Source organism: Rosenbergiella gaditana, assembly GCF_018494065.1.
Classification (GTDB): Bacteria; Pseudomonadota; Gammaproteobacteria; order Enterobacterales; family Enterobacteriaceae; genus Rosenbergiella; species Rosenbergiella gaditana.
Map to the genome: position 1 here is coordinate 1 of NZ_JABBFR010000002.1, position 57,671 is coordinate 57,671.

Annotated in this window: 59 protein-coding genes (1 of these 59 running past the window's edge); 35 read left to right on the forward strand and 24 right to left on the reverse strand. The window is 46.0% G+C overall.

Annotation, left to right across the window (positions count from 1 at the left end):
* Window positions 1-238: 238 nt before the first annotated feature.
* From HH682_RS01435 to HH682_RS01445, 3 genes are read left to right on the forward strand one after another with little or no spacing between them, the layout of a single operon-like run.
* Window positions 239-904, forward strand: coding sequence for a metal ABC transporter ATP-binding protein (locus HH682_RS01435; RefSeq protein ID WP_214235555.1), 666 nt, complete (start codon window positions 239-241; stop codon window positions 902-904).
* On the forward strand, window positions 904-1,770 hold the full coding sequence (locus HH682_RS01440) for a metal ABC transporter permease (protein WP_214235557.1): 867 nt from the start codon (window positions 904-906) through the stop codon (window positions 1,768-1,770). Before HH682_RS01435 ends, HH682_RS01440 begins: the two co-directional genes overlap by 1 nt.
* Complete coding sequence (locus tag HH682_RS01445; protein ID WP_214235559.1) at window positions 1,767-2,639, forward strand: metal ABC transporter substrate-binding protein; 873 nt, start codon at window positions 1,767-1,769, stop codon at window positions 2,637-2,639. The genes HH682_RS01440 and HH682_RS01445 overlap by 4 nt, the downstream gene beginning before the upstream one ends.
* A gap of 9 nt (window positions 2,640-2,648) precedes the next feature.
* Here HH682_RS01445 and budC read toward each other — a convergent pair whose 3' ends face one another.
* Entirely contained in the window at window positions 2,649-3,407 is a 759-nt protein-coding gene (budC, locus tag HH682_RS01450) for a meso-2,3-butanediol dehydrogenase (RefSeq protein ID WP_214235561.1), read from the reverse strand.
* A gap of 176 nt (window positions 3,408-3,583) precedes the next feature.
* Here budC and gloA point away from each other — a divergent pair, with 176 nt between their 5' ends.
* The 8 genes from gloA to HH682_RS01490 all read left to right on the forward strand — a co-directional run bounded on the left by gloA (window position 3,584) and on the right by HH682_RS01490 (window position 11,001).
* The gene (gene gloA, locus HH682_RS01455; RefSeq protein ID WP_214235562.1) at window positions 3,584-4,111 is read left to right on the forward strand and encodes a lactoylglutathione lyase; all 528 of its coding nucleotides are present in this window, start codon (window positions 3,584-3,586) and stop codon (window positions 4,109-4,111) included.
* Window positions 4,112-4,137: 26 nt separating this feature from the next.
* Window positions 4,138-5,604: an aldehyde dehydrogenase gene (aldA, locus tag HH682_RS01460; RefSeq protein WP_214235564.1), complete on the forward strand. Its 1,467-nt coding sequence runs from the start codon at window positions 4,138-4,140 to the stop codon at window positions 5,602-5,604.
* Between the two features lie 54 nt (window positions 5,605-5,658).
* A complete protein-coding gene (locus HH682_RS01465) occupies window positions 5,659-6,555 on the forward strand; it encodes an AEC family transporter (RefSeq protein ID WP_214235566.1) in 897 nt (298 codons plus the stop codon).
* A gap of 17 nt (window positions 6,556-6,572) precedes the next feature.
* Entirely contained in the window at window positions 6,573-7,448 is an 876-nt protein-coding gene (locus HH682_RS01470; protein WP_214235568.1) for a LysR family transcriptional regulator, read from the forward strand.
* A gap of 98 nt (window positions 7,449-7,546) precedes the next feature.
* Window positions 7,547-7,990, forward strand: a complete 444-nt coding sequence (locus HH682_RS01475; protein ID WP_214235570.1) for a DUF2231 domain-containing protein — start codon at window positions 7,547-7,549, stop codon at window positions 7,988-7,990.
* Window positions 7,987-9,291 (forward strand): PQQ-dependent sugar dehydrogenase, encoded by a 1,305-nt coding sequence (locus HH682_RS01480; protein ID WP_214235572.1) that lies wholly within the window; start codon window positions 7,987-7,989, stop codon window positions 9,289-9,291. The genes HH682_RS01475 and HH682_RS01480 overlap by 4 nt, the downstream gene beginning before the upstream one ends.
* A gap of 68 nt (window positions 9,292-9,359) precedes the next feature.
* The gene (gene glsB / locus HH682_RS01485) at window positions 9,360-10,283 is read left to right on the forward strand and encodes a glutaminase B (RefSeq protein ID WP_214235574.1); all 924 of its coding nucleotides are present in this window, start codon (window positions 9,360-9,362) and stop codon (window positions 10,281-10,283) included.
* An 82-nt stretch (window positions 10,284-10,365) separates the two neighbouring features.
* A complete protein-coding gene (locus HH682_RS01490) occupies window positions 10,366-11,001 on the forward strand; it encodes a carbonic anhydrase (protein WP_214235575.1) in 636 nt (211 codons plus the stop codon).
* A 44-nt stretch (window positions 11,002-11,045) separates the two neighbouring features.
* Here the strand turns inward: HH682_RS01490 and HH682_RS01495 are convergent, their stop codons facing one another.
* The 3 genes from HH682_RS01495 to HH682_RS01505 are packed head-to-tail and all read right to left on the reverse strand — an operon-like array spanning window position 11,046 to window position 15,603.
* Window positions 11,046-11,669, reverse strand: a complete 624-nt coding sequence (locus HH682_RS01495; RefSeq protein ID WP_214235577.1) for an alpha/beta hydrolase — start codon at window positions 11,667-11,669, stop codon at window positions 11,046-11,048.
* 13 nt (window positions 11,670-11,682) lie between these two features.
* A complete protein-coding gene (locus HH682_RS01500) occupies window positions 11,683-13,314 on the reverse strand; it encodes a multidrug ABC transporter permease/ATP-binding protein (protein ID WP_214235578.1) in 1,632 nt (543 codons plus the stop codon).
* 48 nt (window positions 13,315-13,362) lie between these two features.
* The gene (locus HH682_RS01505; protein WP_214235580.1) at window positions 13,363-15,603 is read right to left on the reverse strand and encodes a TonB-dependent receptor; all 2,241 of its coding nucleotides are present in this window, start codon (window positions 15,601-15,603) and stop codon (window positions 13,363-13,365) included.
* 111 nt (window positions 15,604-15,714) lie between these two features.
* Here HH682_RS01505 and HH682_RS01510 point away from each other — a divergent pair, with 111 nt between their 5' ends.
* From HH682_RS01510 to fhuB, 4 genes are read left to right on the forward strand one after another with little or no spacing between them, the layout of a single operon-like run.
* On the forward strand, window positions 15,715-16,356 hold the full coding sequence (locus HH682_RS01510; RefSeq protein WP_214235582.1) for a hypothetical protein: 642 nt from the start codon (window positions 15,715-15,717) through the stop codon (window positions 16,354-16,356).
* Window positions 16,316-17,116, forward strand: a complete 801-nt coding sequence (locus HH682_RS01515) for an ATP-binding cassette domain-containing protein (RefSeq protein WP_214235583.1) — start codon at window positions 16,316-16,318, stop codon at window positions 17,114-17,116. The genes HH682_RS01510 and HH682_RS01515 overlap by 41 nt, the downstream gene beginning before the upstream one ends.
* On the forward strand, window positions 17,106-18,005 hold the full coding sequence (locus tag HH682_RS01520) for an ABC transporter substrate-binding protein (protein WP_214235585.1): 900 nt from the start codon (window positions 17,106-17,108) through the stop codon (window positions 18,003-18,005). Before HH682_RS01515 ends, HH682_RS01520 begins: the two co-directional genes overlap by 11 nt.
* Window positions 17,998-19,923, forward strand: a complete 1,926-nt coding sequence (gene fhuB, locus HH682_RS01525; protein WP_214235586.1) for a Fe(3+)-hydroxamate ABC transporter permease FhuB — start codon at window positions 17,998-18,000, stop codon at window positions 19,921-19,923. The genes HH682_RS01520 and fhuB overlap by 8 nt, the downstream gene beginning before the upstream one ends.
* A 40-nt stretch (window positions 19,924-19,963) precedes the next feature.
* Here fhuB and HH682_RS01530 read toward each other — a convergent pair whose 3' ends face one another.
* Window positions 19,964-21,313: a carbohydrate porin gene (locus tag HH682_RS01530; RefSeq protein ID WP_214235588.1), complete on the reverse strand. Its 1,350-nt coding sequence runs from the start codon at window positions 21,311-21,313 to the stop codon at window positions 19,964-19,966.
* A gap of 287 nt (window positions 21,314-21,600) precedes the next feature.
* Here HH682_RS01530 and HH682_RS01535 point away from each other — a divergent pair, with 287 nt between their 5' ends.
* Window positions 21,601-22,353, forward strand: a complete 753-nt coding sequence (locus tag HH682_RS01535) for a hypothetical protein (RefSeq protein WP_214235590.1) — start codon at window positions 21,601-21,603, stop codon at window positions 22,351-22,353.
* Window positions 22,354-22,657: 304 nt separating this feature from the next.
* Here HH682_RS01535 and HH682_RS01540 read toward each other — a convergent pair whose 3' ends face one another.
* Window positions 22,658-23,464 carry a DUF1460 domain-containing protein gene (locus HH682_RS01540; protein ID WP_214236022.1) on the reverse strand — a complete coding sequence of 269 codons (807 nt, stop codon included), beginning with the start codon at window positions 23,462-23,464 and terminating at the stop codon, window positions 22,658-22,660.
* Between the two features lie 552 nt (window positions 23,465-24,016).
* Here HH682_RS01540 and mqo point away from each other — a divergent pair.
* Window positions 24,017-25,660 (forward strand): malate dehydrogenase (quinone), encoded by a 1,644-nt coding sequence (gene mqo, locus HH682_RS01545; RefSeq protein ID WP_214235591.1) that lies wholly within the window; start codon window positions 24,017-24,019, stop codon window positions 25,658-25,660.
* 51 nt (window positions 25,661-25,711) lie between these two features.
* Here mqo and HH682_RS01550 read toward each other — a convergent pair whose 3' ends face one another.
* Window positions 25,712-26,980 carry an MFS transporter gene (locus HH682_RS01550; protein ID WP_214235593.1) on the reverse strand — a complete coding sequence of 423 codons (1,269 nt, stop codon included), beginning with the start codon at window positions 26,978-26,980 and terminating at the stop codon, window positions 25,712-25,714.
* A 122-nt stretch (window positions 26,981-27,102) separates the two neighbouring features.
* Here HH682_RS01550 and HH682_RS01555 point away from each other — a divergent pair, with 122 nt between their 5' ends.
* A complete protein-coding gene (locus HH682_RS01555; RefSeq protein ID WP_214235596.1) occupies window positions 27,103-28,560 on the forward strand; it encodes a catalase in 1,458 nt (485 codons plus the stop codon).
* A 223-nt stretch (window positions 28,561-28,783) separates the two neighbouring features.
* On the opposite strand, the gene HH682_RS01560 is transcribed toward HH682_RS01555, so the two are convergent.
* The 5 genes from HH682_RS01560 to HH682_RS15675 form a co-directional block, all read right to left on the reverse strand.
* A complete protein-coding gene (locus tag HH682_RS01560; protein WP_420826175.1) occupies window positions 28,784-29,056 on the reverse strand; it encodes an IS1 family transposase in 273 nt (90 codons plus the stop codon).
* Window positions 29,057-29,238: 182 nt separating this feature from the next.
* Window positions 29,239-29,496: a lysozyme inhibitor LprI family protein gene (locus HH682_RS01565; RefSeq protein WP_214235598.1), complete on the reverse strand. Its 258-nt coding sequence runs from the start codon at window positions 29,494-29,496 to the stop codon at window positions 29,239-29,241.
* Entirely contained in the window at window positions 29,493-29,642 is a 150-nt protein-coding gene (locus HH682_RS01570; RefSeq protein ID WP_214235600.1) for a hypothetical protein, read from the reverse strand. The genes HH682_RS01565 and HH682_RS01570 overlap by 4 nt, the downstream gene beginning before the upstream one ends.
* Window positions 29,639-29,917 carry a lysozyme family protein gene (locus HH682_RS15670; protein WP_250318500.1) on the reverse strand — a complete coding sequence of 93 codons (279 nt, stop codon included), beginning with the start codon at window positions 29,915-29,917 and terminating at the stop codon, window positions 29,639-29,641. The genes HH682_RS01570 and HH682_RS15670 overlap by 4 nt, the downstream gene beginning before the upstream one ends.
* A gap of 95 nt (window positions 29,918-30,012) precedes the next feature.
* The gene (locus HH682_RS15675; protein ID WP_250318501.1) at window positions 30,013-30,240 is read right to left on the reverse strand and encodes a lysozyme family protein; all 228 of its coding nucleotides are present in this window, start codon (window positions 30,238-30,240) and stop codon (window positions 30,013-30,015) included.
* A 431-nt stretch (window positions 30,241-30,671) separates the two neighbouring features.
* Between HH682_RS15675 and eptA the strand changes: the two genes are divergently transcribed.
* The 3 genes from eptA to pmrB are packed head-to-tail and all read left to right on the forward strand — an operon-like array spanning window position 30,672 to window position 34,062.
* Window positions 30,672-32,303: a phosphoethanolamine transferase EptA gene (gene eptA / locus HH682_RS01580; RefSeq protein ID WP_214235601.1), complete on the forward strand. Its 1,632-nt coding sequence runs from the start codon at window positions 30,672-30,674 to the stop codon at window positions 32,301-32,303.
* Entirely contained in the window at window positions 32,300-32,968 is a 669-nt protein-coding gene (gene pmrA / locus HH682_RS01585) for a two-component system response regulator PmrA (RefSeq protein WP_214235603.1), read from the forward strand. Before eptA ends, pmrA begins: the two co-directional genes overlap by 4 nt.
* Window positions 32,965-34,062 (forward strand): two-component system sensor histidine kinase PmrB, encoded by a 1,098-nt coding sequence (gene pmrB / locus HH682_RS01590; RefSeq protein ID WP_338049291.1) that lies wholly within the window; start codon window positions 32,965-32,967, stop codon window positions 34,060-34,062. Before pmrA ends, pmrB begins: the two co-directional genes overlap by 4 nt.
* 2 nt (window positions 34,063-34,064) lie before the next feature.
* Here pmrB and HH682_RS01595 read toward each other — a convergent pair whose 3' ends face one another.
* A complete protein-coding gene (locus tag HH682_RS01595; RefSeq protein ID WP_214235605.1) occupies window positions 34,065-34,598 on the reverse strand; it encodes a methylated-DNA--[protein]-cysteine S-methyltransferase in 534 nt (177 codons plus the stop codon).
* A gap of 384 nt (window positions 34,599-34,982) precedes the next feature.
* Here HH682_RS01595 and HH682_RS01600 point away from each other — a divergent pair, with 384 nt between their 5' ends.
* The 4 genes from HH682_RS01600 to HH682_RS01615 all read left to right on the forward strand — a co-directional run bounded on the left by HH682_RS01600 (window position 34,983) and on the right by HH682_RS01615 (window position 37,245).
* Window positions 34,983-35,378 carry a VOC family protein gene (locus tag HH682_RS01600; protein ID WP_214235607.1) on the forward strand — a complete coding sequence of 132 codons (396 nt, stop codon included), beginning with the start codon at window positions 34,983-34,985 and terminating at the stop codon, window positions 35,376-35,378.
* Between the two features lie 181 nt (window positions 35,379-35,559).
* Window positions 35,560-36,039 (forward strand): NADPH-dependent FMN reductase, encoded by a 480-nt coding sequence (locus HH682_RS01605; RefSeq protein WP_214235609.1) that lies wholly within the window; start codon window positions 35,560-35,562, stop codon window positions 36,037-36,039.
* A gap of 73 nt (window positions 36,040-36,112) precedes the next feature.
* Window positions 36,113-36,817 carry a hypothetical protein gene (locus tag HH682_RS01610; RefSeq protein WP_214235611.1) on the forward strand — a complete coding sequence of 235 codons (705 nt, stop codon included), beginning with the start codon at window positions 36,113-36,115 and terminating at the stop codon, window positions 36,815-36,817.
* A complete protein-coding gene (locus tag HH682_RS01615) occupies window positions 36,814-37,245 on the forward strand; it encodes a hypothetical protein (RefSeq protein ID WP_214235613.1) in 432 nt (143 codons plus the stop codon). Before HH682_RS01610 ends, HH682_RS01615 begins: the two co-directional genes overlap by 4 nt.
* Before the next feature lie 393 nt (window positions 37,246-37,638).
* On the opposite strand, the gene HH682_RS01620 is transcribed toward HH682_RS01615, so the two are convergent.
* Complete coding sequence (locus HH682_RS01620) at window positions 37,639-38,427, reverse strand: sulfite exporter TauE/SafE family protein (RefSeq protein ID WP_214235615.1); 789 nt, start codon at window positions 38,425-38,427, stop codon at window positions 37,639-37,641.
* A 199-nt stretch (window positions 38,428-38,626) separates the two neighbouring features.
* Window positions 38,627-38,839 (reverse strand): hypothetical protein, encoded by a 213-nt coding sequence (locus HH682_RS01625; protein ID WP_214235617.1) that lies wholly within the window; start codon window positions 38,837-38,839, stop codon window positions 38,627-38,629.
* Between the two features lie 217 nt (window positions 38,840-39,056).
* Between HH682_RS01625 and HH682_RS01630 the strand changes: the two genes are divergently transcribed.
* The 4 genes from HH682_RS01630 (at window position 39,057) to dld (ending at window position 43,160) form a co-directional block, all read left to right on the forward strand.
* Window positions 39,057-39,866 carry a shikimate 5-dehydrogenase gene (locus tag HH682_RS01630; protein WP_214236026.1) on the forward strand — a complete coding sequence of 270 codons (810 nt, stop codon included), beginning with the start codon at window positions 39,057-39,059 and terminating at the stop codon, window positions 39,864-39,866.
* Window positions 39,867-39,988: 122 nt separating this feature from the next.
* Window positions 39,989-40,609, forward strand: a complete 621-nt coding sequence (locus tag HH682_RS01635) for a trimeric intracellular cation channel family protein (protein ID WP_214235618.1) — start codon at window positions 39,989-39,991, stop codon at window positions 40,607-40,609.
* A 92-nt stretch (window positions 40,610-40,701) separates the two neighbouring features.
* Complete coding sequence (gene nfsB, locus HH682_RS01640; RefSeq protein ID WP_214235620.1) at window positions 40,702-41,346, forward strand: oxygen-insensitive NAD(P)H nitroreductase; 645 nt, start codon at window positions 40,702-40,704, stop codon at window positions 41,344-41,346.
* Between the two features lie 116 nt (window positions 41,347-41,462).
* Window positions 41,463-43,160 carry a D-lactate dehydrogenase gene (gene dld, locus HH682_RS01645; protein WP_214235622.1) on the forward strand — a complete coding sequence of 566 codons (1,698 nt, stop codon included), beginning with the start codon at window positions 41,463-41,465 and terminating at the stop codon, window positions 43,158-43,160.
* 13 nt (window positions 43,161-43,173) lie between these two features.
* Here the strand turns inward: dld and HH682_RS01650 are convergent, their stop codons facing one another.
* Window positions 43,174-44,067: an NAD(P)-dependent oxidoreductase gene (locus HH682_RS01650; protein ID WP_214235624.1), complete on the reverse strand. Its 894-nt coding sequence runs from the start codon at window positions 44,065-44,067 to the stop codon at window positions 43,174-43,176.
* A gap of 329 nt (window positions 44,068-44,396) precedes the next feature.
* Here HH682_RS01650 and HH682_RS01655 point away from each other — a divergent pair, with 329 nt between their 5' ends.
* Window positions 44,397-44,711 (forward strand): hypothetical protein, encoded by a 315-nt coding sequence (locus HH682_RS01655; protein ID WP_214235626.1) that lies wholly within the window; start codon window positions 44,397-44,399, stop codon window positions 44,709-44,711.
* Between the two features lie 3 nt (window positions 44,712-44,714).
* Here HH682_RS01655 and HH682_RS01660 read toward each other — a convergent pair whose 3' ends face one another.
* Window positions 44,715-45,761 (reverse strand): AbrB family transcriptional regulator, encoded by a 1,047-nt coding sequence (locus tag HH682_RS01660; protein ID WP_214235628.1) that lies wholly within the window; start codon window positions 45,759-45,761, stop codon window positions 44,715-44,717.
* Window positions 45,762-45,916: 155 nt separating this feature from the next.
* On the opposite strand from HH682_RS01660, the gene HH682_RS01665 reads away from it, so the two are divergent.
* Window positions 45,917-47,080, forward strand: a complete 1,164-nt coding sequence (locus HH682_RS01665; RefSeq protein WP_214235630.1) for a hypothetical protein — start codon at window positions 45,917-45,919, stop codon at window positions 47,078-47,080.
* Entirely contained in the window at window positions 47,080-49,878 is a 2,799-nt protein-coding gene (locus HH682_RS01670) for a virulence factor SrfB (RefSeq protein ID WP_214235631.1), read from the forward strand. The genes HH682_RS01665 and HH682_RS01670 overlap by 1 nt, the downstream gene beginning before the upstream one ends.
* On the opposite strand, the gene HH682_RS01675 is transcribed toward HH682_RS01670, so the two are convergent.
* The 4 genes from HH682_RS01675 to HH682_RS01690 all read right to left on the reverse strand — a co-directional run bounded on the left by HH682_RS01675 (window position 49,875) and on the right by HH682_RS01690 (window position 51,664).
* A complete protein-coding gene (locus tag HH682_RS01675) occupies window positions 49,875-50,171 on the reverse strand; it encodes a barstar family protein (protein WP_214235633.1) in 297 nt (98 codons plus the stop codon). The two genes, HH682_RS01670 and HH682_RS01675, sit on opposite strands and share 4 nt — an antisense overlap.
* Window positions 50,172-50,636, reverse strand: coding sequence for a ribonuclease domain-containing protein (locus tag HH682_RS01680; protein WP_214235635.1), 465 nt, complete (start codon window positions 50,634-50,636; stop codon window positions 50,172-50,174).
* A 122-nt stretch (window positions 50,637-50,758) separates the two neighbouring features.
* Complete coding sequence (locus tag HH682_RS01685) at window positions 50,759-51,103, reverse strand: helix-turn-helix domain-containing protein (RefSeq protein ID WP_214236028.1); 345 nt, start codon at window positions 51,101-51,103, stop codon at window positions 50,759-50,761.
* Between the two features lie 111 nt (window positions 51,104-51,214).
* The gene (locus HH682_RS01690; RefSeq protein ID WP_214235637.1) at window positions 51,215-51,664 is read right to left on the reverse strand and encodes an Rrf2 family transcriptional regulator; all 450 of its coding nucleotides are present in this window, start codon (window positions 51,662-51,664) and stop codon (window positions 51,215-51,217) included.
* A gap of 208 nt (window positions 51,665-51,872) precedes the next feature.
* On the opposite strand from HH682_RS01690, the gene tus reads away from it, so the two are divergent.
* Complete coding sequence (tus, locus tag HH682_RS01695; RefSeq protein WP_214235639.1) at window positions 51,873-52,793, forward strand: DNA replication terminus site-binding protein; 921 nt, start codon at window positions 51,873-51,875, stop codon at window positions 52,791-52,793.
* Here tus and fumC read toward each other — a convergent pair.
* The gene (fumC, locus tag HH682_RS01700) at window positions 52,790-54,187 is read right to left on the reverse strand and encodes a class II fumarate hydratase (protein ID WP_214235642.1); all 1,398 of its coding nucleotides are present in this window, start codon (window positions 54,185-54,187) and stop codon (window positions 52,790-52,792) included. The genes tus and fumC overlap by 4 nt on opposite strands.
* Window positions 54,188-54,434: 247 nt before the next feature.
* Here fumC and HH682_RS01705 point away from each other — a divergent pair, with 247 nt between their 5' ends.
* Window positions 54,435-55,925 carry a YdgA family protein gene (locus tag HH682_RS01705; RefSeq protein ID WP_214235644.1) on the forward strand — a complete coding sequence of 497 codons (1,491 nt, stop codon included), beginning with the start codon at window positions 54,435-54,437 and terminating at the stop codon, window positions 55,923-55,925.
* A gap of 57 nt (window positions 55,926-55,982) precedes the next feature.
* On the opposite strand, the gene HH682_RS01710 is transcribed toward HH682_RS01705, so the two are convergent.
* A complete protein-coding gene (locus tag HH682_RS01710; RefSeq protein ID WP_214235646.1) occupies window positions 55,983-56,243 on the reverse strand; it encodes a putative hemolysin in 261 nt (86 codons plus the stop codon).
* A gap of 66 nt (window positions 56,244-56,309) precedes the next feature.
* The gene (locus HH682_RS01715; protein ID WP_214235648.1) at window positions 56,310-56,555 is read right to left on the reverse strand and encodes a hypothetical protein; all 246 of its coding nucleotides are present in this window, start codon (window positions 56,553-56,555) and stop codon (window positions 56,310-56,312) included.
* A 198-nt stretch (window positions 56,556-56,753) separates the two neighbouring features.
* On the opposite strand from HH682_RS01715, the gene add reads away from it, so the two are divergent.
* A protein-coding gene (add, locus tag HH682_RS01720) for an adenosine deaminase (protein WP_214235650.1) crosses the window boundary here: on the forward strand, window positions 56,754-57,671 show its 5' portion. Its footprint extends 84 nt past the window's final position; only the first 918 of its 1,002 coding nucleotides appear in the window; it begins with the start codon at window positions 56,754-56,756; the stop codon falls past the right edge of the window.

A 57,671-nucleotide genomic window follows, 5' to 3' on the forward strand; every position in this document is an offset into this window, starting at 1 on the left:
AATGAACAGTAACGCTGGCCATGAGAAAACCTCAAAGCGATGATTATACATCAATTCAACTAATTGGATACATCACCAGATAAACGGGTATAGCCATATAAAAACGCCTCTTAATTTAAATTCCATTAGTTATTATATGGGATAAGAGGATACAATCGACACACTTTCTTACACTCGCCGCCACGCAATGCCGATCAATTAATGTAATGTTATATTATTACATCTATTGAGTACGATAATGATCCACTTCACAAAACTTTATGCAGGCTATTCCGGTCAGCGCATTACACCTGCTATCGACGGCTCTCTTCCGGTGGGTAGTCTGACCGCACTCACCGGTGACAATGGCTGTGGAAAATCTACCCTCCTTAAGACACTCGCCGGCTTACTGCCTGTGTGCGCGGGACACTACCATTGTGACTCAACCAATATAGCGTTATTGCCTCAGCATCAAAGCCTCGATCGAACTTTTCCGCTTAGCGTCAAGGATATTGTCAACATGGGCGGTTGGTCACAGCGTACCTGGTCTGGACGATTACAGCTGAAGGTTAAAATACGTATTCAAGAAGCTATGGACCTTACCGGCATCAGTGAGCTGGCGAATACCCCACTCGCCTACCTTTCCGGCGGACAACTCCAACGCGCTTTATTCGCCAGAATGTGGGTGCAAGATAGCGATGTCTGGTTATTAGATGAGCCTTTTACCGGTGTGGATGAATCAACGATTACGCGTCTAATGACCCTAGTGGGTCAAGCGAGTGAGCAAGGTAAAACTATTGTGATGGTATTACACGATGAGCAATTAGTCCGGCGCTACTTTACTCGTCAGCTTGTGCTTACCCCCCAGTCAGCGCAGTGGGTCATCCCGATTGATCATATTCCTTCGCCATGCAGAGTCAGTTAATGAATCCATTACAGCCCTTTATCGAATTCGATTTTATGCGCCACGCGCTCTTAAGCTGTGTTTGTCTATCACTCAGTGCCACGCCTTTGGGTGTCATACTCTCCTTACGTCGATTATCGCTCGCGGGTGATGCGCTCTCCCATGCCGTGCTACCCGGTGCCGCTGTCGGCTATTTATTTTGTGGCATGTCAACACTGGCGATGGGGTTGGGCGGGTTACTCGCCGGGCTACTGGTCGCGCTGCTATCGGGGCTGATCAGCCGCACCACCTTACTCAAGGAAGATGCGAGTTTCTCTGGACTGTATATGGGGGCATTAGCATTGGGAATCACCTTGATTTCAATTAAAGGATCCGGGATGGACCTGTTAAATATCCTCTTTGGTTCATTACTCGCCGTCAGCCATCAAGCGTTATTATTCACTGCAGCAATATCACTCTGCTCGCTGGTCGTGCTCACCATTATTTATCGGCCACTGGTTATAGATACCTTTGATAGTGATTTTTTACGGGTACGTCATAAAGGGCTGGCCGCTACGTTGCATGCTCTCTTTCTCTTTTTAGTGGTGTTAAACCTGGTGTCCGGCTTTCAAATTCTGGGAACCTTAATGTCGGTGGGACTGATGATGGTACCGGCAATCAGCGCCCGTTTCTGGGCTAAGCGCTTACTGCCGACGATACTTATCGCCGTGATGATTGCCCTCTTATCATCACTCATTGGCTTACTTCTTTCATGGTATAGCGCGCTTCCTGCTGGGCCTGCCGTGGTGCTGTGCAGCGCAATCATCTTTCTATTTTCATGCTTTGCTGGCCGAGCCAACGGGGGCCTAGCGAATTTTTTACGTTATCGTTCAGGAGCACAACAATGAAACTCTCAGTACTGACCACGACTTTATTTCTTATGAGCCCACTTTCCTTTGCTGCCCCTTTGAAAGTCGTCACCAGTTTCACGATATTGGGTGATATGGCACAACGTATCGGTGGCCAAGATGTCGAGGTGAAAAGCCTAGTCGGTCCCAATGGCGATCCGCATAGTTTTGAGCCGACCGCACAAGACAGCCGTTCATTAGCCCAGGCACAAGTAGTGATCGTGAATGGTCTGGGGTTAGAGGGATGGATGAATCGTTTAGTGACAGCCTCTGGATATAACGGAAAATTAACCGTGGCCTCGCAAGGTATCGTGCGTGACAAGATGGAAGAGGATGGGAAAAGCGTCGTCGATCCTCATGCCTGGAACAGTCTGGTCAATGGGGAAATTTATGCGCGGAATATTATGCAAGCGCTTAAAAACGCTGATCCATCACATGCCCAAGACTATGCTCAACGCGGAGCTGACTATATTCAACAAATGGAGAAACTCGATAGTTGGGCGATCGAGCAGTACCAGACAATACCCGCGTCCAAACGTTTTGTCCTAACCAGTCATGATGCGTTTGGCTACTATGGCAAGCGTTACGGTGTCACTTTTAATGCTCCGCTTGGTTTATCGACCGAATCGGAAGCCTCTGCTCAGCAAGTAGGATCCTTGATTCGAGAACTCAAACAGCGGCATATTACTCACTATTTTACTGAGAACCAGACCGACCCAAGGTTGGTCAAACAAATTGCTCAAGCCAGTGGTGCGACGCCGGGGGGAGAACTCTATCCGGAGGCCCTTTCGACTCAAAAAGGGCCCGCGGCGAGTTACTTGGTTGCTTTTCGTTATAACACCCAGCAGTTACTTTCGAGTATGCGCTAGCGATTAGGCTTAGCGAGGTTGACCGTTTGAAGCGTGAATGCCGCCATCGACGGGTAAATTGACTCCGGTGATGTAACTGGCTTGATCACTGGCTAAAAACAGTACCGCATGCGCGATGTCCTCGGATTGACCGGGGCGTTGTAAAGGTGTGCGGTCCTTAAATTTATCTAACGCTTTACTGTCTGAGGTGATCCCTGAGGTCATTTCGGTTTCAGTCATTCCGGGACAGACCGCATTGACTCTGACGCCATGCTGCCCATAATCCATCGCCAATGAGCGAGTAAAGTTACTGATCGCCCCTTTCGACGCATTATAAAAACTCATTCCCCAATCGCCACCGAGTCCAGATACAGAAGAAATATTAACGATATTCCCCTTCTGCTTGAGAATACCGGGCACAAAAGCGCGTACCATGTAAAACACGCCATTCAAATTAGTGCCCATCTGTTTATCCCAATCTTCAACTGACAGTTCGTGGGCGAGTCCTTGCACTACCACACCTGCATTATTGACCAGAATATCTACACTTCCCCACTTTTGCTCGACGTGTGCCGCTAATGCGGTGACAGCATGAGGATCGGCAACATCTGTGGGAGCCACTAATATCTGTTCAGCAGGAAGATCTGCAGCGACTTTTTTCAGTTTATCCTCAGTTCTGCCAACCAGCACAACCTTAGCGCCCTCGTTCACAAACGCCTTAGCTATTGCTGCACCCATACCAGAACCTGCACCGGTTACCACCACGACTTTATGAGTAAAACGAGACATTGTGCGATCCTTATTCGAGAAATTAGAAAAAAGTGTGGCACATAATGCATGAAACGCAATTTCTAGTATTTCACTAAAAATGAAATACTTTTCTCAATAACTGTCACTTTCGTAAAATGAGATCCTGACCTAAGCTTCAAATTAATAGATTTCACCGGCTTTATTGAGGAGTCATCATGGCTTTAGCAACATTGTTAGAAAAGTTCTCTTACGACCGTACGCAAAGTGCCGACTCAGCCGGTTACCAGTTTAACCACACCATGCTGAGAGTTAAAAAACTGCAGGAATCGGTCGATTTCTACTGTAACGTGCTAGGTTTTGTACCCGTTTACGAGCAAGTGAATGACGATGCAGCTTTTACCATCGTTTATTTAATCCGAGCGCCTCTCTCTGCCATTCCGGATGAAGACGAAACACGTAAAGAGTGGGTGCTCAGCCAAACGGGTGTTTTGGAGCTAACCTATAATCACGGGACAGAAAATAAGCCTGACTTCCACTATCACAATGGTAACGACGAGCCACAAGGTTTCGGCCACCTTTGCGTCTCGGTTCCCGATGTGCGTGCAGCCTGCGAGCGCTTCGAAGCACTCAATGTCCCTTTCCAAAAGCGACTCAGTGATGGGCGTATGAAACACATTGCCTTTATCAAAGATCCTGATGGGTATTGGATTGAAATCCTACAACCGACTCCACTTGATGCGTAATGTTGACGGACTCTTAAGGAAAAACCATGTCACCCGATTTTAAAAAATTACTACCAGAACATGCTGGCCATTTTATCAACAATGCTTGGTTAGCGTGTCAAACCACCGACGACGTGCTCAACCCTGCAACCGGAGAAACTATTGCTCAGGTTGCCATGGGCAGTAAAGCAGATGCCGACAAAGCGATAAGTGCAGCAAAAAATGCGCAAAAACAGTGGGCCGCAGTGCCACAGCCGCAACGTGCTGACTATTTACACGCCTTTGCTCAGCAAATCGAGAAGCATAAAAAAGCGTTAGCTGCCCTGCTGACCACTGAACAGGGTAAGCCATTGAGCGAGTCCATCGGCGAGGTGGAGATGGCGGTAACGATGATACGCTACTACGCGGGATTCGGTTGGAAACGGACTGGCCATGTCATTGCTTCAAATCATCCACAACAACAAGCTATCACTAAAGAAGCCCCTCTGGGTGTTGTGGCAGCCATTATTCCATGGAATTTCCCCTTAGCGATTTTCGCGCGTAAAACTGCCCCAGCGTTAATTGCGGGTAATACCATTGTGGTTAAACCCAGCGAGAATACCCCACTCTGCTCTTTGGCATTAGCTACGCTAAGTAAAGCGGCAGGCATTCCTGATGGCGTGATTAACGTGCTGTGTGGTGAAGGCAGCAAAGTGGGTGATGCACTAGTGAGGCACCCTGATGTACAACTTGTAACGATGACAGGTTCTACGCGTGCCGGGAAAATTATCGCTAAGAATGCAGCCGAAAAAGTGATCCCCGTTTCGTTAGAGCTTGGGGGCAAGGCGCCGTTTATCGTACTGGCTGATGCAGATATCGAAAAAGCAGCGCAGGATGCGATTGATGCACGTATGGCTAACTGTGGGCAAGTGTGTATCTGTAACGAACGAACCTATGTGCAGCGTGATGTCTATGACAAATTCATGCAAGCACTGAAAAAAGCAGCAGATAAAGTGGTCGTCGGTGATCCAATGGCGTCCAAAACCACCATGGGCCCGAAAATCTCTGCGGCAGAAAAATCGCACGTCGACGAGTTGCTGGCCAAAAGCCAAAAAGAAGGTGGTACTATCTTCTGGCAAGGCAAAGTGCCTAGCGATGAGAAATTTAAAGGCGGTAACTGGGTTGCACCGACGATCATTACCGATCTTCCGGCTAATGCCACTATCCTCAAAGAAGAAGCCTTTGGCCCTATTCTTCCAGTAGTGGTGTTTGACACCATTGATGAGGTGATCGCGCTAGCAAATGATTGTGAGTATGGGTTGAGTTCTTACCTTTATACCCGTGATCTGCACGCTGCGATGCAAATCAGTGATGCGTTAGAATACGGTGAAGTCTATATCAATCGCTATGGACCAGAAGAGGTTAATGGTTTCCATGCTGGATGGAAATTATCAGGGATTGGCGGCGATGACGGCGAACATGGCTATCAGCTTTATGTGAAACAGAAAACAGTCTACCTGAATTATAAATCTTAAGCTGTCTACCGGTGCTTCGGCACCGGTTTTCTTTTCCCACGCTCGGTCTCTACGATGAATCCTTTATTAATTATTTGTCTGCTGCTTGGTATAGCGGCACGCCGTTATCTAACCTTTCCTGACCAATTAGTCCCGTCGATAAACTGGTGGCTGATCACCGTCGCATTGCCTTGTCTTATTTTAACCTTAATCCCACACACCACCCTTAATCGAGAATCTTTAGTGCCCATTGCTGGCATGTGGTGTGTTTTTCTTGGTGCTTTAGGTATCGCGGTGGTCTTGGGGCGTCTCTTTTCTTGGACACGTGAGGTCATCGGTGTCGTTGCACTGGTGGCAGGTATCGGCAATACCTCCTTTATGGGCTATCCCATTGTACAAAGCTATTATGGTGCAGCGGGATTACAAATTGCAGTGATCGCTGACCAAGTTGGCAGCTTTATTATCTTGTCCACTCTTGGGGTTGTTGTAATGGCCCTCTGTTCAGGCCAGACACCTACATTTAAGATGATTGTTCAAAAGGTGCTGACCTTTCCGCCTTTTATCGCACTGTGTATCAGTCTTGCCATCAAACCCTTCAATGGTCTACCGACCTTTCTGGAAGTGCCACTTAGCCAAATCGGGGCAACATTGACACCCTTGGCACTGTTTTGTGTCGGACTGCAAATTGCGTTACGCCCGCCTCGCGGAGCGATTTCACCGCTAATTACGGGTGTAGTGTGGAAATTAATCGCAGCACCACTGGTGGTGTGGGCCATGGTCGTGGTAAGTAGAGCCACTGCGCTGACTCAGCAAGTTACCGTGATTGAAGGGGCTATGGCACCAATGATTGCGGCGGCAATCATGGCACAACGTGCGGGTTTACAGCCGGCATTGGCGAATGCGATTCAAGGATATGCTATTTTACTCTCTTTCATTACGATACCGATTTGGCACATACTATTGTCACTGTAGGTATTCGGAGGGTTGATATGTTGCTGAAACTGCCACAATTACGTATTTTCTGTGCATTGGTCGAAACCGGTAGCGTGGTGCAAGCAGCAAAGAAAATGCATTGCGTCCCTTCTAATATTTCAACGCGGATTCGTGAATTGGAAGAAAGTCTCAGTGTGGCGCTGGTTAATCGTGATAAACAACGTTTAACGCTAACACCTGAGGGACGTGCCTTCTATCCGCAAGCACAACAGTTACTTAAACAGAGTGAAGAGTGCCTGCACTTCTTCAAACCTGAATCCTTGCAAGGCCATCTGCGCATAGGCGCCTTGGATGTTGCACTCAATAGCCGTTTGCAGCAGATAATGATTGGATTTATGCAACGGCACCCTGACGTGACAGTGTCACTCTCTAGCCACTCTTCGTTACCACTGATGGACAGCTTACTGGCGGGTGAAGTAGACATGGTGTTGGTGGATGGACCGGTTGAACACCCAGTATTGGGGAGCCGACTGTTTGGGCCGGAGAGTTTAAGTTTGGTCACGCACTGTGCGACGATGGAAGCCTTTATTGAGCAAGTCTCACAGCTCACCTTGTATACCTTTGGTGAACACTGTTTCTACCACGTAGTTATCGAAGATTGGCTTGCTGCACAACAATTGGAATCACGCCAACAGTGCGATATTGAGTCTTATTCGCTGATCTTAGGTGCTATTCGACAACAATTGGGTTTTACCGTGATGCCGCAAAGTTTCATTGAGAATAATGACGAAGTGAAAGGACTTTATTGTTACCCTCTCACCACGGCCTCTTCCTGTGATATTTATTTAGTCTGGCATCGTTACTCAGCCTCACCGGTTGAGAAAGCGTTTCTGTCGGTGGTCAACGAGGTAGTCCCCCCGCTACAAGGTTAATTTACTGTGGGAATATTTAAATATTTGTTAAATTAGCTGTTAATTTGTAGATTTTTAGCCATGCTCAATAGACTGTCTTCAACGTTTAGGAGCGTGCTATGCCTTCTGTGACTCACCCTCGTTCACCTTCAAGGGTGGCGATGTTCTTGTTTAATTTACTCGATCCCGCCGCATATGGTGCCTTTGTCGCAGGCTTCTGCTTTGACATCATCTACTTTATGACCCAAGAGATCTTCTGGGTCAAAGAAGCAAGTTGGCTTAACTTTTTTGGTCTGCTCTTTGCGGTAATTCCTCGGCTTATCAATCTTTACCAAGTGTGGATCTCGCGTTCAGTACAAAGGCTGTTAGCTGCTCGTCGTAGTTTTTGGCTGAATGCCTTAGCGATTGTTGCGGCGATTTTCAATGCGTTCGTCCATAGCCGTGATGCTTGGGGAGTCATGCCCACAGGCCTCATTCTCTCTGGGGTTACTGTTGTGTTACTCGTGCTGGCTGTAGTAAATCAAGCGCTTAGCATTCCTCTCCATCAGGAGGACGTATTATGATAAATCGTAAACTTAGTTGTTTTTTATTCTGTTCACTGTTAGTGGGATGCGATAACAGTGAATCGACGACTGTTGCCGAACAGATTGGCCCTCATCCTAAGCTCGACCGACCTAGTGCCTTTCTGTTACCCCCGATCAGTGTGCCGTCAAAAACTGATTGGGCGCAAGGCCAAACGCCCCATCCAGCATCCGGCTTAAAGATAGAGAGTATTGCCCAAGGCTTAGCCCATCCACGAATGGTGTACCAGCTGCCCAATAACGATATTTTGGTCGCTGAATCTAATGCACCAGGCAGCGAAGCAATCACTACCCCCAAACAGTTGATCTCAGGATTAGTGAAAAAAGATTCAGGGAAAGGTGGTAAAGGGGGGAATCGACTGACTCTGCTGCGTCAAGATGCTCAAGGCCATTGGCAAAAATACCCTTTTATCCAGAACCTTAACTCGCCCTTTGGTATCGTACTTATTGGTCAATCGCTTTATATTGCGGATGCGGACGCTCTCTTGGTATTCCCCTACCAGCGCGGGGATCTACAATTATCTTCCAATAGCGGAAAGCGCCTAGCTGACCTCCCTTCTACCATTAACCACCACTGGACCAAGTCGTTAACCGCCTCGCCGGATGGCAAGCACCTCTACGTCGGGGTAGGTTCCAACAGCAATATTACCGAAAATGGGTTAGAAGCCGAATATCGACGAGCCGCCATCCTTGAAATTGATCCACAGAGTAGTGCTAGCCGGATCTATGCCAGTGGCCTGCGTAATCCAACTGGTGTAGCCTTTGATCCCGACACGAAGAAATTATGGACAATCGTCAATGAACGCGATGAGATCGGTGCAAACTTAGTCCCTGATTATCTTACTCAAGTGAAAGAAGGTGCCTTTTATGGCTGGCCTTATAGCTACTATGGTCAGCATGTTGACCCTAGAGTTCAGCCCCCTGCACCCGATAAAGTCGCGAGCGCAGTGGTACCGGATTATGCATTAAGTTCACATGTTGCCCCGCTAGGAATTCAGTTTGCACAAGGGAGTCGACTGCCCGGCTTTTCTCCCCATGGTGTGTTTATTAGCGAGCATGGCAGCTGGAACCGTAAACCGCTGAATGGCTATCGTGTCAGTTATGTGGAATTTTCACAGGGTAGACCGGTAAGTCAACCAAAAACCGTGGTGGACGGTTTTGTCTCTGAGGATCAGAAAACGATTTATGGGGCACCGGTTGGTTTAACCCTTGATAATCAAGGCGCATTAATCATTGCCGATGATGTCGGAAATCAAGTGTGGCGAGTGAGTGCCGCACCATGATTTAAACTTGCAATTACTGGGTGAGCATCGCATCATGCTCACCTTTTTACTAGTGCTAGGAGCGAGCAGTGCCGCGTTTAGATAATGCTTTTCTTGAATCAATCCTTGACGAGGTACGTCCATTATTGGCGCGAGGTCAAGTCGCATCTTATATCCCTGCGCTCGCCCAAGTTCCTGCAGACCAATTAGGGGTCGCAGTCTGTACCCATGATGGACAACTTTTGACCGCAGGTGATGCATCCCAGCGTTTCTCCATCCAATCCATTTCCAAAGTTCTCTCTTTAACGGTGGCGATGACCCGTTATTCTGAGCAAGACCTCTGGCAACGAGTGGGTAAAGATCCTTCAGGTCAACCGTTCAATTCTTTAGTTCAGCTAGAAATGGAACAAGGAATCCCGCGTAACCCCTTTATTAATGCAGGTGCGTTGGTGGTCTGTGATATGTTGCAAAGCCGCTTATCGGCCCCGCGTCAGCAGATGTTAACCCTCGTTCGTCGATTGAGTGGCGTCGAGGATATCCATTACGATCGGCAAGTGGCCAGCTCTGAACTTGCCCATTCTGCCCGTAACGCCGCCATCGCTTGGCTGATGAAATCATTCGATAATTTCAATAACGATGTGAACACGGTACTGGAAAATTATTTTCACTATTGTGCATTGTCGATGAGCTGTGAGGAATTGGCCCGCTGTTTCCGTTACTTGATTTCACCCGAATTATGTAAGGTTTTGTTTAGACAGGAACTTAATCATCGACAAGTGAGTCATATCAATGCCCTAATGATGACAAGCGGTATGTATAATGCTGCGGGTGAATTTGCCTGGCGAGTGGGATTACCTGCAAAATCAGGAGTCGGTGGCGGAATTGTTGCCATCGTGCCAGGAAAAATGAGTATTGCCGTGTGGTCGCCAGCACTAGACCAGTTTGGTAATTCATTAGCCGGTACGGCGGTGTTAGAACATATCTCTGACCGATTGGCTTTTTCTGTTTTTTAACACAGACTTTTGTGGTTAAGCATGTGAAACCTTCACAAAAGGTTTCGTTTTTCCTTAATACCTGCACCTATGTGGAATAAGTATGAAAACAATTATTGATGGCTTCTTGAATTTCCAGAAAGACATTTACCCTGAAAGAGAAGAACTTTTTCGTAGTCTTGCTTCAAGTCAGAAACCGAAAGCGCTTTTCATCTCCTGTTCTGATAGCCGCTTGGTCCCTGAATTAGTCACGCAACAGGAACCTGGGCAGTTATTTGTTATCCGTAACGCCGGTAATATTGTCCCTTCTTTTGGTCCAGAACCTGGTGGAGTATCAGCCACCATTGAATACGCTGTCATGGCGCTAGGGGTGACGGATATCATTATTTGTGGCCACTCTAATTGTGGAGCGATGTCTGCTATTGCTAGCTGCGCCTGTTTAGATTCGATGCCTGCCGTCGGCCATTGGTTACGTTACGCCGATGCGGCGAAAGCGGTCGTAGAAAAACAAGAGTATGCGTCTCCTGAAGACAAACTGAACGCAATGGTGCGTGAAAACGTTATTGCTCAGCTGAACAATATCAAAACCCACCCCTCTGTCGCGGTTGCACTGCGTAATAAAAGAATCAACCTTCACGGTTGGGTCTATGATATCGAAAGTGGCCAAATTCATGCGTTGGACCAACAAGGTGAACACTTCGTGAGCCTTGCGGACAATCCAGAGACCTTCTTCGAATAATTTTACGCCCCAAGTCTAATGATGACGACTTGGGGCGATAATATTTACTCTTCGTCTTCTTCGTCTTCCCAACCGAATCGTTCGATCAAGAATTGTGTGGCAGCCTCAACACCGGCGGCAGAGATGGTGTGCACCAATTCAGGTTCAATCATGACTTGGCATGGAATACCCAATTGGTTCAGCGTGGCTTGAGCCGTGAGTGTCTCTTGCGCGGGAACCACTTCATCTGCCTCGCCATGGATTAATAAAACTTCTGCCGCAGTGGTAGCAGCCTTGGTCGGTGCTTCAATCAAGCGACCGGAGAAGCCGACGACACCGATAACGTTAAAGTGGCGGCGAAGTAAGAGATCGAGTGCTATCATGGTCCCTTGTGAGAAACCCACTAATACAATCTGATCGTGGGCCGCATCAATGTCATGCTGTTGGAGAAGCGTGCTGAGGACAGCGTCAATGGCTTCGCGAGCATAGGTTAAACGCTGTTTAATATTTTGCGGTGTGATATCTGCAAAACTAAACCATTGATAGCCCATTCCCGCTTCACAAGGTTCAGGTGCGTTCGGTGATGCGTAGCGTAAACCAGGCAATGCGCCTGCCCAGAACTCCCCCAACCCTTTTAAATCGTTACCATCACTTCCATAACCATGTAACAAAATAACTAACTTTTTCATTAAAATACCTTAATTAAGATTGCGAGATCACTGCGCGGGCAGCTTGGCGACTCTCTTCAGCACTCAGTAAACGCAGGTGCCCTTGTTGCATTTCATATACCCGATCCGCGACATCAAAATAGTCGTCATCGTGACTAATAATTAGTAGGGTTTTCCCGAGTTGTTTTAGCCAAGGGAGTAATTCACGATAAAAATAGCGCCTAAACTGCGGATCTTGCTCAGCGGCCCACTCATCAAGAAATAGGATATCGCGTTTCTCGGCCATGGCAAGGAGCAGCGCGACGCGTTTGCTTTGGCCTGCCGACAGTGACAACGTGCTAAGCTGATGATGATTAATCGTGATCGTATTGTCGAGTTGTAAGCGTGCCAACCATTCTGTGGCTAATTCATGGTCCGCTTCGCTTGGCTCAAGGAATACGGTGTCGAATAGATAGGGTTTAGTGAACACCACCGAAAAGAGCGACATTAAGCCTTTAGAGGAAACCGATTGGTCGTCGCAATAGGCGCGGCCTTGCGCCATGGGATAAAGGCCTGTGAGCAATAGACTTAACGTCGATTTCCCTGAGCCATTGGCACCGATGATAAATATCGTCTCGCCGCGAGTGACTGTCATTGATAAAGGGCCGACTTGAAAACCCTTTTCCGGATACTGCCAGGTGATTGCCTCCCAGCGCAGTTGTTGCCAGTTATCGTTAACGTTAGCTGTCTCAGTATCGTCGTCTTGTAGCGGTGTATTCGGTAGTAGCTCGTTGATTTTTTTAAAGGCGAGCTCACCCGACAATAAGGTTGGATAGGCACCAATCGCCTGCAATAACGGTGTGCGTAAAAAGAGAATGGTCAACGAGAAGGAGGTCGCTACCGTCATCGATATCCAACCCTGAGTTTCGGCGAGTAAAAAGATCACGCCAATTAAGCCGAGCATCATGATGTTAGACCAGTTAATGGCGGAAAGATGGTAACTATCTGCCTTGACGATATTTTGCTTATAGCCTAACGCAGCGGTTTGGTAATGGGTTTCATAGAAATGTCTAGCCCGCGCAGGGTTTAATGCCAGCTCCTTTCGACCTTGGATCACCACTTGAAACGAGGATTGAAGATCGCTTTCATAGTCTCTGACTTGAGCAATATGCTGGTAAACCTTGCTCACCATCTTATAGCCAAGGGTAAAGGTGGCTATCAACCAAGCAATGGTAATCAGCAACACGGGTACAGAAAGGTAGCCAAGATATCCTATCGCCACAAGGGAAAGTAATATGCCTTGGATGAGTTCCGGGAGCCTGACAAAGGCTAGCGTAATATTACGAATATCAGGTCCTAATAACGCCAGCAATTCCCCTTCGCCTTTGGCCTCAAGGGTTGCAATGGGTGTATTCATCATTTGCCAAACCATCGCCGAGCGTTTACGCCAAATAAATTGATGGCCAAGTGTGGTGAGGCTCCATTGCGCCCCTAAGGTCGTCGCGAGTAATAGGATTAGTAAGCCCAGCATTTTACTGATGCCAAGTGCGAGAGAGTGTTCGCCGAGTAGCCCATGGTTTATCCAAGAAATTATCGCGATCCCTAATCCAGCACTGAGCAAATTAAGTAGGATAATGGCGATAAAGGCCAGCGTATGTTGGCGAAGAATAGTTTTAAGCAGTTGCATAATTAATTTCAATCAGCTCTCGGGAGGCACCTCCCGAGAGCTGATACCTTAAAAATCGAGACTCATAGACAGTTTATAGTTACGGGGATCACCTTGTGTCAGGTAGCCATTGTTGGTGCCGACCGTCTCCCAGTATTTCTCATTAGTGACGTTTTCCACGCCAGCACGCCAAGTTATTGCGCTGACCATTGCAGAGTGGATCGGCATTTGATACTGCACACCCACATCAAGACGTGTCCAACTTGGGAGTCGCAGTGTATTCAAACTGTTTACGTATTGACGGCTGGTATGCAGTAAATTCGCTTGTGCCATTAACCCTTCAACCTGCGGTATATCCCACTCGGTTCCCAATGTCCATTGGTTACGAGGTACACCGACCGCATCTTTACCTTCGTAACTGGCCCAACGGTTATTTTCATAACCATTGGCGTTAGACATTTTAGGACGTAACCAGGTGGATCCGGCATTAATACGCCAACCCAAGACTGGCTCACCAAACACATTCACCTCGACGCCTTGGTTGCATTGTTCACCGGCAAGACGGTAAACATTGTCACTGCCGGTTAAGCCGACCTGACGGCGCATGTCAAATAAGGCAATATTCCCCCCGTAACGGCCCTTCTCAACTTTGATACCGACCTCGTTTTGGCGAGTACGGCCTAATCCCACAATATAGCCGGAGTTGAGTGTCGTGGTTGGTGCAGTCCCTGACGCTTGTAATCCTTCGATATGGTTAGCATACAGCGATAACCAATCAGTGGCTTTAAAGACAACCCCGTAAACCGGTGACCATCGATGGGCTTTAAGCGCCGCATTGTTATCTTCGACACCTTCATAACTATAATTTTTCACGTCGATATGTTGGTATCGTGCACCCGCCGTCACCTGCACACGATCCTGCCAAAAGCCTAACGTATCGGAAAACGCGACACCATTATTGATATTCTTATTACGAATATGCGGGTTAGCCAAATTCCCCCCCGTGAAAGCTGTCGATGGAGAAGCCTGGGGAGTTGGATGATAGATGCTGCCAAAATCCTGTGCTGTAGACATTGTATAGGCACTGGCGCTGCGATTATAAATGCCGGAGTAGTTCATATTCAGTTGATGACTCACGGGACCCGTATCAACCTTACCGCGTAGACCTGCCATACCGCTGGTCGTGTCTGATTTAAAGTGAGTAGTCAGACGGGTAACCGTTGAACGACCACTCATGTCGCTGACTAGCGGTGCGCCACTTGCAGACCACTCGTTATTATGGCTACTACCAATCGCACTATAGAGCACCCACTGATCATTAAGAAGATAATCATTTTTTATCATCACATAACGACTTTCTAGGTCGGCATAGTTCCAAGCAGAACTGTAATTGGTACGATTACTGGGGACGCTTGGAACACTGGGCAGAGTAATAACGTTATTCAGCGTATCGAGGCTGATACCGACGCGGCCATGATGAATAGTTGACTTCACATATCCCATGTCTAGTGAGCTTTCAAGCTTATCGCCATGGTAGTCCAATCCTAAGAAAGCCCCGGTGGTACGGTCGCGTTCTTTGTGAATTTCGGTTTCACCTTCACGATGCACCACGTTGGCTCTCACTCCAAATTGGTCGTTATCGCCAAAACGCCGTCCGATATCGGTGCTTACTCCTGTTTGGCCTCGGCCTGTGTAGTCGACGCTAACGCGTTGTGTCGGCACTGAGTCAGCGCGTTTAGGCTCGATATTAACATTACCGCCGACTCCACTGCCTGCGGCGGGAACACCATTTAAGAAGGCGCTGGAACCTTTGATCACTTCTACGCGTTCGACTGCTTCAAGAGGTAAAATTTGACGAGGTAAAATACCATAGAGTCCACCCAGTGCAATGTCGTCGGCCGCTAGGTCGAATCCACGGATACGGAAGCCTTGTGAAAAGTTGCCGTAGCCTTTGACATTCTGCACTGAGGCATCATTTTTCATTACATCCGCGAGATTTCTCGCTTGCTGATGTTCAATTAATTTTGAGGTGTAGCCGATAACGTTGAACGGAACATCCAGCGCTTTTTGCTCACCTAACGCCCCCAGTCGCCCACCGTTAGCAATATTACCCTCGAGAAAAGCCGGAATAAGGTGCTGGCCGTTAGCATTATCTGTGGTCGCGGGTTTTGCCGTTACGACTAAGGTCTCAGGAGATGTCGCCGCACTCGCTATATTGGCGAATGGGAAGAGACTCAACGAAATGGCATGAGCTAACAATTTTTTACGGTGTGATTGTCCCATGGAAGGCATAAAGAGTACAATAATCATAAGGTTATAATTATTTTTTATAATAGGGGTTAACGAAATTCGGACAATACTAATGCAAATATCTCTCATTTGCATTAGTATTGTCCGAATTCCTGTTGTGCGAGAGAAAAAATGTCTAAAGCAGTTTCTACAGCGATGGCATTACCTTCTGTCTTTCCCTTAGCCATCCTGCGCTCTTCCGAAAGTTTTCAATCCTTATTCCCTGCAGAATGGACCTCATACCGTTTGACACAGCAATTAGCTTGGCTAACAAAATGGTCTCAATGGTTTTTTGCTGGCACGTTACTGCCGTGGGGAGAACGACTTCTTATAAAACAACTAGCCTATCCTTTATGGCAATGGTTTGGGCGTTTATCTGTTAATGACCGAGGATTTCCCGAGCCTATATCGGTCACACACTTCTCCCTCGCGGCGCAAAACAAGGTAGCCCTGCAGCAAGCTATCTCACAGTTAATGGATCGATTTATTTCTCTGGTATGCTCGACCTTATCGGACGTAGCTGGTCACCCATTACAAACCTTTGTTAATGCAACGCACTTGAGTAAAGGTGAACAAAATTGCCTTCATCACCCTATCACTGCTCTTGACCAAGCGGAGAAGCCCGCGATAATGCAACGACGGCATTGCTGTGTGCGCATTCATTTAGATAACGAGTTAGGTATCTCTTGCCCACTTGACCGTTGCCCATCCTCTAAAAACTACGGGAAAGATTGTGAACAATGTAAGACATTTCGCGTCCGCGCCGCTATTTGAACTTCGTAATGTTGCGGTACAGATCGCGGGCCGACATATTTTGCAGCCTGTTACCCACACATTTACGCCTGGCCGTGTAACCGGACTCATTGGCCACAATGGGTCCGGTAAGTCGACGCTCCTTAAGTTGTTAAGCCGTCAAAACCCGTATCATACCGGGCAAATCCTCTGGCAGCAGCGACCGGTTTCACAATGGCCGTCACGCGAATTCGCTCGTCATGTGGCGTATTTACCGCAACAATTACCGCCTGCGGAAGGTATGACGGTGAAAGAATTAGTGACTTTAGGGCGCTTCGCTTGGCACGGTGCGTTAAAGCGAGTGAGTCCTGAAGATCTGGCATCGGTTGATGAAGCGATTCGCAGTGTCGATCTTGAATGGGCTCGCGATCACCTTGTGGAACAACTTTCCGGAGGGGAGCGCCAGCGGGCATGGCTTGCCATGTGTGTGGTACAAGCGTGTCACTGTCTGTTGTTGGATGAACCGACGTCGGCTTTGGACATTGCACACCAAAAAGAAGTCTTACAGGTTATCCATGACCTCTCTCGTACCCGTAATCTTACGGTGATAATGGTGTTGCACGATATCAATATGGCTGCCCGATTTTGTGATGAGTTTGTCGCCTTGCGTCAGGGCAAGACCGTGTTTAAAGGCGATGCGCAGGCATTGATGACCGCTGAACAGCTTTCCGCCATTTATCATGTCCCAATGGGTGTGACACATCCCGATCGCGATCTACCACCAATTAGCTATGTCAAATAACCCCTATTCACTTTCAAGACGGCGTTTACTGCAATATGGCGTAGGTGTCGGAATGGTCAGCCTTTTACCGTCGGTATGCTCGGCGACGCAACCCCAACCGCGTATCGCTGTATTAGATTGGACCGCTGTCGAGTTGGTTAATGCGTTAGGATTACACCCTATCGCTGTCACTGATATTCCCAATTATCGCCAATGGGTTGTGACACCGTCACTTCCTTCAGACACTCTAGAATTAGGACTGCGTAATGAGCCTAATCTTGAGCTATTAGCCCAACTTCGTCCTGATATCATGATCTTACCGCAATATTCGGCACTGCCGGAGGCTCTACTTCAACAATTTGGTGAGGTGATCCGTTATCCCTTTACTCTGCCTGGTAAAAAAATTCTAACGGTCGCACGTGAAAATTTACATCAACTTGCACAACGCTTGCACCGCGAAGCCCTTGGTCAACACATGATAAGTCAGTGGCAGGAAAAAATGACCGTCGCCCGCCAACAGTTAAGTTCTTGGCGGGGTAAACGTGTTCTGCTTTATAGTTTTTTAAGTCCACGCCAAGTATTGGTGATGTCGGCGAGTAGCTTATTTGGAGAAGTGTTGAGCTATTTAGATCTGCAGTGTGCGTGGCAAGGCAGTGCGAATATGTGGGGCAGCGCGGTAATCGGTGTAGAGCAACTTTTCCCGGTCGATACGGATATCGCCATTGAGTTTATGCATGGCGAACGTGGCGCAACCAGTGATGTCGAACAATCGGGACTGTGGCAGAAAATGCCCTTTATGCAACAACATAACCATTACCAAGTGGATGGGGCATGGATGTACGGTGGGCTTCACGCAGCATTGCGTTTTACTGACCAACTTCTTCATTTGTCAGGACAGTGGCATGACTAAATTTCGGGCGAGTCTCGCTATCACCCTGCTAGTTTTACTTACCGCCGTGATTATTGGGTGGAATATCCAGCATTTATCGGTGAGTACCGCGGGGCAACCCGGTATGACCTCATTGCTTTGGTCACAAAGTTATCTGCCACGAATATGCGTTGCGCTACTAGCCGGTGCCGCATTAGGCCTGTGTGGGATCTTGGCTCAACTGGTGTTAAAAAATCCCTTAGCAGAACCGGCGACGTTAGGGATTTCTTCCGGCGCGCAACTGGGCACCACCTTAGCGCTCTTTACCGGCGTCTCCACGTGGTTGAGTCAAGGCTTTGCTCTGGTGGGCGGATTTATCACTACCGCGATAATTTATGCCTTAAGTCGCCATCGAGGAATGTCACCGTTAACCCTCCTCTTGACCGGTATGGTCGTGGGGCTCTTTTGTTCCGCCTTACAAAATGGATTGGTGTTGTTCCATCATGAACAGATGCAGTCATTGTTTATCTGGAACAGTGGCAATTTAGCGCAGAACGACTGGTCAGTGGTGACACAATTATTACCTTTTTTACTGGCAATCACTGCGCTGACTTTTATCAGCGCCCGCGCCCTAGCCTTACTCAAACTGTCTGATGAGGTTGTCGATAGTCTGGGCGGCAATAGCCATCTTTATCGATTATATGCTTTGGGGATGATGGCTTTGCTTGCGACTTGGACGGTGAGCCAAGTAGGCTTAATCAGTTTTATTGGTCTTTTCGCCCCGCAGATCACTCGCCTTTTCCCTCGCCTATCCTTCAAAAAGAATTTGCTACTCGCAATGGCCTTCGGCGCGGGGCTATTACTATTTTGTGACCAGTTGGCACTGTTCGCAGAGGTGTTCAATTGGCAGGTCAGCGCCGGAAACATTACCGCTATTATCGGTATTCCGGTGATGTTACTCATCATCATTAAAGCACGTTTTCCGCACCCGCCTGCACTGCGTACCACTGCCTTCAATGCCCTAGCCCCTCCTCGGACAGTAAAAGGGTTACTGTTAGTAGCCATTATTGTCCTATTCTTTTTGGCTTTTACCCTCACCCAATCTCAGCATGGATGGCAAATCAGTTTTAGCGATCCTTTTAATCTACGCTGGCCAAGAACGGCGATGGCAATAGGATGTGGAGGGCTATTAGCCAGTGCTGGGGTCATCTTACAACGATTAACCAGTAATCCATTGGCTAGTCCGGAAGTTTTAGGGATCAATAGTGGCGCAGCCTGTGCGGTAGTGTTATTGCTCGTACTGGTGCCTTCTGCGAGTGGCATGTTACTGTTTCCCGTCGCGGCGTTGGGCGCAATGATAAGCTTGGGTATCATTATCCTGTTTGCCGTCAATGCCAGCGATCAAACCACTAAAATCCTGTTGGTGGGTACCGCGTTAAGCGCTTTTTCGCTAGCGCTGATCACACTTTTTTTAGCGTCAGGAGCACCTAACAGCAGTGTTATCATCAGCTGGTTATCAGGCTCAACTTGGGGGGCGACGAAAGAGAAAGCCTTAAGTGCAGTGATCGCCTTAGCGTTAAGTCTACCGGTTAGTCTACTTTTCACTCGTTGGTTAAGCTTACTGCCATTAGGAAGAACCGTGGCGTCATCACGCGGTTTATCGCTACGATGGAGTACAACGGTACTGATTGTTTGGTGTGCGGTGTTGAGCGCAGGGGCAACGCTATTGCTTGGCCCAATGAGCTTTGTAGGCCTTTTAGCACCTCAAGTTGCCCGCTATTTGGGAATTTATCGTTACGGTCATTCTCTTTATATCAGTGTGATCTGTGGAGCGTTATTAATGTTAGCGGCAGATTTTATCGGCAGGATGATCATCTGGCCCTTCCAAGTGCCCGCTGGCATTGTGGCGGTAATTTTAGGGGCTCCAGGTTTATTATGGTTGCTCTATCGAAAACGGTAATGGGTAAAAGCCAGCCCGGATTTAGGGCTAGCCCTCAAAATTAAAAAGTAACGCTGGTTTTTAAACCCATTACCCAAGCATCAAGGGTATCACTCACCGCCCCTGGGTTATGCCAATATTGCACGCTAGGTTGCAGTTGAAACCAAGGAGTCAGTTCGAAACGGTAGAACAGTTCTGCATTTGTGGCTGAACTCCCTGTCGGCCAGTATCCCGTTAACTCATTGAGATCAGTTGAGTTTTTTTTCTGTTGTTGATCTCTATTCGCCCAGCTTCCTACCTTAACGTAACTGACGCCCAGTCCAATCCAATCGTTAGGTCGCGCGTCGAACATGCCGCGATAGCGAGCAGAGACTGACCCCACCCAAGGCAAACGTATCGTGCGCTTATCACCTAGACCTAAGCTAGCTGACAGGCTCATGCCACGAAGTGGATCGTTGGTATGCTGTGTCACTTGTTGGTTAGCTGCCGCCCATAAATAATAAGAATTGTGGGTTTTGGCATAACCGTTTGGATCACTGGCACCCCAATACTGACTGGCTCCCCGAGCTAAGTGCGTTTGCTCAGCATTAGTCCAGCTTACCCCCAGTGTGTAGAGACCAGGCAGCTGATTCACGGTCGTTTTCCATTCAGCCTCGATAGGAAGAATAATGCCTTTGCTGTGTTGCGTAGAGACACTCCAGGCATGACCACGGTTCGCTGCTTGAGAATTTTGTTCCATCAGCGCAACCTTGATGGCGATTTCAGAGGTTGCTTTCCATTCTAAGCTGGTCCCCCAAGTATGGACATTCCAGTTATTCCACGTCATAGAATAGGCAGATTTCCCCCCGCACAAGGAAAGAATTTGGAAATCACAGGGAATCGCTTGGTCAAAAACTTGTACTTTATTCATAAGCCCTGCACGCCAAAAAAGGTCTCCCTCAAAAAAACTCCGTCCCGCGGTTAACCAGCCAAGGCGCGTGATCGATTGTCCTCCCCAGCTCTCTTGGGCTAAGTCTGTCATCGGCACGGACGTATCTTGAAGACGTTGCATAGCTAAGTTCTGATTATGATTACGATTCACGATATTGCCCTCAATAATGGCACCGGGGATCCGGATCAATGTTTCGAGGTTTTGCGTGAAAGTGAAAGCGAACTGATCGATGTAAGCGGTTTTACGGCGCGTATCGGCACCGCCATGTAAGTTAGTCGCGGTTTGCGATAAATAGGCTAGATTGAAATTCAAGCCCTCTTGCTTTAATCGAGGCCTTAAGCCAAGCATATCACCCAGTAACCCTTGTTCTGGAGGAGGTTCAAAACCCAGTGCGGTAGGGATAAAGGGAGCAGCGAAAAGTGGCGTTGAAACAGAAATACTGGCGACAAATAACCAACCATAAAGCGGCTTCGCATCCATGCAATTTCTCCAAGTCCATCATGGACTTTCTAAGGTAGATTTCGGGTTATTCCAACTCAGTGAATGTGGATAAGACTACCTTCTTTTATCGAAATGGCTTTGCCATGGCAACAAGTAATCAGCGATCTCTTTCGTACTTTTGATAAAGATCACCTTTAGATGATGAAAAGTTACTTAAGCTGCTATACCTCAGCCTTAAATCAGAAATTATAGCGGCAAGCTGGACACTGAAACTGCCGCGATCCTTCATGTTCTTAAGGAAAAATACAAATAAGGAGATACAGATTATGAATAAATTTATTACGGGCGGGTGGAGCCAGTCACTGTCTGGCAGACCCCTTAAAGAATTCGACGTCATGATGTATGGAATGGTGACAAACCTTGACGGGCTGACGACAGGGACGGCCGTCAGTCCGGGATGGAGTCCTGAAAAGCAGGATAAACCCAATAATACCCCCGATTTTGAAGGGAAGACGCTCTGGGTCTATGGCGGAGGCGGGTGCTCCCCTGAAGGAAAACCTTCAAATCAGGATGAAGTATTGCGGATAGCTGAAGCCACAAAAAGCCGGGGCTGGGATGGCGTAGATTTTGATGATGAATGCAATATGAACACCGGTCTTGTCATTGAAGCAATGAAGCAATTAAAACAACGCCAGAAAGAAACCAGCTTTGGTTTTATTGCCGGATATTCTTACAATCATCCGGCTGCAGATAACGGTAAAAAATTGAACGAAAAGGTTAAAAGTATCATCCAGTCGGGTCAGTGTGATCGCTTTATCCATTACTGCTATGCTGCAGCGATGTGGAGTAAAGAGGATATTACCGGCAACGTTATTCCTGCCCTGAAACGGACGTTAGCGCATGGAGCTGAAAACAAGAAATGTATCCTGGCCCTGACAACACGTGGACTGAATGAATGGAATTTAAATTATTTCATCGATCAGGTACTGGATTTTAATCTTGGAGGACTATTCATATGGAAGTATGAAGATTTAAAAGATGAATATTATAAAATAATCAAAGACAGACTGTGGAAATAAATAAAAGATATTCACATGATTCTAAAAATAACTGACCGCCCCGGCGGTCACCATAATTCAGAAAAAAAAGTAAACAGTTTCCACTATTCAATTTACACCCCTCAGCGACTTCTTGATGCTAGCATCACGGGCAGCTTCACTCATGCCAAAACAACGGGATCAGCCAGCGCATAGCCGGCAGTCATCACGTCATTTCACTCTAGTCCTAGTGGAGTTGTGTAGCATGCTGCTAACATCAGGCGAAGGGTCTTTATTTCTCTCTCTGTCTAGATTCTTTTCATAGAGCAGCTCCGGTAATGAACGCTCACTCAACTCGTAGTACGACAATGCCTGGTTTAGCGCGCATATATTCCAGAAACGGTGAATCCACCACTTTTCTGTTAGCAGCCAGCGAGGAGGCATTCCTGAACCATACCCGACCGTCGTGGCGAACCACGATACCCACATGCGAAACATCTAGTCCTTCAAGCGGAGAGTAGACGCCGACATAATCCCCTATTTTCAGATGGTCCAGCATTTGCTGACTAATGGCTTTTCCGGGAATGTAATTTATTCTCCGGGGATGGATGCCTAGACCCGGAATGTACTCCCCCCCACCAGGTTTGCGGTTAAGCTGTTTGTCCACTACGGCATAGTCAGGGCTGATATCCGCGGTGACGTCCCGGGCATTGCGTGGTGCGCTGGCAAACCAGTCGGAGAAGAAGTGCCGGCGGCTAAGGTAGTCAACGTTGCCGCCGGTGTAACGAACCTTCACTAAATTCTGCAGGAAGGATTTCTGGTCATGGCTATAGGTCAGGGCCTCAACGTAATCTATCAGGCTAATACAGTCCACACCGTTGAAATTCACGACAAGTGCTTCTGGGATACTGGGCCCGCCGATGAGCGTTTCAGCTTGGTAAGGCGTACCAAGGAAAGCAGATGACACGCGGCTAATGACTTCCCCGTGATATTTATCTGAAGAAGGGATGACGTCCGAGCGGATAATCTGGTTAACTTTTCCTGCCGTAACACTGTCCATGATTGTCTGATATTTTTCTGTCGCGGGTGCGGCACAGGCCGTCAGATACGTCGACATAAGTAAAACCGTCCATGTTTTCACTTTCATAATTATCTTCCTTAAAGGTACAGAGGGATTTTTAGCTTTAAGGAAGATGATTGTAATTGATACAAATACGCGCTATTTGTTGATTCCCAGTTGAACAATTAGCAACTGGATAATGAGAAATGTGAGGGATATCACGTGACCCGACACCCTTTCGTTTTTACAGGATTATTCTGTGATGCCTGAATACGAGTGGTTATCGGAAATTTCGGCGGTTCCAGCGAATCCACCTCTTTCAGGTGAACGAACATCCAAAGTCCAAAGGATACGTTACCCCATCGTGAAAGGAGGGAACCACAAGAATTTTGGGTAGTAATAGCGGTAAAACTGCGAACAAATCTGATTCCTTCAATGATAAGTCATTCACTTAATCGGCGTATTTTATCAATGACTATTACCAGCAATATCGTGCGTAATTGAAGAATAACATCACGATAAGTAATGATATCTTATCGAATTCAGCAAGGTTGTTTTGAAAATATTGATTAATTGTTATTAACAATTATGAATAAATTGTTTAAAATTGATCACACTTTTTGTTGGATTTTATCAGGGCTAGTTATGCAACACATTAAAAAAACAGTATTCAGTTTATCTCTGATCGCCGCATCACTTTTCACTCAAACAGCGCAAGCGCGTACCGAAAACACCGATGTTTTACTGATCGGTGGCGGCATCATGAGTGCCTCATTGGGTACATGGTTACATGAGCTTCAACCAGAGTGGAAACAGACTATGGTTGAACGTTTAGATGGCGTAGCTGAAGAATCTTCCAATGGCTGGAATAACGCGGGAACAGGCCATTCCGCTAATATGGAACTTAATTACACTCCTCAGCGCGAAGATGGGTCGATTGATATTTCAAAAGCTATCGAGATCAATGAAGCCTTTATGATTTCCCGTCAATTTTGGGCATCACAGGTACAACTAGGCACGTTACAACAACCGCGCAGCTTTATTAATTCTACTCCACATATGAGTTTTGTTTGGGGCGATAAGAATGTTGATTATTTAACACGTCGCTATGCTGCCTTACAAAAGAGCCCATTATTCCAAGGGATGCAGTTCTCCACGGACCAACAACAGATTAAAAAATGGGCGCCTTTAATTATTGACGGCCGTGATCCCGCGCAGAAAGTTGCTGCGACTTGGACGCCATTAGGCACTGATGTAAACTATGGCGAAATTACACGCCAGTTAGTCAGTACACTCCAAAAAAAACCTGAATTTACCTTAGAACTTTCTACGCAAGTGACAGAATTTACGCGTCAAGACGATAACTCTTGGTTAGTCACCGTCGAAAACCGTACCACAGGTGAAAAACACAGTATCCATGCTAAATACGTTTTCATCGGTGCAGGGGGTGCGTCGCTGAAACTATTGCAAAAAACCGGTATTCCAGAAGCAGAGAACTACGGTGGATTCCCAGTCGGTGGATCATTCTTGGTGACAGAGAATCCTGCCATCACGGCTCAGCACACTGCGAAAGTTTATGGGCAAGCGTCCGTGGGTGCACCGCCGATGTCTGTTCCTCATCTCGATACGCGCTATTTAGACGGTAAAAAAGTGGTACTTTTTGGACCCTTCGCTACCTTCTCGACTAAATACCTGAAAAATGGTTCCCTCTTGGATCTGTTCAGTGCAACCACGACTCATAATGTCATACCAATGGCTCATGTCGGCGTGGATAACTTTGATTTGGTGAAGTATTTGATTGGTCAGGTAATGTTATCTGATGAAGATCGTTTTAATGCCCTGAAAGAGTACTTCCCAGAGGCTAAACAAGCTGATTGGAAGCTGTGGCAAGCGGGTCAACGTGTGCAGATCGTTAAGAAAGATGCTGATAAAGGTGGCGTCTTGAAATTAGGCACCGAAATTGTTACCGACCAGCAGAAGACCATTGCCGCATTACTCGGTGCTTCACCGGGTGCGTCAACCGCCGCCCCGATCATGTTAAACGTGATTGAGAAATTGTTCCCGCAACAGGTGAAAACCCCACAATGGCAAGCACGTATCAAACAAGTGGTGCCAAGTTACGGTCAGAAACTGAACAGTGATCCGGCATTAGCTCAGCAAGTGTGGGATCATACTGCTGAGGTTTTACAGTTAACGCCACCACCCCGTATTGAGATGACTGCTCCTACGGCAGCAAATCAAGCGCCTGTTTCCTCGACTTCTACGCCAAATCGAGATATGGCACTGTAAGTATTATCCCCTTCAGTCGACTGACTGAAGGGGTATTTGTTACTCTGAAGGCTATGTCAATTGCTGACGCTGACGCAAACTAGGGAAAAGTTTCATCCATATCGCAACAACGACTAACGTCCCTACTCCTCCGACCACCGCTGCGGGGACCGTTCCTAACATGCTCGCCAGTACGCCTGTTTCAAATTCACCAAACTGATTTGAGGTATTAATAAAGATTGAGTTGACCGCATTAACTCTGCCACGCATTGCATCCGGGGTATCAAGCTGAACCATCGCCCCTCTAATCACCATACTCACCATGTCAAAACCGCCTAAGGCCACTAGCGCGAGAAGCGATAACACTAGATTGTGAGACAGCGCAAATACCAAGGTCGCTACCCCGAAACCCGCTACACAGCCAAACATGATCAACCCGGTGTGGCGAGTCAATACACGACGACTGATCCAGATCCCTGTCAGTAAGGCACCGACAGAAGGTGCTGCGCGAAGCGCACCGAGCCCCCAAGGCCCAGTATGTAAAATATCTTGGGCAAAGATAGGTAATAAAGCCGTCACGCCACCCAGTAATACCGCAAAAAGATCTAACGAAATGACCCCTAAAATATCTTTACGTTCAAAGATAAAGTGCAATCCTGCAAACAGATTTTTCATCGTCATGGGCAGGCGGGTTAACGCGACTGGAGGATAGTGAACGGTGGCAATCATGAGCAACGCAACGAAATAACAGATTGCCGCAACCCCATAAGCCGCCTCGGGTGAGTACAGGTACAGCAACCCGCCGATCATCGGACCCGCGATAACCATGGCCTCACGGAAAACTTGGTTAGTCGCCATCGCCTTGGAAAGTAGTTCAGCAGGCAGCAGTGCGGGCAGTAGTGAAGTGTTTGCGGGGCCCTCCACCGCTTTAGCAATCCAGAATAATGCGACCAGTCCCAATAAAGCCGGGGTGGATAACCACGAGAAAAAAGGTAAAGCAATCAGCCCAGCTACAGCGAGAAATTCGATAACTTGCCCTGTAACGATTAATGTCTTTCTATTGTATTGATCGGCAAGGTGCCCCGCCGGCAATGCCAGTAATATCGAGGGTAAAAATTGCATCAGTCCAATCATCCCCAGCATAAATGCACTGTGGGTCATGGCGTAGATTTGCCAGCTAACCGCTAATGAGACAATTTGAAAACCGAGTGATGAACAGGTCTGTGCGATAAGGTAGTGCCGAAAGCCACGGTGACTAAAAGGTGATAATGAGGAGGCTACGGGGTTCACGACTTGGCTCCAAGCTAAGCATACTGATAATAAGGACGATAAGCATAGCATGATCTCTCCATGACTGACGAAAACCGACTTCTCTCACTCACGAAAAAAAAATGTCTCATTACTAAATCTTTGTCTACGCTTAGTAAGGAGCAATGTAAAAAATAAAAATCATGAGGACAGTGATGAGCGATCAAAAAAGAAACATAACAACCACTGATGCCGGCATTCCCGTTGCCAGCGATGAGCATTCTTTAACAGTCGGCCCTGACGGTCCGATTGTCCTTCACGACCATTACCTTATCGAGCAAATGGCAAATTTCAACCGCGAACGTATTCCAGAGCGGCAGCCCCATGCCAAGGGCAGCGGTGCGTTTGGTCATTTCGAAGTCACTGACGATGTTAGCCAATATACGAAAGCAGCCCTATTTCAGCCGGGCGTAAAAACAGAAGTGTTAATGCGTTTTTCCACCGTTGCCGGTGAACGCGGCAGCCCTGATACCTGGCGTGACCCACGCGGGTTTTCAATCAAATTCTATACGACCGAAGGTAACTACGACATGGTCGGCAACAATACGCCGGTCTTCTTTGTGCGTGACCCAATGAAGTTCCAACATTTTATCCGTTCGCAGAAGCGTCGTGCAGACAACAACCTGCGTGATAATGATATGCAATGGGACTTCTGGACGTTATCCCCTGAATCCGCCCACCAAGTTACGTGGTTAATGAGCGATCGTGGTATCCCTAAAAGCTGGCGTCATATGAACGGTTACTCCAGCCATACCTATATGTGGGTGAATGCCGAAGGGGAGAAATTCTGGGTTAAATACCATTTCAAAACCGACCAAGGCGTTGAATGCTTAACCCAAGACGAAGCAGACAAATTAGCCGGCGCTGACGGTGATTTCCATGTACGTGACCTTTATAACGCGATTTCTGAAGGCAAGAATCCAAGCTGGACGCTGTATATGCAGATTATGCCGTTCGCAGACGCCGATAATTACCGTTTTAATCCCTTCGATTTGACTAAAGTGTGGCCACACAAAGATTACCCACTGATTAAAGTTGGTAAGTTAACGCTGGATCAGAACCCTACCGACAACCATGCTCAAATCGAGCAAGCGGCATTTGAACCTAACAACTTAGTGCCTGGCATCGGACTTAGCCCAGATAAGATGTTAATGGGCCGTATTTTTGCTTATGCGGATGCACACCGTGCGCGTTTAGGGGTCAACTATAAGCAGATTCCTGTCAATAGCCCGCGCTGTCCGGTCAACAGCTATAGCAAAGATGGTGCAATGCGCATCCAACCCGTCAGTGATCCGGTTTACGCGCCGAACAGCAAGGGTGGCCCGGCAGCAGACGGTGAACGTTATCCTACCGACTCCACGTGGGCTGCTAAGGGTGAACAATTACGTGCGCCCTATTCTTTGCATGCTGAAGATGACGATTATGGTCAGGCAAATGCCCTGGTTAATCAGGTTCTTGATGATGCAGGACGTGATCGCTTAGTCAATAATGTGGCAGGTCATCTGTTGAATGGCGTAAAAGAGCCGGTGCTCTCCCGTGCCTTCGATTACTGGCGCGCAATTGATCAAACCCTTGGCGACCGTATCGCAGAGAAAGTTAAGTCATCACAATAAGACTATTAGGCCTCCTCATGGAGTATAGAGTAAAAAGTATGTACAGTTACTTATGAGTGAGTGACAACCCTTTACTAATAATACTCCTTGAGAAATTTCAAATCGTACACACTATGTATAGTACTGTGTACGCTTTGCTAGCCTTGAAAGCTTAGCTAAATGATGGCATCACTGCGTAAAACCATCGCCCAGCCAAAAGAATATTTAACTATTCACATAAAATTTAAGATGCTGTCTCCAATGAGTAGAACATATATTTTGCGATGAAAGCCCCGATGACTTTTTCGTGGATTTCGACCAAGCGTGGAAAACAGAAGGTTCTGTGCGCCAACCACTTGATTCGAGTACGCAGGCTCAGGTTGTCACATTCAATCAGGTGTATGAATATCTTACCCGTTAAATGCTTCTCCTTCGGTACTTCTCGGGGTTTGAGGCCAGTAGTGTAAAAAAATACGTTAAGGATATAACTTTCTGTATTGGTTAAAAGATCAAGAATAACGTGGACAATTATGACGGAGCTTTTGAAGAAGCTATAAATGATCTCGCCCGCCGATTCAGTACGTTGCTCTCGGTCACAGGTGTATGTATTGTTGCTTTTCTATTAAAATAGCCGGGATGTCAGAGGAATTCATTAGAATTCTTATTTAATATCATACACACACTAAAAGGTACGTAATTTTAAATTTTATTTTCTTTATAATATTTTATTCTTTTAGTGTAATTATTAATTAAGCATGAGTGGTAAGTATCGTTAAAGCCATAACTTCCTTTTTCGAATACAAGTGCTTCTGCAAGGCATTCTTTTTTGACGTAAAGATCCCAGTTTGCTTTTGCTTCTTTTGCTAAAGAGTTTATCTTTTTTATGTTTTCTGGCCTTTCTTTATTGTTTTTTATTGAATCTAAGTAAATCTTATATTTTTTGTTGTACTCTTTCATTTTTTTTCAGAAAAATCGATCATGCAAGATATAACCTCATCCGTATGGGCTATGTTCATGCAAGGTGTTTCTTCATTTTCAGTAGTTGCTTTAGCTTGTAGTATTAATAAACTAAGTAGAAAAGAAAATACTTTAATCACTTTCATATTGCTATACCTTCTAGATGCTTTATCCTCTGCCTTGCTTTCTCATCTCTTAGTAAAGTCGGGTTATTTTTTATTAAATTAATTATTTCTTCTTTTTTATTCTTGCCAAAATCAGGAACCATTCTGTATGTTAACACTCCTTGATATTTCATGTCAGTAAAAACATCCTTTATTTCTTTTTGTAATTTACCCCAAGAAACAGAATTATGGTTTTTATATTTATTATAAAATTTTATTGTGTCAGAAACATATTCTTTATAAACTAATTCAAACAACCTTAGCTGTTGTATTTCTGTTATTTCACCTATGGGTTCTCTTTTTTCTTTTATAAAATCACTTGCACCGCAATAGCTTTTTTTTGACCCTTCTGCTATTTTTTTGCTTTTACAGTTGGTATTCCAGCTAAAGTGAGGTGGTGTATTATTTGTGTTTCTGATCTTTCCTTCATATCGTAACCGCGCCCAATGGTTACACCTGATCCATATTGATTACACCGAGATTCAATTCCAGGCCAATGTATTTTTCTAGAATAATAACGACTGCCTGATATGTTGTTGCCTTCTGCCCTGAACGTCAGAATTCCTTCTCTTGGTTCCATTTACTATCTCCTTTTTTGTATACTTATCCATTCATGCTTATAGCAGATTTTTTTATTTTCACAATGACCTTCTTTATACCATTTTTTCCTAAGCAAGAAATTTGGAGCTATTTTCTGGTAGGAAAACCTGCTATGTGTGGCTTAGCAACTAAAAACGAGCTGAGGGTTTCTGAGGAGATGTACGCACCAGATGTTATGGTAAATACCGGCGATCGACAGGTATAAGAGCCACTCAAAATCAGACAAAAAATAGTGAATTTTTGATATCAGGGGCTTCTATCCCGCCCTATTTAGCTTTGCAGTTATAGTCACTGGCTTCTGAAATGGCTGAATCCCAGCAAACATCTGGGAGCGCGTCGCACCAGACTTAAGATTATCTTAAGGTCGGTCAGAGATAATCCATTATTCGATGATTAGTCCGGACTTATGTTATGAAAAATTGGTTAATGACGCGCTTAACGCACCCCGTATTGAATGCGCTGACGGCAGCAGCAATCACGCTGTGTTTAAATATTCCTTTTTTTGAGCAGGCTTATAATCTTGTTCACCCAGACAAAAGTCATACATGGCTATTCTTGCTGAGTATGCCGTGGGTCTCTTTCTTTGTGCTGTTCAGCATACTGATGGTGGCAGAAGTGGTGTGGCTAGCTTTCCCTGTCGCGATTCTGTTTATTCTGCTCGCGAGTAGCGCCCAGTATTTTATCAGTAGTTACCGTATTATCGTCGATAGAACGATGGTCGCGAATATGGCGAACACCACTGCGGCAGAGAGTTTCGCGTTAGTCACCCCTCAGATGATCGGCTACTTTATCCTGACCGCAGTTATTCCGATTATTGTGCTGTTTGTCGCACGACGTTTGACACGCCAGTCCACTCTACAACGTATAAGTTATGCGTTGATAACCTTGTTAATTTCCTGTGCCGGGACTTATCTGATTTCGAACAGTTTCTATAAAGATTACGCCTCACTTTTTCGTAATAATCGGGAATTGATCACCTATTTAAGCCCATCAAACAGTATCGCTGCCGCACTTTCTTGGTATAAACACGAGCGTACCGCTAATCTACCGCTAATCCGCTTTGGTGAGGATGCTCACCAAGCAGCAGCCCATCTAGGGGGTAAACCGACCTTGACGATATTGATTGTCGGTGAGACAACACGTGCGCAAGATGTAGGATTAGGCGGCTATCAACGACAAACTACGCCTTTATTGGCCAAAGATGATGTGGTCTATTATCCCAACACCTTATCATGTGGTACATCGACGGCAGTTTCTGTCCCCTGCATGTTTTCGGGAATGGGTCATGACCACTATAACGACAAGCTGGCCAATCATCGTGAAGGATTGCTCGATATTGTGCAACGTGCTGGCATCAACGTACTGTGGCGTGAAAACGACGGTGGCTGTAAAGGCGCATGCTCACGGGTTCCTACCGAAGAGATGACCTCACAAAACCTATCGGGTATGTGTATTGACGGTGAGTGCTACGACCATGTCCTGTTCCATCACTTACAAGGCTATATAGATAAACAAACCGGCAATACCTTAATTGTTTTACATACTATTGGTAGCCATGGCCCGACCTACAACCATCGTTACCCTGATGCCTTTAAATATTATACCCCAACCTGTGATACGAATGAGGTGCAGCACTGTTCTACAGAACAGCTCGTCAATACGTATGATAATACCATCCGCTATATGGATGCGATGGTCGATCAAGGTATTCAGCTGCTACAAGCAAATTCACAGCGCTTTACCACTAGTTTGGTCTATCTTTCCGATCACGGTGAGTCTTTAGGTGAAGATGGCGTTTACTTACACGGGCTTCCCTATATGATTGCACCGATTCAACAGAAACATGTCCCCCTGTTAATTTGGCTTTCCGAAGACTACCAGCAACGCTATGCTATTGATAAAAAATGTATGATTGATCAGGCAAAGCTTATGCAAACGTCACAAGATAATTTATTCCCCACGGTATTAGGGTTATTCGGCGTTCAAACACGAGAATATCAACCCCAACTCGACTTACTGACGCACTGTCGAGGAAGACAGTGAGAGTATTAATTATTGAAGACGATCCCCTGCTACAGCAGGGGATCCTGCTGGCGATGCAGGGTGAAAATTATCTGTGTGATGCCGTCAATGGGATTAAGCTTGCTGAGCAATTTCTGCAATCCTCGACTTATAGCCTGATAATGCTCGACCTTGGCTTACCGGATGGCGACGGTTTAACCTTATTAAAAAATTTACGCCGACAAAAAATCGCGACACCTATTATCGTGCTGACTGCCCGAGATACCTTGGAGGATCGCGTGGTGGGCCTCGACAGCGGTGCTGACGATTATTTGGTGAAACCTTTCGCATTAGAAGAGCTATTGGCCAGAAGCCGAGCGTTAATCCGCCGCTATCACCAACAATCGGATAATCTATTACAAATTGATGACTTAACCATTGATATTGGCCGTCGCCAAGTCTTCTTAAATCAACAGCACCTTGAGCTAACCCCTAAGGAGTACGCTATTTTGTTGCGTTTGATGTTAAAAGCGAATCAACCGGTACATCGCGATGTGTTGTACAGCGATATTTATAGTTGGGATAATGAACCCTCCACTAACTCTTTGGAAGTTCATATCCACAATCTGCGGGATAAAGTCGGGAAACAACGTATCCAAACGTTACGTGGCTTTGGTTACTCCATCATGGCTCAGAAAACATCGTGAAACGAACGCTGCATGCTTTTTCCCCCACCACCTTGCGCTGGAAGCTAATGCTGACAGTTGGGGCAATTATTGTTGTTTGCCAAGCTATCAGTATTCTCTGGTTATGGCATGAGAGCCGTGAACAGGTGACGATCTTGGTACAAAGCGCGATTAATCATCATGATCGTCACAGGCATTATGAAAAAGAGGTGCATGAGGCTGTGGCGAGTTTAGCCGTACCCTCTTTACTGATTATCATTGCTTGCTTGGTGCTCTGTTTTAATGCCATCAGGCGTGTGACTAAGCCCTTGGCTGATCTGAGTGATGCTCTTGCACAACGCTCAGAGGATAATCTCGCCCCCTTATCTGCCATCAGTGAGTACACCGAGATTAGCGCAGTCGTCGAGGCGATCAATACCATGATGGCGAGGTTGACCGTGACATTAGAGCGAGAACGACTATTTACCGCCGACGTTGCACACGAATTACGGACACCGTTAGCAGGTTTGCGTCTACATTTACAGTTAATAGAGAAAAAACATCAACTTAATCTGGGTGACTTGCTGTCTCGGCTCGATCAAATGACAGTCAGTGTCTCACAGCTGTTAAAGCTTGCTCGCGTCGGTCAATCTTTTGCTGCCGGAAGTTATCAATATTTCGGCCTTGTGGCCGCCGTGATCACCCCGATGATGCCAGAATTTGAACGGCAGTTGGCGCAGCGTCAGCAATCGTTAAGGGTCCAACTTCCTTCAAGCCCCTTACCACTGCGCGGCGATATTACGTTATTGCAAATGGTCATCCAAAATCTACTCCAGAATGCACACCGATACAGCCCACCTTACTCAGACATCACCCTTCGGGTCTCTGCGAAAAATGAGGTGATTTGTGTTGAGATCGATGATCAAGGTCCCGGAATTGATCTGAAAAAAGCCACTGAACTGAGTAAGGCGTTTGTGCGTATGGATCGCCGCTATGAGGGGATTGGTTTAGGACTTAATATCGTGCAACGTATCTGCCAATTACATCGCAGCCAATTCACCCTAACTAACCTACACCCCACTGGGTGCCGTGCCACGGTACTGATCCCTCAACAGCAATTTTATCACGACGAGTGAGGCTACTGCCCTTTTTCACGGGCTAAGAGCGCCTCTTTACGTGCAATGCCCCAACGATAGCCTGAAAGTTGACCATCGCGTTTAATGACGCGATGACAAGGGATTACGACGGCGAGTCGATTCGCCGCACAGGCTTGTGCAACGGCACGTACGGCCTTTGGAGAGCCGAGCTGTTCAGCGATATCACTGTAACTGGCGGTCGATCCTAGCGGGATTTGGCGTAACGCCCGCCAAACACGCTCTTGGAAGACGGTACCTTGAATATCCAATGGCAAACGCCACGTCGAAAGCGGTTGCTCAATGTATCCGATCACTTCGGCGACGAGTTGTTCATAGTGCGAATCGTCACCCATTAAGATGGCGTGGGGAAATTGCTGCAGCAGTTGATTGATCAGCGACACTGGCTTCTCGCCTAAGTAAATCGCACAGACGCCTTTTTCACTTTGTGCCACGAGCACTATGCCGATACTGCACTGTCCCAGCGCGAAATAAATAGTGATACCTTGAGCCCCTCGTCGAGAATTTTTTGGCGTCATCCCAAGTCGTTGTGACGCACTTGTGCGGTGACATTATAGTACGATAAAAACCATCTAAGTTTGATATTTTTTATCCGGCAACTTGGCTTTACTGAATAAATCAGCCTTATGAAGATCGCCGCTGTAGATGACTAAGCGTATAATGAAAAAAAAGTTTTATTGAAATCATTAATCCATACTCTCACCGCATAGCTTTACAGTCTAATAATAAGTTATTTTTCGTTCACTGTTTTTGATGACGTTATCGGGCAATGTTTTCTCAATTTTACTCTCAAATCACGTTCAAATCAGCCGCTACTCAGTTGGGTGCATAACGATTTATAGGTTTATTATTCATCTAAGATGGGTTTATATGAAATACATAATGAAAATATGAGGAATGTTATGGAACCACAACAGATAAGAATAGCTCGCCCTGTGACATCTCTTAGCCAAAGCTGTGAGATGTATTGTTATGGTCTTGGTTTAAAAAAAATTGCGGAGTTTATAGATCACGCCGGTTTTAATGGATGCATGTTAGGAATGGAAGATGTCAGTTGGCATTTGGAATTTACTCAATGCGACTTTCACCCAATTAAACCCTCTCCAACACCAGATGATTTACTGGTTTTATATTTTCCTGATAAGGAATGTTGGGGCGTGATTTGTCAATGCATGGATGATGCAGGATTCATTAGAGTTAAATCATTTAATCCTTACTGGGATAGTAAGGGGGTTACTTTTGCAGACAAGGATGGCTACAGAGTTGTAATACAAAACATGCATTGGGGTAGCCTCTGAACCTTCGCTTTAGCAAGGCTTATGTTAAATGAGCTGATGATTTTTTGTTTGCTCATGAAAAGGGATAAGATGAAATTACTGGAGTAAGCGGATATTAAGATATGCAATCTACAAAATTTAATGTGCTGGCAGTTTCAGGAAGTTTAAGAAAGCATCCTTGAAACGCCTTTTTCTAGAGTCTATGAAATTACTTAAGCCGGACAGTGTTGAGTTTCTGATCCAAGATGGGCTGGATCAGCTTCCATTCTTTAATCCTGATTTTGAAGACAAACCAGATGTGGAAGTTTCACGTTGGCGTAAGAGCTTAAATGATGCGAATTTTGTTATATTTGCTAGTCCAGAATATGCCCATGGTATTACAGGTGTTATAAAAAACGCCTTGGACTGGATAGTATCAAGTGGCGAATTGTTAGGTAAGCCAATATCTTTACCAAACTTATCTCCCCGCGCCAGTATTGCTCATGCACAACTAGCTGAAATATTGATGGTTATGGGAGGGGAGATAACTGAATCTTTTAGCCCCAAGGCCTCGCTGAATGAGCCTTATGTCATACCGTGTAACACCGCTAATTCGTTATGTAATATTCCTGAAATTAACCGTAGGATTAGTGAATTATGGGCTCAAATAGAAAAAGAGATGATAACTACGCCAGGGAGTTAACTTTGTTCACGTAAAAGAGATGTTATGGTAAATTTGATGCAGACAGAACGAACACACGGAAATGATATTCAGGATGAGTACAAGAAGTGAAATTATTGATGGTGCTCAAGCACCTTATAAAAATAAAGGCCTTGTTTATACAGAAGTGCTGGGCTGGGTAGATCTGGGGCACGCTCAAGGGAAAGATATTCGAGAACTTCTAGCACTGATAGCTCAGGGCGAAGCATCAGGGAAAGAATGTTATGATGTCCGGTATTCACAGGGGATGTCAGGATTGTTAGGTCAGGTGCGAACGGGAAAAGTCATGATTTGGCGAATTCGTCGAGGGAGGCCTTACTGGGAGCAGAAGAGCATTGCGCTGGCGATGATGATGACTATGGCTCGCAAATTTGAGGCGTTTCAGGGTTCTTTTCCTAACAACTTGGTGACTGGCAGCGGTTTTAGTGGCGAAGACCTGGTGTCAGATTTACTGGGATTTTACCGCGTCGTATCGGTTCAGAATCCGTTCAGTATGCTGCGGCCTGTCAGCAAAGAAGAGGCGCTAAAGCGCTGGGATCACTATGGGAAAATTGGTAGCTGGAAGAATGAGACGTTCCAGCCGCTCTTATTTCCTGATCCGGACAAAAACCCCCATGCCCGGCCATACAAAGGGATACTTCCCCCATTCATGAGAACCGTTGTTCCCTATAACGATTTTCTGTCGGGTAATGTGATACTTCCAAGACATGACAAAACCTTCGTTATTCTGGGTAAAGGGAATGGCAGGATGGGGCTGTGAGAAAATTTATAACCATATTTTCTGTTGTATTGCTGTTTGTTGGTGTGGCACTGACATTGGGCTGGCCATATCTGGAGGTGGGATTTGCCAGCAGTGCTAACTATACCGAAAGAGACAAGCGGGAATACGACTACTACACACCTGAATTGCTAAAAAGAATGCCTCGCATATCTGATAACTATGAATTCAGTTATAGCAATATCAGCGGCCCACAGGCTTTTGTATACGGTATTCAATTTAATGGAACAAACGATACCAGTAGAATTCGTGAATACCTGATATCCGAAGGGTATGAAAAGCAAAAGCAGTGCCAAACTGAAGCCGAATGTTGGATATCTCCACATAGTAAAGACGTAGTGTCATTTTATAGTTTGCCAAAATCAGACTTTGTTGAGGTAGAAATTTATCGGCGTGAGCATGCAGATTAAATCTGTATCTTGAGACAATAAAAAGGATCTTCTTGAGATCCTTCTGGAAGAGTCGTAGTCTCTTGCCCTGTAAACGAAAAAACCACCTTGTGAAGTGACCCCCGATAGTTGGACAACCTATTATCGGGGGTTCTTTATGGCAAAATATAGCCGTGAGTTAAAAATTTCATCGCTAACCGCTATCTATTCGGTGAGTCTTAATGCTTACTTTCAAAAGAGTATTCGATAGCCTCCCGCCAAATCCGTTATTGGGCTCAAGTCGTTAGGCTTCACGGTGATAATGCTTTCGTCCCACTCCCTCACCTGCGCCCTGCCACAGCACGATTTGAAACACTAAAACTTATGTCGACAAACTAACTTAAGTGCACTACCTATGTAGCTCGCATATAGTAATTAGAACAGCATGGAGATTAATACCAATATCAGTAGTAATACGTATATACGAGCATGCCATTTATCCTTAATATTTGGGATGTATCGCTGGCTAATAAAAATGCCGATTAGACCGAAAACAACCAAAACTAAGAGTATTTTTAGACTGATGAATCCCATAAATGCATTAGCTGGGACTTTCCCCCATCCATTGATGGTATAGGTTACCGTTCCGCATAAGGCAACAGGAAAAGAAAGAGGATTCGCACTACTGACACACTCTTTCATTGCATGCCCATATCTACGTAATAGTGGGACTGTCATAACACTCCCACCTACCCCCAATAAGGAGGCAATACACCCAATTGTTATCCCGCCACCTTTTATGGCTAAAGAAGATAAATAGCGTTTATCAGTGTTAACAAAGAATCCCTTGTTAAAAACACAGTCGAGGATAGTGACTATCATGTAAATGATGAAAAGCACTCGTACTAGCGATTCACTTAAAATGCCTGATATCAGTGAACCCAAAATCGCACCGGTAGCGATAAACCAAAACAATGGAAAAATGATAGGCATTGAGAGTTTGCCGGCTTTAAAATTTTTATCACTAGCCCACCCAGAGTTAAAAACCATCACAGCCGTAGACGTCGCAACAGCAATGTGCATAGCATTATTCTCTAAACTGGGCTGACGTAAGAGCAGTTGGTACACAAAGGGTACAACGACAAAACCGCCCCCAAAACCAAATAGAACTGTAGTGATGCCTGTAGTTAAACCAACGCAAGCAATAATCAATATATCATTCAAAACATACCCTCTCAGAAAGAATTCTATGTTTTACACAGCATATTGAACCTGAAATTAAATGATAGTTTTTTTGTATAAGCAGCCCTATTTATCATAAGATTATTTTTTTGCGCGCACCGCTGCTACACCACTCGCCGACAAAATCCCCTCAACCGTCCAAAAGTGACACTTTCCCACCCAAAAACGGGCATAAATTACGTTACCCATTTGTTATCAACATCGGGCTTTTGGTTTGGGTCGCTTTCGCGGCTTCAAGGATTATTTTATCAGAATTGCCAAAGCTTCTTAAAATGGCCCGTGGCTGTGACGGCCACGACAAAATAGCCATCGACGCGGGCGTTTCGCGTTTTACCGCTTGCCAGCGCGCCTTATCACTGAGATAGAGTTGGGGGTTTAGCTGTGGTTTAACCATGGATCGCTCACTCCTGCCGATTGCTGAAAGCATTAAACGACAGATGATTGTGCGGTTCATGAATACCCGATTTTTATACTCAAGCACTATTTTGGAAAATATCTGGCATTACACAGCCTAATTTTTTCCCATGAGTCGCATTTTTTTATCGTGAACCTTCCATTGGAATCGGTTCACTGATAATAATATCGCTAAATATTATGACTAGGACTGAATGATGCTTAATAAAGATACCCAACTCTGTATTTCTCTTTCCGGCCGCCCCAGTAATATCGGCACCCGTTTTCATAATTATCTCTACCAAAAACTCGATATCGATTTTATTTATAAAGCCTTCTCCACCACCGATATTGAAGCAGCGATTAAAGGAGTACGAGCATTAGGGATCCGTGGCTGTTCCGTCTCAATGCCTTTCAAAGAGAGTTGTATACCTTTTATCGATCAGTTAACTGACTCTGCTAAAGCGATCGATTCAGTTAATACTATTGTTAACGATAATGGTATTCTCACCGCCTATAACACCGACTTTATGGCTATTCGTCAGTTAATCGCCGATCACCTGCCAGACAGTTCACAAACGGTTTTAGTAAAGGGTGCAGGCGGAATGGCCAAAGCCGTCGTCGCTGCATTTTATGATGCGGGATTTACCCACCTAAGCGTCATGGCCCGCAATGAACAGAGTGGGAAAGCATTAGCTAATAAATATCACTATCGTTATCAGTCCCCTGAAGATACCACGCCGGCGGATATCATCGTGAATGTTACCCCTATTGGAATGAGCGGCGGTACTGAGAGTGAAACCCTCGCGTTTGCCGAGTCGACGATTACCTCGGCCACTACCGTATTCGACGTCGTGGCATTCCCAGCACAGACGCCTCTGGTCAAAAAAGGCCATGCCCTGGGGAAAAAGGTGCTGAGCGGTGACCAAGTGATTGCACTGCAGGCATTAGAACAATTCGCGTTATATACGGGGGTCAGACCGAGTGATGCATTAATGCAAGAAGCGTCAGTTTTCTCCCGCCAATAAAGCATCCTCCCCTGCAAGGCACGGGAAACCCTTTTTTCCGTGCCCGTTATGGCATATCATCTGCCGGTCTCGTTGAGGCTCTCCTTGATGATACTCCCTCTATTTCTTTGAGCACTGTAGCCATGACTGTTCTTCTGCATTTTATTGATGTATTTGGTACTTTTGTTTTTGCACTTAGTGGCGCAACGGTCGGCGTAAGGCATCGTTTTGACCTGTTTGGCGTTTTTGTGCTGGCTTTTGTTACCGCTGTGGGCGGTGGCTGCGTCAGAGACTTATGCTTAGGCGCAACGCCACCTGCTGGGCTCATTAATGTCGAATACCTTATTTGTGTGATCATCGCCATTATGCTGATTACCTTTTTTCAAAAGGTTGTATTCTCTTTTGAAAAACCCGCGCTATTTTTTGATGCTCTCGGCCTCGGTTTTTTCGCCGCATTCGGTGCTAACAAGGCCTATATCCATACTCATGAAATTTTCTTTTCCATTCTAATGGGCTGTATCAGTGCTGTCGGCGGTGGATGTATCAGAGATATTTTAACTGGGCGCTCCCCTGTTATCCTGACTAAAGAGATTTACGCTAGCGCCGCCCTCATTGGTGCCAGTATTCAGCTATTGGGGTCGTCCGGCGTCATTCCACCGCAATACAGTATCTGGCTGGCGATTGGTAGTTGTACCGCGATACGTATGGTATCCCTACGCTATAACATCACATTGAAAACTATCGCCAACAAATACCTTGATTGAGTAGTTAACCCTATGTGCTTGATGTATTGCTCTGGTCACGATAAATCAGTAACGTACTTCATTATTATTTGCTCACAATGGTAACTTATAATATGAACATTACTGATCTAGCTTCAAACCGTTTTACAACCAAGGCCTACGACGCATCACGACCGCTGACTGATGAGCAGATTTCTGCCATCCTCTCGCTATTACAGAACAGCCCTTCCACACTGAATTTGCAAGGCTGGCATTTTCATGTCATCAACACAGAAACGGGTCGTGAGAAAATTGCTCCCGCTATTTTTGATCTAAATAAAACAAAAGTGGCCCAAGCACCTTTAGCCATTGTTTTTTCAAGTATCAATACGATCAATGATCAACATCTTGATGCCTTGGTGGCGCAAGAAGAAGTAGATGGTCGTTTTCGTGATGCCGAAGCACGACAAAAAAATGATGCCGGCCGTCGGGGCTATATTAATAATGTCGCCCACTCTCCTGAGTTTCAGCGTCAATGGATGGAACGACAGCTCTATATTGCATTAGGCTTTCTATTATTAGGGGCGCCAGCACTAGGTCTCCACGCTACGCCAATCGAAGGCTTTGATACCAAAAAAATGGACAGTATCCTAGATTTAGAGGCACAAGGTCTGCATAGTGTGGTGATGGCAACCATCGGCTATAACAGCGATGCAGATTTTAATGCGCAACTGCCTAAGTCTCGTTTCCCGCTCGATAAAATTATCACCCAATTATAAGCCCTATTCGGTAATCAGTATTGATTACCGAATTTTTGATTAATCATCCCCTCTTTCCCGACAGCGCATTTAGGTATATTGTTTTCCTATCATTCAGCAGGAAGGATCAGGCGGATATGGAACGACAAGCTTCAGCATTGCTTCAAGAGTTATCGGTTATTGTTGGAAACAAGCAAGTATTAACCTCTCAAGATGACAAAGCATTTTACACCACCGGTTTTCGCGTCGGCCAAGGAGAGGCTTTAGCCGTTATTATCCCCGAAACCCTGACTGCACTCTGGCAAGTTTTGAAATGCTGCGTCGCCCAAGACGTCATTATTTTGATGCAAGCGTCAAATACCGGCATTACTGGCGGATCTACGCCCGACGGTAATGACTATGATCGGCCGGTGATTATCATCAGCACCCGCCGCTTAAAAGGCGTTCAGGTGATCGATGATGGCCAGCAAGTGATTGCCTATCCTGGCTCAACACTGACCGAATTAGAAGATACGCTCAGACCTCTACAGCGAGAACCCCATTCAGTGATCGGCTCTTCCTGTATTGGTGCCTCGGTGATTGGTGGATTATGTAATAATTCCGGTGGTTCGCTGATCCGGCGCGGGCCGGCCTTTACCGAAAAGTCACTGTATGCGCAGATCAGTGAGCAAGGTGAAATCAGGTTAATCAACCATTTGGGTATTGATTTAGGGCAGACCCCTGAAGAGATGTTAAGTCATTTAGAATCTAAGCAATTTACCATCGGTGATACGGCAAACTGGCAAGGAAAAATTTGGGCCGATGATTACGCGGAAAAATTGCGTGATACGGAATCAGCCTCGCCCGCACGTTTTAATGGCGATCCCCATTACTTACATGATAGTGCTGGCTGTGCCGGAAAAATTATCGTTTTTGCAGCAAGACTCGCCACCTTTCCTGCGAGTAAAGCCACTAAAACCTGGTACATAGGTACCAATGATGAAAAAGTGCTTATCGCCCTGCGTCGTTTTCTGTTGAACAAGCTCGAGCACTTGCCAATTCAAGCTGAATACATTCATGCCAATGCCTTCGATATGACGTTACGTTATGCTAAGCATATGATTTTAGCCATACGTCAGCTTGGACCTCAATCGATCCCCGGACTGATGGCGAGAAAAGCTAAGTGGGATGTTAAGGTCAAAAATTTCAAGTGCTTGCCAAGTAACCTGACTGACCGACTGATTCAAGGTTTTAACCAAATTACGCCCCCTCTCGTCGCAAAACGTATTTTGGATTATCGGCGTCGCTTCCAGCATCACTTATTGATTAAAGGTGACAGTGAGCAAGCCGCTCAATTAACTGGCCTCCTCGATACCTTCTTTACTGAGCAGCAAGGTGAATATTTTATCTGCGATGAACACGAGGCACAGGATGCATTTCTGATCCGTTTTGCCGTAGGTGGTGCCGCCATTTCTTACTGCGATTATCTCGGTATTGACCCTAATGAGCGCCTTATTGCTTTTGATGCGGCATTTCGACGTAACGACGATCAGTGGTTATTTGATCTGCCTGCCCATCTCCAAGACCAGATACAAGCTGATTCATGTTGCGGACACTTTTTCTGTTTAGTTAACCATCAGGATTACATCTTGAAGCCTGGGGTCGACGGCAAGAAGTTTAAGCAAGAGGTGATTAATTATATCGAACAACGTGGCGCGCGTTATCCTGCTGAGCATAACGTCGGCCATCTGTATGCCGCTAAAGAGGACTATCAGCAACATTGGCGTGAACTCGATCCCACCAACAGCTGTAACCCGGGGATTGGTAAAACGAGTCGCCGTAAGTTCTGGCAATAAGTGTTTTAGGCGTTCACCCTTTTGTGAACGCCGTATCACATTGTGTTTCGAGGTAGTGTGCGATCACAGAGAGATCCTTATTCCCTAATCCCGCATCCACTGCAGATTGCCATAGATCAATGATCCCCTGTAAAGCAGGCATCTGGTTTGGCCCGCTGGTTTGCGCGGCAAGTTTTGCATCTTTTAAAGCCCATTTGAGCTGCATCTGCGGATCGTAGGTGCCTTGACTCATCATCTCTAATTTAGTTTTGGCGTAAGGCGCGGCCAAGGGACCGCCTTCTAATACTGACCAGAGGGTTTCTGGGCTAAAGCCGAGTTGTTTCGCCAAGCAATGGCTTTCCGCTAAGCTCTGCATTAGACCAATCAGCCAACTATTAACCACTAGTTTCATCGCACTGCCCGCACCCGCTTCCCCTAACCAGTGGATGGCCTGACTAATCGCCGCGAATACCGGTTCGATAGTCTTTTGAAGAGCACTGTCACCGCTGGCAAGGATGGCGATTTTCGCCATTTCAGCAGGTTTTTTTGTTCCTGATACGGGAGCATCGATAAAACCAACATCGGGACGTTTCTCTTTTAACAATGAATGAAGCTGTTGCGTCGCGTCAACGCCAATCGTCCCCATCTGGACAACGATCGCATTGTCGGCGAGTGATGAGAGTACTTGTTGCATAATCTCAAGCGTAATCTCAGCATTCGCCAACATCAGTATGACCGCTTCACTTTCCTCTACGGCCTGGGCAGGTGTCTGGGCGAGTGTCGCCCCCTTTTGCACTAAATCTTCACCCTTCTGTGCGCTGCGATTCCATACGCGGATCGTGAAATGATGGTTGGCCAAATTCGTTGCAAAAGCATGTCCCATTGCACCTAAGCCAAGTACTGCGACGGTAGTGATCTTCGTTTGCATAGCTGATTCCTCTGGTGATTAGTCACAGTGTAGTGCAACTCAGAGGTTAAATAAGTGTTCAGGGAGATTAAGACATATTTTGTTGTAAGAATCATAAACTACTGACACACTTCATTAACACCTTGCGATATACCACAGAGAATTTTATGAACCTCGAAATAATTCACGTTTTTACAAGTTGTATAGCCTTATAGGACCAATCACCACCTCCCTTGGAGGTGATTTAGGGCTGACAACTAATGGTTGTGATGATTCAGCTTTGCCCGAGGCTTTTGTATATACTTGCTGCTGAGAGGTATCTACATTTTAAGGATGGAAGGTGGAATGCTATGAAAGTGAGTGAAACGGCATTGCTGGAGTCAGGATTTAGCCATGATGATATTCAAAAAATCAAAAATAACGTGGAAAATTATGGCGGAACTCTTGAAGAAGCTATAAATGATCTCGCCCGCCGATTCAGTACGTTACTCTGGGTCACGGGTGTATGTATTGTGATTTTTCTATTACTGGTCGCTTTCAGTTCACCGATCAGAATAATGGCAGACGGGCTGGCAATGATCTTAGGGATAATCATCATGTCATTTGCTCAGCCCTTAGTAGTTTCATATAAATCATGGCGTTACCGAAAAATATTCAGGTGTTAACTATTAATGTATCCACCGTGCTACCAGCCGAGATAATGCAGGGCCCAGAAACAGCACAGCGATAAAACGACCGGTTTGCATCGACATGACGAAGGGCTGATTAACCGATACCGAAGAGGCAATGATCGCAACAGAATCCGCTCCGCCAGGGCTAGTCGCTAAATAGGCACTTAACGGATCGATACCGGCATATTCCACTAATATCCAGGCGAAAATGCAGCAAATCGCCATCAATAGTATTACCGAAAATAAGATTGCTGGCAGCGCATGAAAGGCATAACGAAGGATATCTTTGGTGAAACGTAACCCTATACTCCAACCAATCACAGCATAAGCGGTCGCTAATAGAGGCAAGGGTAACTCGATATGCAAACCACCGACATTCATGGCCAGATTACTGATGACCATGCTGAGTAATAAAGGGGCGGCGGGAAGAGAAATCACCTTGGACAGTAATAACGCGGCAACAATAATCACTAAGGTGATGGCGAAAGCGCCCCAAGCGATGGACTGTTCAAGCTGAGTGAGAGCGGAAGTAGCTGAACTGTCTGGTGCGAAATAATGACTTACTGCGGTGGCCAATAAGGTGACAAGGAGTACACGCAGATATTGCATAAAGGCAACCAATCGTACATCAGCGCCAAAATTACCTGCCATAAGGGTCATTGCAGTGGCACCCCCCGGTGACGATCCCCATAGTGCCGTTGTGCCTGGTAAAATTTTGAATTTTGCTAACACTGCGCCAAGCAAGGTACTGACTGCAATAACTGAAAAGACCGTCATGATAAAGATCGGCCAGGTGTGCTGCATCGCTTTAAATACTTCAACGGGCATTGCGCGTGCAATCATGGCTCCGACCACCGCCTGCGAAGCACAAAACAGAGTACGATTTAGTGAGACCATCTGTTTGGCGACGGCAAAGATGATCGCGATAAACATCGGGCCAAGCATTAAGGCGGCCGGTAGATGGATTATTTCCAGCAATGAAACGGCAACAAGACTGAGAATAACTAAGACAAGCCAACGTACTATTCGCGGTGAGTGTAACACACGCCCTCCCTCTCAATCGTTAGCGACGGAATAACTATACGACTAATAATAGCCGAGTTAGGCCGACTAAACATAATCTATTCGCAGCATAAAGTGAGTTTGAGCTCCGTATCATAAGTCATTAATCACGAAGAATGAATAAACTGAGATGACTTATGGTGAAGACAGTCTTACAGGTAGAAAAGGGGCAAAATTACATTGCCGTGAATGTCGAAGGCATACCATTAGGGCGTTATGCGCCACAGATACTTCACCTGTTATCGCAGTATGGTCTTGACGCTATTAAAGGATCGCTTGCTCAACCTATTTTTACGCATCATGGCTTAGCCTCACAGTGGCTTTCTCCCGTATCCTCACAGCCGATCACGCCTTGGCGGGAGGCAACGTTGCCGCAGCAAGTAAGCTGCTTAGCGACGTTGATTGAGATGGCAAAAGCAATTGAATCCTTACGTCGTGAACTCTCACAACACGACAATCGTTCTTTAACTATTATCGACCAAGTTTTGAAGAACTTAACGGTCATTCCCTCTACTGATGCAATTTTTTTAGTTAACCAGCAACCCTTGTTACTTTATTGGGGCTATTACAGTCAGGACCGTCATGCAGTCGATTTTTATCATCTTCACAACAGATTACAGCAGACGCTAGGCGAAGAATCCTCCCCCGCACAACCGGATACGACTGTACTGCCGCGGCTAGCTCATCATAAGACTTCGCGTATCTACTATACCGCTGCGGCATTAGGAGCACTGTCTATCGCCGGCACGCTTTGCTTCAACGCTATGCAACCTACGAAAATAGTGCCGACGCCGCCAGCACAGGAATTTGTCGCCCCGGCGGATGAGGTCAAGCTCACCCTTAAGGCGTTAACCGCTGCAACCCAAGCATTACCGATCCATGCTGCAGAATATATTGCTCCTCCTCCTAGGGTAAAGCCAGTCGTGATGAAGAAAATCAGGGTGCCGATAATGATCCCCGAGCGGTCGCGTTACCAGGGAAATACCGATTTTCTTGATGGGACATGGCATGCCAATCTGAAGGTGAATACCAAGATTGCCATAATAACTTATCGGTTCAAACACGGACAGGCAAGCACCACCGTAAAGAACGGGCAACAGCACTGTGTCACAACCAGTCAAGCCGCTTTCACCGCTGCCGGGCAATTGTTCATTAATACCGCTAAAACGCATTGCAATGATAGCTCGAGGTTACCTGCCATCACCCTTGTCTGTGAGAAGAGCGCGCCAAATACCCAGTGTATCTGGAAACAAAATCCGTCAACCACTCTGCCTGTCGTACTATACAGTGAGGGAAAATAATGCCAATTTTAGGTCAACAACCGCAAATACTCTTTATGGATTCAGGAGTCCAGTTTATCGATCGGCACTTTATCATTGATCCCACACACACCCAATCAGCATTTATTCGGGCAAGTGTTCAAGGCCCTCTCTGTGAAGTCACACCCGATGAAATGGGCCACTACACCTATTGTGTAAACGACAAAGCGGCCGTGGAATGGGTACGACCTGAATACTATTTTTCCTTATCTGAATCACTAGAGGTGTTACAACATCACTGGCTACCCATCCCTTATTTAACGATGAAAGGATACAATGATACCCTTCGCCCGACGAATTGGGCGCGAGCCTATCTGTCCCCGCACCCCCAACGCGATCAAGGTTGGAAAATTACCTTAGCCTTTGATACCGCGGTGAGTGACGATGACGACAGCTTACAGCCTGGTCGGTTTGAGGTGCAGCAGGGGCAATTATTTGAATTCCCTCAACATCCTAAAGTCTGGCAACACTTTTTTCAGCAAGCTTGGGTCAGTGCGTGGATGGAGTCTATTTATTCTGCTACGACGCTAGAGGCTACGGTGCACTCCCCAGCATTTATGTGGCAAGCCCACTACATTAATCTGCTTAAAATTTTGATGCATCAAGTTAAGCCTAACCCTATCTTATTACGGGAAGTATCGCTGCAGAGAGAGTCTATTGCGGTAGATGCGATCATCGACTTAGGGAACAGTAATAGTTGTGGCGTGTTGTATGAAGCTGAGGCGAATCGCGCGAATCCGCTCAGCATCTGTAGTGAACTACAGATCCGAGATCTCAGTTGCCCCACCAATGATCGCTACACAATTTTTAGTAGCGAATTAAACTTCTCACCGGAGCCTTTTGGAGAACGGGGATTATCCTCGGCAAGTGGCAGAATGGATGCCTTCCAATGGCATTCGCTAGTACGTATAGGACCTGAGGCTCAACGCTTAAATGGTCAGTCACACAAGGATCTTCAGTATCAAGGGATCACCTGTCCCCGCCGTTATTTATGGGATGATCACGCCTCTCCATTTACCTGGTTTAATGCCACGCAGACGCAACGAGCTCAGTATTCATCCATCGATCATCCCCTAAGTTTATTCATTAACGATCAGGGTAACCTATTAAATGAGTTACCTGTCGCGGCACGGTTCCCTGTTTTTGTTCCCCAATTTTCACGGGCGACGCTTTTCACTTTTCTTATCACCGAACTCATTAACCATATTGCTATACAAATCAATAGCATAGACTACCGCCAACGACAAAATAATACTGAGACCCCACGTTTTATTAGACGCGTTATTTTCACCTTACCGGTAAATTTTACCGCTATAGAGCGAGAGCGTTTTTATTTGCTCGCCCAACGCGCCATTGAACTGATTAAAGCCATACAACCCAAATTTTTCCCAGTAAGCTTTAATAATATCGAAATAAGCTTCCCTTGGGACGAGGCCTGTTGCGGACAAATTTTTTGGCTATGGCAGCAATTGCGTAACCAGTCAGTTTCAGCTCTACTTCAACGCTATCATCGCTCTCCTCACACCCCGCCCTTACGTATTGCGTTAGTAGATGTCGGAGGAGGAACAACAGATTTAGCGATTACTGAGTATCCTTTATCAACGCCTGATAACGCTCATTCGCATGCCCTTTCCCCTCAATTACTGCTAAGACAAGGCTTTACCTTAGCGGGTGACAGTTTGTTAGAAGATGTTATTACCCATTTTTTACTTCCACAGCTTGCTGAGTGTTTTCGCCTGCAAGGAGTAGCCTCTGTTGAGTTGATCCTCGAACGGTTATTCAGTCGTGAAAAGAGTTATGAGGGTGATACGGTATGGCGTCAGTATGTGGTGAGGCACCTGTTGTTGCCTGTGGTGGAAGATATTCTCTGGCGTTATCGTCTAAAAGAAACGACCTACTTTTGCCGCGTCAGTCAGTTAATCGATAGGGATATTTTTACCTTTATCGAGTCCAGCTTAGCGGACAAAATTATTGGCCTCTCCGCTAAGAGTATCCGGGTGGATTTGACGGAATTATGTTTTCAATTGTCGTTTAAGGATTTTGTTGAATTTTTACAGGGCGAAAGATGTCGGTTGAGTCAACTTCTGACATTAATAAGTGACACTGTCACTGAAAAGCAGTGTGATGTGGTCTTACTCAGTGGGCAAGTGATGGAATTGCCACTTTTTCAGCAGATATTTCGCCGTCCAGCTACTGACACTTGTCTATTAACCGCGTTAACGACGGACGCAAGTTTACCATTCTGTGCTTCCGGTAAATTAGCGAATGGTAAACATGCAACGAGTTTAGGTGGCTTACTGTACACGTTAACGGCGGAACAATTAACCATGGAGCGATCCATTTTGCCCGGTAACATCAGCAATGTTCCGGTTGAACGCTGGTATGGGCCACTCGCGTTAGATGGAAGATTAGAATATGCCTTGCTGGCTCCCCCCTATCAAACTACGCTGCGCACTAGCCTCACAATTACTCAGCCAACCTCTATCGGTTATCGTTGTAGAGAGAATTCCACGGTGATTGCTTCCCCACTTTTCGCGCTGATCCCTAATCGTCAGAAAATTGATAATTTGGCATTAGGTATCACGCTAGAGCTTGAGTGGCATTTCGATCCACAGGGCGAGTTACTCGCCCTGCCTAACCTAATCGGCCTACAAGACAGCCGACAGCAGAGCATAGATCGACAGTGCGTGACCCTTGAGATGAATACCCTGTCACTGCGGGGTAATAGTCAAGAATATTACTGGCGTGATGACGGGCGCGTAATGGCCCCCCTTACCTAGCAATCTTCGGCTTTATCCTGTTCAAGAACTATATGGTATTGATCAGGAGCTTCTTCTCTTGCCTCATAGAAAAGGTCCACAATAGCGGCTAATGGTTGGTCAGCCGCTAATTGTTGCGGTTGCAAGTGATGAAAGTAACAGGTTAAAGGCAGAGGAAATTCACCAGTCAACCAATCCCACAACGCATCAAGCGAATCACCAAAAGCGTTGCTCGCTTGATATTGCCGACGTAATTGATGATAAAAATCCGCACGAGAGTGTATGTGTTGGCAATCAAAATGAAGCATAAACATTTAAGGCACCTGTTGGAAGCTGCGATAATGATCGGTGGTAAGGTAAATTAACCCATCCGATGAAAACAGTAATCGGTCACTGTTACGGCGTCCACAGCTGAAATTGACATCAGCCTCTTGCCAGTAACGCCCTGATTGCTCGGGAAGACGATGCTCTCGATTCGAGAAGCGATCCCCACCTATTACCCTACCCGGCATGACATCACATAAATTACCCTTGGAAGCAATCCATCCTTGATGGCGAGCTTCACCTTTACGAATGTAGTAATCAGGTAGCTGTTGATGGGAACGCAGATAACGCGCCACAGTAATGGGATTGGTTTTAGCTTCAATTGATGAAGACGCTTGCCCAGACGAGGATGTGGTTACGGTAGATGACGTTGATGGGCTATGCCACGCTTTCAGCGCAAAGCCAATAATTAGCATTATGACAATGATCAACGGACGAAATTTTTTAAGCTGCATAAAAGTTACACGTCAAATAAATCGTGGAGAAAGTCTAGCAGAGTGCCAGTGGGATTACGATGAGAGAAGTATGGCTGTTCAGCATAATGCACCGCCTTGTAATAAGGCGGAGTAAAATAAGTTTAATGCATGGTTTGGACAGGAGAAGCATTACGGCGCCAGGTACCAGGGGCCATACCGTATTGGCGTTTAAAGCTGCGATTAAAGGATTGCTGAGAGTCAAATCCCATGGAAATCGCGACAGCCAATATTGGCTCATCTGAATGTGTTAGACGACAAGCCGATTTTTCTAATTTTTTTGTTCTGATGTATTCACCAAGCGCGTGTCCAGTATGCTCTTTAAACATCCTTTGTAGATGCCATTTAGAGTAGCCAGCACGGTCGGCAACCATATCTAAGTTTAAGCGGTTCTCGATATGGGTATCAATCCAGTGAATTAAATCATCAAAGAAAGAACCATTCATCAGTGACTCCTAGCGAAATAAAGTGTATCTTTTTTAGTTGCATTAAATAATGCATCTTAATCCGATTAAATGCAACCTTTAAAGTTGCACTTTATTTTTGCTAGTGAAAGGAAGTCATTCTAAAAGCGGATTTAGTGCCTTCCCCTGCTTAAGGGCGATTAGTGCATCGGCGACGGTATGTTTGGCTAATACCTGTAAAGAAGCTTGTTCCGCCTCTTCTGCTATCTGTTTGAAATACCAGCACACATTAGCGCTTACAACACAACAAGGCTTTTTTACATCCGGGCGGGAATTGAGTAGTTTTTTCTCATGGCTTACTGCCATATAAATATCGCAGAGCGTAATCTTCTCTGCGGGACGAGCAAGGTGAATTGAGCCGGTACGGCCTAGTGTCGTAACAAAAATCCCTTCTCGTGTCAGGGGGACCATCAATTTACGGATTAGACTTGGATTGGCTTCAGCACCATTACCGAGAGTATTGCTGGTCGAACGTTTTCCTTGTTCTTCAGACATTGCGACACTGAGAACCATTTGTAGTGCAGTTGGAAAACGATAATCTAACATCAAAGCCTCTTCACATCAGAAATAAGAACATTCGTAGAGAACCCCACTACTTTAACAAATATCGATCGATAGAAGAAGTTCAGCGGAGAATCACCGCACATTATACGTAGTCCGGTCGCCCTTTTCTATTATGACTTGTTTATTGCCAGAGTCACCGAAGCACAGTAGAATATTGCCACACTATAGTATGTTGTAACTAAGGACTACCATGCGTTACTCACTGGTTGAAGAAATGCGCGAGACGCTTAATAGTATCGAAACCCAATTGGCCGCGTTTTGCCAGAGCATTGAGGCTGCACAGCTAATGGCGGCACGAGTTTTCGTCCTTCCTCCGATTCTTAAAGGAGAAGAGCTTACGCCCACTCCTATCATCAGCGTCGAACAGCATGTCGGACGTCAAGCACGCCAACTTGCTTTGCAGCACTTTTCCCATCTCTATTTGCAACAACAAGCTGAACAGCAGAGTACGCGCAGCGCGACTCGACTCCCAGGCGTAATTTGTATAAAAGTCAGCGCTGAGGAAAAGCGAAAGTTGATCGCATTGAGCACCACGATTAATCAAGCTAAGCAACTATTTCAACAACTTATAACTGTCGATACTGGCCTGCCTGCGGCGGCTCGATTCCCCTTCGTCCATCAACACTTCCCCGGATTACTGACTTTAAATACCTACCGTACGCTTAATGTTTATCCGAGTGTCGACTCTGTCAATTTCGGCTGGGCAAATAAACATGTCATTAAACGTCTAAATCAACACGATGTCATTGAGATGTTGGAGAAGAGTCTTAATGCCGGACGAGGGCGTGCGCCGTGGTCACGTGAAGAGTGGGCAGAAAAAGTGAATGAAGAATTGAGGTTGATCAAACAGCTTCCTAGCGACTGTCGTTTAAAAATCAAGCGACCGGTAAAGGTTCAACCTATCGCACGACTTTGGCAGAGTACTCAGCAGAAACAGACGCAAGTCGCCTGTCCGAATCCGCTGATTATTACTTGTTTAGAGGGGGAAACCTTACCCGAGTTGGGGAGTTTACCGAACTATGATGAAGAGAATATTATTCACCGCCATAAGCCTGATGCCCATCCTGCGACGTTAATCATTCCGCGCTTATGGCTGTGGAAAGAAGACTAATCCTGTTGCTGACCGGTCATGTGTTCGGGTCTTACCCATTGATCGAATTGTTGTTCGGTCAGATACCCCAATTCCAGCGCCGAAGCTTTCAGCGTTAAGCCTTCATGATGCGCTTTTTTGGCGATTACCGCGGCTTTATCATAACCAATATAAGGATTGAGTGCCGTAACTACCATGAGCGAATTTTCAACCAATTGTTGGATACGCCTCCTATCTGGCTCAATACCTAATGCACAGTGTTCAGTGAAACTGTGCATACCGTCAGCCAATAATCGTAGACTTTGCAAAACATTATGGATAATCATTGGCCGGAACACATTTAGCTCGAAATTTCCCGAGGCTCCGCCCACTGTAATCGCGACATCATTACCCATCACTTGCGCACAAATCATTGTGAGGGCTTCACATTGTGTTGGGTTAACCTTACCCGGCATAATCGAACTTCCCGGCTCATTCTCTGGAATGGTAATTTCACCAATGCCACTGCGCGGACCACTGGCCAGCCATCTCACATCATTGGCAATTTTCATTAGTGATGCAGCCAGTCCTTTCAACGCGCCATGAAAATGAACTAAGGCATCGCAGGTTGCTAATGCCTCGAATTTATTCGGTGCGGAGGTGAAAGATTCACCGGTGAAAGTAGCGATTTCCTGCGCTACCAAGTTAGCGTAGTCTGGATGGGTATTAAGGCCGGTTCCCACCGCTGTACCGCCCAAGGCTAGCTCTGAAAGATGATCCATTGCGGCAATCAAATGGGATTTAGCAAAGGTTAACATACTCACCCAACCGGATATTTCCTGCCCTAAAGTGAGTGGCGTAGCATCTTGTAGATGTGTTCGACCTATTTTCACCACATCGCTAAAGCTCGCTGATTTTTGGCTCAGCGCTTGAGTTAAGGTCTCAAGCGCTGGGATTAACTGCTGGACGGTCGCAAGTTTTGCAGCAATATGCATGGCCGTCGGGAAGACATCGTTGGAACTTTGGCTTTTATTGACATCATCATTAGGATGAACTTTCCGTTCCATCCCCCTCTTTCCCCCTAACAACTCGCTAGCACGGTTCGCCAACACTTCGTTCATGTTCATATTGGTTTGCGTCCCCGATCCCGTCTGCCAGATAGCTAACGGGAATTCACTCGGGTGTTTATTCGCTAACACTTCATCGGCCGTATCAATAATGGCTGACGCCTTTTGACTGTCCAATAAACCAAGCTGATTGTTTACCGTGGCGGAAGCGCGTTTGGTTATGGCTAAAGCATAAATTAATGTTTGTGGCATTTTTTCAGTCGAAATTCGAAAATGTTCTAATGATCGTTGGGTCTGTGCGCCCCATAACCGATGGCTGGGTACCGCTATCTTACCCATCGAATCTTGTTCATAACGAAATTCATTCATTTTCCTCATCCCCCTGCATTATAAATATCTCTTAATTCTATGCCTTAATTACAAATTTGCCGTTCGACGGCATTAATTGGGAAGTTGACAGATACCGTTCTCGAAATATTCGCCCTGTACCCTGCCGTTCCTTGACAGATTAAGGGATTAGAATGTAAAAGCATGTAAAACAATTGTGGGGCAGTGGAGAAAATCCTTCACAGTGACCGCTGGCTAGATATCAGGATCGATAAGGACCCAAATAATTATGAAGAAGTCTAAAATTGCTATCGCTGTCGTTGTAGGGATTGGCGTTCTCTGGACCGGTGGCGCGTGGTTCACAGGTAAAAAAGCAGAACAGCATATCGATAAGGTCGTTGCGCAACTAAATGACCAATTAACTCAGCAATACCCTGAAGCAGGGTTAATTGTTACCCGTCAAGGTTACGAGCGACATATTTTCAGCAGTACTACGCAACTTATCGTGAAAAGCCGCTTACCGGCTGATGATGACAACGCGTTATTAGCACCGAACGACCAACTTGTTTTTAATGAGAAGATCAGTCACGGTCCTTTCCCTCTTGCTCAACTAAAACATTTGAACCTGATCCCGTCGCTTGCCTCAATACATAGCGAGTTAGCAAATACCCCTACTGTTAAGCCATTATTCGACTTCACCAAGGGCAAATTACCGTTCACTGCTGAGACACGGATTGGCTATGGTCATTCAACCTCTTCTGACATCCAAGTGCAGCCAATCCACTATAATGCGATGGACAGCAGCCTGAGCAGCGATACAGCCAATATTTCTCTTAAAACGTCGCCGGATAATAAAGCGATTGTCCTGAACATTGATGCGGGAAAAGTGTCACTCAATTTTAAAAATGACGCAGACGTTGATACTGAAATGACCATTAATGGTCTGTCTATCCATTCGGATAGTCGACTGAGTAACGAAGGTCTGCGTGTAGGCACTCAACAGATTGATGTGCAGAATTTCCTTTATGCGTTAAATCATAAGCCTGCGGTCCAATTAACGGGTATTAAAGGTAATTCAAATCTGGATAGTACTCAAAACCTAGTCAACGGTAGCCTTAACTACCAGATAGATAAGATCGACTGGCAGCAGCTGCCTCTCGGTTCTGCCACGCTAAAACTCTCTCTCCATAATTTTAGCGCGAGCGGCATGAAGACCTTTTATGATAACTACAATCAAGCCGTTGAAAAGAACATGGCGAATATCTCTCATGTCACCAATCAAGATGAACTACAGGCCATGCAAAACGAAGTTAATGCGGCTGTACTACAAAACATTCCCGTATTACTGGCTAATGCTCCGCAGTTCTCAGTCGATAGCTTAACCCTAAAAAATGATAAGGGTGAAAGCCAATTCTCAATGAAAGCTGACTTCAATGATCCTTCTAAGGCTCAGGTCACAAGTCAAGGCTTATCAGGTATCGTGGATAGCTATCTGAAACAACTGAATGCTTCATTATCGATTAACAAACCAATGGCGACACAACTCCTCTCTGTCATTGCCCAGTCTGAAGGTGTGCCTGTCGAACAAGCCGGTCAATTTGCTGCGCAACAAGTTCAGTCACTCTCAGCGTTAGGTGAAATGTATCACTTGACTACCAGTAAGGCAGATGAGCTTAATTCAGCATTGCATTACGCCTCAGGTCAAGTCAGCGTTAACCAAGATAAGATGACCCTTGAGCAGTTTATCGAGCAATATCTGACCTCAAGCAGTAATGATTAATCTTGTTCTTATGATACAAAAAACCCCACAGATGTGGGGTTGATTATGATTATTACTTTATTTTTGTGGGTGGTCACGGCGAAAGAGCGTCCACTCTTCAATACGCTCACCGGAGGGTAACGTACAGTAGCCACTGACGCCCTGAGCAGTCTTAACATTCTCCAGCTGCCCTTTTTGCGACAGACAGTAGACCGAAGCAGGATTGGCCATACCAATTTGATGTTGCGTATCAGGGTGCGAGTCGGATTGAGCGCAACCCGCTAGCGTAGCAACGACGGCAATCCCACTGATGCTCGCTAATAAAGACATTATCTTCATCTAATTCTCCTAATGAGTACGCTGACAGTATATCGGGTAAAGACCTGTTGCGGGATAGGAAGCGCCCTAAATTGTGTTAATCAGTCGATCTAAAATGATATCGCCCTGACCATTACGCTGTATCAGGCGATACTCACCACTAAATGAACGGCGTAAATTAATCCTATCTTGTAGCGTTACTCCGCCAGTCACCCTGCCTTGACCATCAATAATATGCCACTCTTTAATCGACGTTTGCCCTTGGGTGTGTAAATGGGTTTCATGCAGCAGCGTCAAGCGTTCATCATCTGCGAGAGTTAAATAATTAATCATCACCTGTTTACCTTTTGACCGTAGATCACTCCGCTTATTCTATATGTAATATTAATCTGTTTAATCTAATTTGTTTATCGAAGATTAAGTTTATGCCTCAATCGACGAAAACTTGCTCATAAACAACTAAAATATTGGCATCTCAGCGTGTGATATTTTTATACTATGCAGTACTTAAACAATTATTAAGAGTCGACCATGATTACACCCCAACTCCCCCTTACCGATATTCACCGTCATTTGGATGGCAATATTCGTGCAAGCACTATTCTTGATTTAGGGCGTGCCTTTAATTGTGGACTGCCTGCCGACGATATCGAAAGTTTACGGCCCCATGTGCAAGTGATGTCTAACGAACCTGATTTAGTTAGCTTTTTACAGAAACTTGATTGGGGGGTAAAAGTATTAGGGGATCTGGATGCTTGCCGCCGTATCGCTTACGAAAATATCGAGGACGCATTACGCGCCGGTATCGACTATACCGAACTTCGCTTTTCACCAGGCTACATGGCAATGACCCATAAACTCCCTATCGCTGGTGTTGTTGAAGCCGTTATTGATGGCGTGCAAGCAGGCTGCAGAGAGTTTGGTATTAGTGCAAAACTGATTGGAATTATGAGCCGTACATTCGGTGAACACGCCTGTGAACAAGAATTGGCCGCTATTCTGGCACATCAAGAGCAGATCGTGGCCGTTGATTTGGCTGGGGACGAGCTGGGCTTTCCCGGTGAGCGATTCCTTAACCATTTCCAGCGTGCGCGTGACGCGGGGCTTCGTATTACTGTTCATGCGGGTGAAGCGGCAGGTCCAGAAAGTATTTGGCAGGCCATTCAGCAACTGGGTGCAGAACGTATTGGCCATGGTGTTAAGGCGGTTCAAGATCCTGCATTGATGGATTACCTCGCTGAGCACGGGATTGGTATTGAATCTTGCCTGACGTCAAATATACAAACCAGTACCGTCTCTGACTTACGCCATCATCCTCTAAAACAATTTTTACAACACGGCGTTATGGCTTCAATAAATACCGATGACCCCGCTGTACAAGGCATTGAGTTAGCTCACGAATATGAGGTTGCTGCCCCCGCTGCCGGCTTAACGCCTGCAGAGATCCGT

Coding starts and splice junctions, on each gene's coding strand:
- HH682_RS01550 (WP_214235593.1), bottom strand. CDS start 26,980: ATGCTATGCTTATCGTCCTTATTATCAGTATGCTTAGCTTGGAGCCAA.
- HH682_RS01670 (WP_214235631.1), top strand. CDS start 47,080: ATGCCAATTTTAGGTCAACAACCGCAAATACTCTTTATGGATTCAGGA.
- HH682_RS15675 (WP_250318501.1), bottom strand. CDS start 30,240: ATGGAACCAAGAGAAGGAATTCTGACGTTCAGGGCAGAAGGCAACAAC.
- HH682_RS01435 (WP_214235555.1), top strand. CDS start 239: ATGATCCACTTCACAAAACTTTATGCAGGCTATTCCGGTCAGCGCATT.
- HH682_RS01605 (WP_214235609.1), top strand. CDS start 35,560: ATGAAATTACTTAAGCCGGACAGTGTTGAGTTTCTGATCCAAGATGGG.
- HH682_RS01665 (WP_214235630.1), top strand. CDS start 45,917: ATGGTGAAGACAGTCTTACAGGTAGAAAAGGGGCAAAATTACATTGCC.
- HH682_RS01635 (WP_214235618.1), top strand. CDS start 39,989: ATGACTGTTCTTCTGCATTTTATTGATGTATTTGGTACTTTTGTTTTT.
- HH682_RS01625 (WP_214235617.1), bottom strand. CDS start 38,839: ATGGTTAAACCACAGCTAAACCCCCAACTCTATCTCAGTGATAAGGCG.
- nfsB (WP_214235620.1), top strand. CDS start 40,702: ATGAACATTACTGATCTAGCTTCAAACCGTTTTACAACCAAGGCCTAC.
- aldA (WP_214235564.1), top strand. CDS start 4,138: ATGTCACCCGATTTTAAAAAATTACTACCAGAACATGCTGGCCATTTT.
- HH682_RS01600 (WP_214235607.1), top strand. CDS start 34,983: ATGGAACCACAACAGATAAGAATAGCTCGCCCTGTGACATCTCTTAGC.
- budC (WP_214235561.1), bottom strand. CDS start 3,407: ATGTCTCGTTTTACTCATAAAGTCGTGGTGGTAACCGGTGCAGGTTCT.
- HH682_RS01490 (WP_214235575.1), top strand. CDS start 10,366: ATGAAAACAATTATTGATGGCTTCTTGAATTTCCAGAAAGACATTTAC.
- HH682_RS01655 (WP_214235626.1), top strand. CDS start 44,397: ATGAAAGTGAGTGAAACGGCATTGCTGGAGTCAGGATTTAGCCATGAT.
- HH682_RS01480 (WP_214235572.1), top strand. CDS start 7,987: ATGATAAATCGTAAACTTAGTTGTTTTTTATTCTGTTCACTGTTAGTG.
- HH682_RS01470 (WP_214235568.1), top strand. CDS start 6,573: ATGTTGCTGAAACTGCCACAATTACGTATTTTCTGTGCATTGGTCGAA.
- HH682_RS01565 (WP_214235598.1), bottom strand. CDS start 29,496: ATGAAAGAGTACAACAAAAAATATAAGATTTACTTAGATTCAATAAAA.
- HH682_RS01650 (WP_214235624.1), bottom strand. CDS start 44,067: ATGCAAACGAAGATCACTACCGTCGCAGTACTTGGCTTAGGTGCAATG.
- tus (WP_214235639.1), top strand. CDS start 51,873: ATGCGTTACTCACTGGTTGAAGAAATGCGCGAGACGCTTAATAGTATC.
- HH682_RS01495 (WP_214235577.1), bottom strand. CDS start 11,669: ATGAAAAAGTTAGTTATTTTGTTACATGGTTATGGAAGTGATGGTAAC.
- HH682_RS01715 (WP_214235648.1), bottom strand. CDS start 56,555: ATGATTAATTATTTAACTCTCGCAGATGATGAACGCTTGACGCTGCTG.
- HH682_RS01690 (WP_214235637.1), bottom strand. CDS start 51,664: ATGTTAGATTATCGTTTTCCAACTGCACTACAAATGGTTCTCAGTGTC.
- HH682_RS01610 (WP_214235611.1), top strand. CDS start 36,113: ATGAGTACAAGAAGTGAAATTATTGATGGTGCTCAAGCACCTTATAAA.
- HH682_RS01520 (WP_214235585.1), top strand. CDS start 17,106: ATGTCAAATAACCCCTATTCACTTTCAAGACGGCGTTTACTGCAATAT.
- HH682_RS01705 (WP_214235644.1), top strand. CDS start 54,435: ATGAAGAAGTCTAAAATTGCTATCGCTGTCGTTGTAGGGATTGGCGTT.
- eptA (WP_214235601.1), top strand. CDS start 30,672: ATGAAAAATTGGTTAATGACGCGCTTAACGCACCCCGTATTGAATGCG.
- HH682_RS01530 (WP_214235588.1), bottom strand. CDS start 21,313: ATGGATGCGAAGCCGCTTTATGGTTGGTTATTTGTCGCCAGTATTTCT.
- HH682_RS01465 (WP_214235566.1), top strand. CDS start 5,659: ATGAATCCTTTATTAATTATTTGTCTGCTGCTTGGTATAGCGGCACGC.
- HH682_RS01555 (WP_214235596.1), top strand. CDS start 27,103: ATGAGCGATCAAAAAAGAAACATAACAACCACTGATGCCGGCATTCCC.
- fumC (WP_214235642.1), bottom strand. CDS start 54,187: ATGAATGAATTTCGTTATGAACAAGATTCGATGGGTAAGATAGCGGTA.
- HH682_RS01445 (WP_214235559.1), top strand. CDS start 1,767: ATGAAACTCTCAGTACTGACCACGACTTTATTTCTTATGAGCCCACTT.
- HH682_RS01475 (WP_214235570.1), top strand. CDS start 7,547: ATGCCTTCTGTGACTCACCCTCGTTCACCTTCAAGGGTGGCGATGTTC.
- HH682_RS01505 (WP_214235580.1), bottom strand. CDS start 15,603: ATGATTATTGTACTCTTTATGCCTTCCATGGGACAATCACACCGTAAA.
- mqo (WP_214235591.1), top strand. CDS start 24,017: ATGCAACACATTAAAAAAACAGTATTCAGTTTATCTCTGATCGCCGCA.
- gloA (WP_214235562.1), top strand. CDS start 3,584: ATGGCTTTAGCAACATTGTTAGAAAAGTTCTCTTACGACCGTACGCAA.
- HH682_RS01680 (WP_214235635.1), bottom strand. CDS start 50,636: ATGCAGCTTAAAAAATTTCGTCCGTTGATCATTGTCATAATGCTAATT.
- HH682_RS01570 (WP_214235600.1), bottom strand. CDS start 29,642: ATGAAAGTGATTAAAGTATTTTCTTTTCTACTTAGTTTATTAATACTA.
- fhuB (WP_214235586.1), top strand. CDS start 17,998: ATGACTAAATTTCGGGCGAGTCTCGCTATCACCCTGCTAGTTTTACTT.
- HH682_RS01710 (WP_214235646.1), bottom strand. CDS start 56,243: ATGAAGATAATGTCTTTATTAGCGAGCATCAGTGGGATTGCCGTCGTT.
- dld (WP_214235622.1), top strand. CDS start 41,463: ATGGAACGACAAGCTTCAGCATTGCTTCAAGAGTTATCGGTTATTGTT.
- HH682_RS01440 (WP_214235557.1), top strand. CDS start 904: ATGAATCCATTACAGCCCTTTATCGAATTCGATTTTATGCGCCACGCG.
- HH682_RS01630 (WP_214236026.1), top strand. CDS start 39,057: ATGCTTAATAAAGATACCCAACTCTGTATTTCTCTTTCCGGCCGCCCC.
- HH682_RS01510 (WP_214235582.1), top strand. CDS start 15,715: ATGTCTAAAGCAGTTTCTACAGCGATGGCATTACCTTCTGTCTTTCCC.
- HH682_RS01595 (WP_214235605.1), bottom strand. CDS start 34,598: ATGACGCCAAAAAATTCTCGACGAGGGGCTCAAGGTATCACTATTTAT.
- HH682_RS01535 (WP_214235590.1), top strand. CDS start 21,601: ATGAATAAATTTATTACGGGCGGGTGGAGCCAGTCACTGTCTGGCAGA.
- HH682_RS01500 (WP_214235578.1), bottom strand. CDS start 13,314: ATGCAACTGCTTAAAACTATTCTTCGCCAACATACGCTGGCCTTTATC.
- HH682_RS01675 (WP_214235633.1), bottom strand. CDS start 50,171: ATGTTTATGCTTCATTTTGATTGCCAACACATACACTCTCGTGCGGAT.